51 protein-coding genes (1 of these 51 running past the window's edge) are annotated in these 57,671 nt (G+C 43.2%); 28 read left to right on the top strand and 23 right to left on the bottom strand.

The features are described from left to right. Both IX95_RS21645 and IX95_RS21640 read right to left on the bottom strand, forming a co-directional pair. Positions 1-851, bottom strand: partial view of a class I SAM-dependent methyltransferase gene (locus tag IX95_RS21645; RefSeq protein WP_029235991.1) — the 5' portion only. 343 nt of this gene lie to the left of the window's left edge; only the first 851 of its 1,194 coding nucleotides appear in the window; it begins with the start codon at positions 849-851; its stop codon lies beyond the left edge, outside the window. Positions 852-948: 97 nt separating this feature from the next. Next, complete coding sequence (locus IX95_RS21640; protein ID WP_038163949.1) at positions 949-2,352, bottom strand: methyl-accepting chemotaxis protein; 1,404 nt, start codon at positions 2,350-2,352, stop codon at positions 949-951. A gap of 93 nt (positions 2,353-2,445) precedes the next feature. Here IX95_RS21640 and yccX point away from each other — a divergent pair, with 93 nt between their 5' ends. After that, the gene (gene yccX, locus IX95_RS21635) at positions 2,446-2,718 is read left to right on the top strand and encodes an acylphosphatase (protein WP_006962116.1); all 273 of its coding nucleotides are present in this window, start codon (positions 2,446-2,448) and stop codon (positions 2,716-2,718) included. Positions 2,719-2,721: 3 nt separating this feature from the next. On the opposite strand, the gene IX95_RS21630 is transcribed toward yccX, so the two are convergent. From IX95_RS21630 to IX95_RS21605, 6 genes are all read right to left on the bottom strand, one after another. Further along, positions 2,722-3,051 (bottom strand): TusE/DsrC/DsvC family sulfur relay protein, encoded by a 330-nt coding sequence (locus IX95_RS21630; RefSeq protein WP_006962117.1) that lies wholly within the window; start codon positions 3,049-3,051, stop codon positions 2,722-2,724. Positions 3,052-3,182: 131 nt separating this feature from the next. Continuing rightward, positions 3,183-3,845 (bottom strand): Bax inhibitor-1/YccA family protein, encoded by a 663-nt coding sequence (locus tag IX95_RS21625; RefSeq protein WP_019274588.1) that lies wholly within the window; start codon positions 3,843-3,845, stop codon positions 3,183-3,185. A 196-nt stretch (positions 3,846-4,041) separates the two neighbouring features. Further along, entirely contained in the window at positions 4,042-4,791 is a 750-nt protein-coding gene (locus tag IX95_RS21620) for an amino acid ABC transporter ATP-binding protein (RefSeq protein ID WP_006962120.1), read from the bottom strand. 22 nt (positions 4,792-4,813) lie between these two features. Beyond that, positions 4,814-5,911 carry an amino acid ABC transporter permease gene (locus IX95_RS21615; protein WP_019276939.1) on the bottom strand — a complete coding sequence of 366 codons (1,098 nt, stop codon included), beginning with the start codon at positions 5,909-5,911 and terminating at the stop codon, positions 4,814-4,816. Position 5,912: 1 nt separating this feature from the next. Next, positions 5,913-7,118: an amino acid ABC transporter permease gene (locus IX95_RS21610; protein ID WP_038163946.1), complete on the bottom strand. Its 1,206-nt coding sequence runs from the start codon at positions 7,116-7,118 to the stop codon at positions 5,913-5,915. Between the two features lie 72 nt (positions 7,119-7,190). Beyond that, complete coding sequence (locus IX95_RS21605; RefSeq protein WP_006962123.1) at positions 7,191-8,219, bottom strand: amino acid ABC transporter substrate-binding protein; 1,029 nt, start codon at positions 8,217-8,219, stop codon at positions 7,191-7,193. Positions 8,220-8,681: 462 nt separating this feature from the next. On the opposite strand from IX95_RS21605, the gene IX95_RS21600 reads away from it, so the two are divergent. Then, positions 8,682-9,617, top strand: a complete 936-nt coding sequence (locus IX95_RS21600; RefSeq protein WP_038163943.1) for a precorrin-2 dehydrogenase/sirohydrochlorin ferrochelatase family protein — start codon at positions 8,682-8,684, stop codon at positions 9,615-9,617. A gap of 73 nt (positions 9,618-9,690) precedes the next feature. Here the strand turns inward: IX95_RS21600 and IX95_RS21595 are convergent, their stop codons facing one another. Together IX95_RS21595 and IX95_RS21590 are read right to left on the bottom strand one after the other, a co-directional pair. Continuing rightward, complete coding sequence (locus IX95_RS21595; RefSeq protein WP_019276936.1) at positions 9,691-10,176, bottom strand: YajQ family cyclic di-GMP-binding protein; 486 nt, start codon at positions 10,174-10,176, stop codon at positions 9,691-9,693. A gap of 18 nt (positions 10,177-10,194) precedes the next feature. Then, entirely contained in the window at positions 10,195-11,247 is a 1,053-nt protein-coding gene (locus IX95_RS21590) for a 3-deoxy-7-phosphoheptulonate synthase (protein WP_038163940.1), read from the bottom strand. Positions 11,248-11,457: 210 nt separating this feature from the next. Here IX95_RS21590 and IX95_RS21585 point away from each other — a divergent pair, with 210 nt between their 5' ends. Both IX95_RS21585 and IX95_RS21580 read left to right on the top strand, forming a co-directional pair. Further along, positions 11,458-12,345, top strand: a complete 888-nt coding sequence (locus tag IX95_RS21585; protein ID WP_038163938.1) for a putative PEP-binding protein — start codon at positions 11,458-11,460, stop codon at positions 12,343-12,345. A gap of 116 nt (positions 12,346-12,461) precedes the next feature. Next, positions 12,462-12,941, top strand: a complete 480-nt coding sequence (locus tag IX95_RS21580) for a DUF4442 domain-containing protein (protein WP_019276483.1) — start codon at positions 12,462-12,464, stop codon at positions 12,939-12,941. Here IX95_RS21580 and IX95_RS21575 read toward each other — a convergent pair. Further along, on the bottom strand, positions 12,910-14,295 hold the full coding sequence (locus IX95_RS21575; RefSeq protein ID WP_006962129.1) for a hypothetical protein: 1,386 nt from the start codon (positions 14,293-14,295) through the stop codon (positions 12,910-12,912). The two genes, IX95_RS21580 and IX95_RS21575, sit on opposite strands and share 32 nt — an antisense overlap. 89 nt (positions 14,296-14,384) lie before the next feature. Here IX95_RS21575 and IX95_RS21570 point away from each other — a divergent pair, with 89 nt between their 5' ends. Continuing rightward, positions 14,385-15,221, top strand: coding sequence for a CvfB family protein (locus IX95_RS21570; protein ID WP_038163936.1), 837 nt, complete (start codon positions 14,385-14,387; stop codon positions 15,219-15,221). Between the two features lie 170 nt (positions 15,222-15,391). Here IX95_RS21570 and rsmF read toward each other — a convergent pair whose 3' ends face one another. The 4 genes from rsmF to IX95_RS21550 all read right to left on the bottom strand — a co-directional run bounded on the left by rsmF (position 15,392) and on the right by IX95_RS21550 (position 22,635). After that, positions 15,392-16,816, bottom strand: a complete 1,425-nt coding sequence (rsmF, locus tag IX95_RS21565; protein WP_038163933.1) for a 16S rRNA (cytosine(1407)-C(5))-methyltransferase RsmF — start codon at positions 16,814-16,816, stop codon at positions 15,392-15,394. Between the two features lie 91 nt (positions 16,817-16,907). Then, positions 16,908-19,541 (bottom strand): MlaD family protein, encoded by a 2,634-nt coding sequence (locus IX95_RS21560; RefSeq protein ID WP_038163931.1) that lies wholly within the window; start codon positions 19,539-19,541, stop codon positions 16,908-16,910. Continuing rightward, positions 19,534-20,805, bottom strand: a complete 1,272-nt coding sequence (locus tag IX95_RS21555) for a paraquat-inducible protein A (protein WP_038163928.1) — start codon at positions 20,803-20,805, stop codon at positions 19,534-19,536. The genes IX95_RS21560 and IX95_RS21555 overlap by 8 nt, the downstream gene beginning before the upstream one ends. A gap of 33 nt (positions 20,806-20,838) precedes the next feature. Further along, positions 20,839-22,635, bottom strand: a complete 1,797-nt coding sequence (locus IX95_RS21550; protein WP_038163927.1) for an ABC transporter ATP-binding protein — start codon at positions 22,633-22,635, stop codon at positions 20,839-20,841. Positions 22,636-22,723: 88 nt separating this feature from the next. On the opposite strand from IX95_RS21550, the gene IX95_RS21545 reads away from it, so the two are divergent. The 14 genes from IX95_RS21545 to rmf all read left to right on the top strand — a co-directional run bounded on the left by IX95_RS21545 (position 22,724) and on the right by rmf (position 43,398). Then, positions 22,724-23,197, top strand: coding sequence for a GAF domain-containing protein (locus IX95_RS21545; RefSeq protein ID WP_038163926.1), 474 nt, complete (start codon positions 22,724-22,726; stop codon positions 23,195-23,197). Positions 23,198-23,295: 98 nt separating this feature from the next. After that, entirely contained in the window at positions 23,296-23,925 is a 630-nt protein-coding gene (gene proQ, locus IX95_RS21540; protein ID WP_006962136.1) for an RNA chaperone ProQ, read from the top strand. A gap of 17 nt (positions 23,926-23,942) precedes the next feature. Continuing rightward, a complete protein-coding gene (gene prc, locus IX95_RS21535) occupies positions 23,943-25,937 on the top strand; it encodes a carboxy terminal-processing peptidase (protein WP_038163923.1) in 1,995 nt (664 codons plus the stop codon). Between the two features lie 139 nt (positions 25,938-26,076). After that, positions 26,077-26,739 (top strand): hypothetical protein, encoded by a 663-nt coding sequence (locus IX95_RS21530; RefSeq protein WP_006962138.1) that lies wholly within the window; start codon positions 26,077-26,079, stop codon positions 26,737-26,739. A gap of 227 nt (positions 26,740-26,966) precedes the next feature. Next, the gene (gene pepN, locus IX95_RS21525; protein ID WP_038163921.1) at positions 26,967-29,573 is read left to right on the top strand and encodes an aminopeptidase N; all 2,607 of its coding nucleotides are present in this window, start codon (positions 26,967-26,969) and stop codon (positions 29,571-29,573) included. 96 nt (positions 29,574-29,669) lie between these two features. Further along, positions 29,670-29,888 carry a DUF2835 domain-containing protein gene (locus tag IX95_RS21520; protein WP_006962140.1) on the top strand — a complete coding sequence of 73 codons (219 nt, stop codon included), beginning with the start codon at positions 29,670-29,672 and terminating at the stop codon, positions 29,886-29,888. Positions 29,889-30,076: 188 nt separating this feature from the next. Next, the gene (locus IX95_RS21515; RefSeq protein WP_038163919.1) at positions 30,077-34,918 is read left to right on the top strand and encodes an NAD-glutamate dehydrogenase; all 4,842 of its coding nucleotides are present in this window, start codon (positions 30,077-30,079) and stop codon (positions 34,916-34,918) included. A gap of 85 nt (positions 34,919-35,003) precedes the next feature. Next, a complete protein-coding gene (pyrD, locus tag IX95_RS21510; RefSeq protein ID WP_019275527.1) occupies positions 35,004-36,014 on the top strand; it encodes a quinone-dependent dihydroorotate dehydrogenase in 1,011 nt (336 codons plus the stop codon). Positions 36,015-36,189: 175 nt separating this feature from the next. Further along, positions 36,190-36,741 (top strand): cell division protein ZapC, encoded by a 552-nt coding sequence (locus IX95_RS21505; RefSeq protein ID WP_038163961.1) that lies wholly within the window; start codon positions 36,190-36,192, stop codon positions 36,739-36,741. A 461-nt stretch (positions 36,742-37,202) separates the two neighbouring features. Then, positions 37,203-39,326, top strand: coding sequence for a bifunctional 23S rRNA (guanine(2069)-N(7))-methyltransferase RlmK/23S rRNA (guanine(2445)-N(2))-methyltransferase RlmL (rlmKL, locus tag IX95_RS21500; RefSeq protein ID WP_038163916.1), 2,124 nt, complete (start codon positions 37,203-37,205; stop codon positions 39,324-39,326). A gap of 10 nt (positions 39,327-39,336) precedes the next feature. Next, on the top strand, positions 39,337-39,579 hold the full coding sequence (locus IX95_RS21495) for a glutaredoxin family protein (protein WP_029236078.1): 243 nt from the start codon (positions 39,337-39,339) through the stop codon (positions 39,577-39,579). Beyond that, on the top strand, positions 39,557-41,473 hold the full coding sequence (locus IX95_RS21490; protein WP_038163914.1) for an ABC transporter ATP-binding protein: 1,917 nt from the start codon (positions 39,557-39,559) through the stop codon (positions 41,471-41,473). The genes IX95_RS21495 and IX95_RS21490 overlap by 23 nt, the downstream gene beginning before the upstream one ends. A 6-nt stretch (positions 41,474-41,479) precedes the next feature. Beyond that, the gene (locus IX95_RS21485) at positions 41,480-43,060 is read left to right on the top strand and encodes a DUF3466 family protein (RefSeq protein WP_038163912.1); all 1,581 of its coding nucleotides are present in this window, start codon (positions 41,480-41,482) and stop codon (positions 43,058-43,060) included. A gap of 164 nt (positions 43,061-43,224) precedes the next feature. Then, on the top strand, positions 43,225-43,398 hold the full coding sequence (gene rmf / locus IX95_RS21480) for a ribosome modulation factor (protein ID WP_006962151.1): 174 nt from the start codon (positions 43,225-43,227) through the stop codon (positions 43,396-43,398). Positions 43,399-43,540: 142 nt separating this feature from the next. Here rmf and fabA read toward each other — a convergent pair whose 3' ends face one another. Then, positions 43,541-44,059, bottom strand: a complete 519-nt coding sequence (gene fabA, locus IX95_RS21475) for a bifunctional 3-hydroxydecanoyl-ACP dehydratase/trans-2-decenoyl-ACP isomerase (RefSeq protein WP_004743352.1) — start codon at positions 44,057-44,059, stop codon at positions 43,541-43,543. 91 nt (positions 44,060-44,150) lie between these two features. Further along, on the bottom strand, positions 44,151-45,794 hold the full coding sequence (locus IX95_RS21470; RefSeq protein ID WP_038163908.1) for a S16 family serine protease: 1,644 nt from the start codon (positions 45,792-45,794) through the stop codon (positions 44,151-44,153). Between the two features lie 167 nt (positions 45,795-45,961). Here IX95_RS21470 and matP point away from each other — a divergent pair, with 167 nt between their 5' ends. From matP to IX95_RS21445, 5 genes are all read left to right on the top strand, one after another. Further along, the gene (gene matP / locus IX95_RS21465) at positions 45,962-46,408 is read left to right on the top strand and encodes a macrodomain Ter protein MatP (RefSeq protein ID WP_006962156.1); all 447 of its coding nucleotides are present in this window, start codon (positions 45,962-45,964) and stop codon (positions 46,406-46,408) included. Between the two features lie 9 nt (positions 46,409-46,417). Next, positions 46,418-46,729, top strand: a complete 312-nt coding sequence (locus tag IX95_RS21460; protein ID WP_006962158.1) for a DUF3634 family protein — start codon at positions 46,418-46,420, stop codon at positions 46,727-46,729. 97 nt (positions 46,730-46,826) lie between these two features. Continuing rightward, positions 46,827-48,101 (top strand): HDOD domain-containing protein, encoded by a 1,275-nt coding sequence (locus IX95_RS21455; RefSeq protein WP_045984585.1) that lies wholly within the window; start codon positions 46,827-46,829, stop codon positions 48,099-48,101. Positions 48,102-48,333: 232 nt separating this feature from the next. After that, a complete protein-coding gene (locus tag IX95_RS21450; protein ID WP_038163906.1) occupies positions 48,334-48,735 on the top strand; it encodes a GFA family protein in 402 nt (133 codons plus the stop codon). 3 nt (positions 48,736-48,738) lie between these two features. Continuing rightward, positions 48,739-49,365, top strand: a complete 627-nt coding sequence (locus IX95_RS21445; RefSeq protein WP_038163903.1) for a LysE family translocator — start codon at positions 48,739-48,741, stop codon at positions 49,363-49,365. A 62-nt stretch (positions 49,366-49,427) separates the two neighbouring features. Here the strand turns inward: IX95_RS21445 and IX95_RS21440 are convergent, their stop codons facing one another. Beyond that, positions 49,428-49,610 carry a hypothetical protein gene (locus IX95_RS21440; protein ID WP_006962169.1) on the bottom strand — a complete coding sequence of 61 codons (183 nt, stop codon included), beginning with the start codon at positions 49,608-49,610 and terminating at the stop codon, positions 49,428-49,430. A gap of 1,245 nt (positions 49,611-50,855) precedes the next feature. Between IX95_RS21440 and IX95_RS21435 the strand changes: the two genes are divergently transcribed. From IX95_RS21435 to IX95_RS21420, 3 genes are all read left to right on the top strand, one after another. Continuing rightward, positions 50,856-51,965: a hypothetical protein gene (locus tag IX95_RS21435; RefSeq protein ID WP_038163901.1), complete on the top strand. Its 1,110-nt coding sequence runs from the start codon at positions 50,856-50,858 to the stop codon at positions 51,963-51,965. A gap of 113 nt (positions 51,966-52,078) precedes the next feature. Then, positions 52,079-52,858 (top strand): substrate-binding periplasmic protein, encoded by a 780-nt coding sequence (locus IX95_RS26085; protein WP_006962173.1) that lies wholly within the window; start codon positions 52,079-52,081, stop codon positions 52,856-52,858. Between the two features lie 116 nt (positions 52,859-52,974). Then, on the top strand, positions 52,975-53,283 hold the full coding sequence (locus IX95_RS21420; protein WP_038163899.1) for a hypothetical protein: 309 nt from the start codon (positions 52,975-52,977) through the stop codon (positions 53,281-53,283). Between the two features lie 45 nt (positions 53,284-53,328). On the opposite strand, the gene IX95_RS21415 is transcribed toward IX95_RS21420, so the two are convergent. The 3 genes from IX95_RS21415 to IX95_RS21405 all read right to left on the bottom strand — a co-directional run bounded on the left by IX95_RS21415 (position 53,329) and on the right by IX95_RS21405 (position 54,747). Next, positions 53,329-53,904 carry an NAD(P)H-dependent oxidoreductase gene (locus IX95_RS21415; protein WP_200876952.1) on the bottom strand — a complete coding sequence of 192 codons (576 nt, stop codon included), beginning with the start codon at positions 53,902-53,904 and terminating at the stop codon, positions 53,329-53,331. 59 nt (positions 53,905-53,963) lie between these two features. After that, positions 53,964-54,308 carry a MerR family transcriptional regulator gene (locus IX95_RS21410; protein ID WP_006962184.1) on the bottom strand — a complete coding sequence of 115 codons (345 nt, stop codon included), beginning with the start codon at positions 54,306-54,308 and terminating at the stop codon, positions 53,964-53,966. Positions 54,309-54,414: 106 nt separating this feature from the next. After that, a complete protein-coding gene (locus IX95_RS21405) occupies positions 54,415-54,747 on the bottom strand; it encodes a hypothetical protein (protein ID WP_006962185.1) in 333 nt (110 codons plus the stop codon). A gap of 254 nt (positions 54,748-55,001) precedes the next feature. Here IX95_RS21405 and IX95_RS21400 point away from each other — a divergent pair, with 254 nt between their 5' ends. Next, entirely contained in the window at positions 55,002-56,012 is a 1,011-nt protein-coding gene (locus IX95_RS21400; RefSeq protein ID WP_038163895.1) for a substrate-binding domain-containing protein, read from the top strand. 60 nt (positions 56,013-56,072) lie between these two features. On the opposite strand, the gene IX95_RS21395 is transcribed toward IX95_RS21400, so the two are convergent. Next, positions 56,073-56,771, bottom strand: coding sequence for a hypothetical protein (locus IX95_RS21395; RefSeq protein ID WP_152562057.1), 699 nt, complete (start codon positions 56,769-56,771; stop codon positions 56,073-56,075). A 365-nt stretch (positions 56,772-57,136) separates the two neighbouring features. Further along, positions 57,137-57,671: hypothetical protein (locus IX95_RS21390; RefSeq protein WP_327196146.1), on the bottom strand; the 535-nt coding region annotated here is incomplete at its 5' end.

Raw genomic sequence — 57,671 nt, 5'->3', positions numbered from 1 at the left:
AACTTAAACACGTCAGCATTGAGGAACACAGCGCGTTTTTTAGAGATATCGAACTCGTTAAGCTCAGCATTGAGCTTTGCAGTATCCAGTGCTGGCTGAGAGACATCAGCATTGATGACACGTTTTGCATCACCTTTAAGCGCATACAAGCCGAACCCACCGGTGTAGGAGAAGCAGTTAAGTACCTCTTTGCCTTTAACGTATTTCATGGCTTGTTGGCGACTGTCACGTTGATCTAAGTAGAAACCTGTTTTATGTCCGCCAACGATGTCGACGCTGATTTTGACTCCATTCTCTTCAATGACAACAGATTTTGGTGGCTCGTCACCATGTAAAACACCAGTACGTTCTTCTAAGCCTTCCTTCTTACGTACCGCTACGTCTGAACGTTCATAAATGTTGCATTGCGGGAATACTCTTAGGAGAGCATTTATCAGCGATTGTTTCTGGAACTCTGCGCCAGCACTTAAGAGCTGACAGACAAGGTAGTCTTGATATTTATCGATAGTAATACCAGGCAGACCGTCTGATTCTGCTGCGATCAATCGATAACCTGTGAGACCGTCACGCTCAATCACATCTTGACGAAGCAGTAGTGCGTCTTGGATACGTTTAACAAAGAAATCTTCATTTATCTCAGTTTTCTCAAAGCTCCAAACACGGGCACGAATTTGAGAGTGTGGAGAGTAAGCGCCTTTTGCCAACCATTTACCGTCATGAGTAAAAATGTCCACTGTTTCACCTAATGAAGGTTCACCCTCCATTTTGCGAATACCGCGAGAGAAAATCCAAGGATGTCGACGTCTTAAGGATTTATCACGGCCTTTTTCAAGATAAATAGCTGGAGTCATGTGTTTACTCAATTGATTGGTTTTGAAAGGTTGGCTATTTTCAGGGAAGTGGGAGTGAAAAGCAAATAAAAGAGCCGCCAACTGGCGGCTCTGTACATTACGCTTTAAGGCCTGTGAGTAGGTTTTCCATGGAATCACTTTGCCCTCTAAGTTGCTCGATATTTCCATTGGTTGCGTTGATCATTTCGCAGACTTGGTTGGATTGATTGCGAATTTCTTCCACACTCGCCGCGATGCTATCCGCAACAACACCTTGTTCCTCTGCCGCAGTGGCTATTTGCACACTTGCATCAGATATGGATTGGTTTTTGTCTGCTAAGGAAGCAATTTCAGTATCCACCTCTGACATCAGTGTTTGGCCTTCGCCAGAGTTGACCACTGTTGTTTCCATCAGTTTAGTCAGCGACTGGCTGTTGCGCTGCAAGGCTTCAATCATTGACTGAATTTCAACAGTTGACTGCTGAGTCCTTGCCGCTAATGCTCGAACCTCATCTGCCACCACGGCAAAACCTCGGCCTTGTTCACCGGCACGTGCAGCTTCGATAGCTGCGTTAAGAGCAAGCAAGTTAGTTTGCTCAGAGATCCCGTTAATCGCGGTGACTACCTCATCAATTTGAGCAGCATTAGCATCAAGCTCTGCAACGGCTTGAGAAGCAGATTGGACTTCGTTAGATAACTGTGAAATGGAGGTTAGAGTATGGCCGACTTTCTGTTGTCCTTGCTGGGCGACAGAGCGTGCGTTTTCAGTTTGGGTGCTGGAGTCGTGCGCAAGGTTCGCCACTTCGCGAATCGTTGATGCCATCTCTTCCGTTGCACTCGCTAGTGAGTTCAAGTGTTCTTGCTGAGTTCCGGAAATTTCAGCGCTGTGTTGGTTAGACTGATTCAGATCAGAACTGATTTGTTGCATGAGTGCGACTGATTCCTGAATCGACAAGACTAATGACTGCTCTCGCTCCGCGACTTTATCTATGGTGATGGCAATTTCGCTAAACTCATCACGGACTTTGAAGAAGTTCATACGACTGGTTAGGTCACCATCTGCTAGGGTGTTCAGAGCTTTATTCATGGTGAACATTGCGCCACCGATAAAGGTCATAATGTAATACACACAAGAGGCGATAAGAGACAATGTCACTAGAATGATGACAATGTGCGTTGAGGAAAGGGCGGACCATAAGTTTTGACTTGGGTCTGCGACTAGACTGAATGCGCCGTTATTGACACTTATAGCCCCTTCGCCAGCACCAATCGAAATGGTTTCTGAATTTGCGAGTAGAGACGCGACCTGACTTTGAGTGAGATTAGCTGATTCAATTAGACCTTTCATCAAAACTAGTTCATCTTGATAGAGGTGGTTAAGCATTTGATCAGCAGCACTATCGAGAACGAAAGTTAGGACTAAAAGTGCGATGATAGGGAGGAAAAACAGGAGGTAAAACTTTTCCTGTATCTTTAGATGAATGAGATATTTATCAATCCAGCGAAATGGTATTTCTTTCATAATTGCTATTTCCGATGAAAAACCCGTAGTTCCATATGGGTCGTAAAACATACCAATCGAATATATCACGGACCTTGTATTGAGGGACTAGTTATGAATCAAAAGTGCGAGAAGTTCACAGTGTCTGGCATTGTTCAAGGCGTTGGCTTTCGTTATCACACCTCCCACTATGGCATGAAACTGGGCTTAACAGGCTATGCGAAGAACTTGAACAATGGAGATGTTGAAGTGGTGGTGTGTGGTAATGAAGAACAAATAGCCGACATGGCAAAGTGGTTGGAAGATGGCCCTAAGACGTCACATGTTGATTCAGTAGTCTCAGAGCCAATGTCTTATAAACCGTTTAGCGGATTCAAAATTCTTTGATATTTACAAGCATTTCGCGGGTTTTGGTAAACCTGCGAGCTTGGTTGCCTGTTTCGCAGGGCCTTGCTTAAACAGCTTAAAAAGGTATTTACTATTGCCTTTCTCAGGGCCATGCGCTTTTTCCATGGCTTTCACTAGCATTCTCACAGCTGGGGATGTGTTGAACTCTTCATAAAACTCTCGAACAAAGTGGACAACTTCCAAATGAGCTTCAGTCAGTTCGATACCTTCTTGTTCTGCAAGGATTTGAATCATGCCTTCTTCCCACTGAGTATGATCGAGTAGGTAACCCTGTGCATCAGTTTCGATTGATTTGCCGTTGTATTCAAACATTGTTATAGGTCTCAAAAACTCAGATATAGAATAGGGTAGCGCAGCTTAGGTTGGGACAACAATATGTAGGAAAAGAAAAAGCCCGGAAGTTTCACCTTCCGGGCTTAATTTAATCAACTTGTGTCTACGAATTAATCGTCATTCATGATGCCTAGAATGCTAAGTAGGCTGATGAAGATGTTGTAGATAGATACGTACAGAGTAACCGTTGCAGAGATGTAGTTAGTCTCACCACCACGGATGATACCCTGAGTTGTCATCAGAATTGCCATTGTAGAGAAGACAATGAACAAGCTGCTAAGAGCCAAGTGTAGGATTGTTGACTGAATGAAGAAGCTTGCAATCATACCTACAACTAGTACGACAAATAGAGAAAGCATTAAACCGCCCATCATAGACAGATCACGCTTCGTTGTCAGAGCATATGCAGAAGCGGCCATGAATGAAAGCGCTGTACCGCCAAGAGCTGTTAGAACCACATCGCCCATACCTGCGCCAATATAAGCATTCAGAAGAGGACCAATGGTGTAACCAAGGAAACCGGTAAACACAAATGTAAACACGATACCCATGCTGTTGTTACGGTTCTTTTCAGTCAAGTAAAGTAGGCCATAAAAGCCAACAAGCATAATGATGATACCTGGGCGAGGTAGATTCATCGCCATAGATACACCAGCAACAACCGCTGACCATAAGAGCGTCATAGAAAGTAGAGCGTAGGTGTTACGCAATACCTTATTGGTTTGTAGAGCACTTTCTTGATTCGAAGTGCGGGTAAACATAGGACTGTTCATAATCTTCCTCGTAAAGGTTTTATGTTTATAACTACATTTATGAGGGCGAACAATGAAAAAATCAAGCCCTATCAATGCATGCAGTAGAGTAAATGATAATAGAAATACAAAGTTATGTATTTTGAAAGATGTAACACAATATAACAAATAAAAAGAGGCGATCTAAATCGCCTCTTTAAAAATTTGCTCTTTTTTCTTAGTGACTTAAGATTTGAGCAAGGAAGTTTTGTGTTCTATCTGACTGAGGATTTTCGAAGAAATCGACAGGGTTGTTCTCTTCAATTATCTCTCCAGCATCCATAAAGATAACTCGGTCAGCTACTTCTTTCGCAAAACCCATTTCGTGGGTCACACAGAGCATGGTCATCCCTTCTTCAGCGAGTTCTACCATAACATCCAGAACTTCACGTACCATTTCTGGGTCAAGTGCAGACGTTGGTTCGTCAAACAGCATCACTTGTGGGCTCATGCATAGTGAACGAGCGATAGCTACACGTTGCTGCTGACCACCAGATAGTTGACCTGGGTATTTCTCTGCTTGATCTGGGATCTTAACCCGCTCTAGGTACTTCATTGCAATCGCTTTGGCTTCTTCCTTAGGCATCTTCTTCACCCAAATTAGCGCCAATGTGCAGTTTTCCAGAACGGTCAGGTGAGGGAAGAGGTTAAAGTGTTGGAAACACATGCCGACTTCTCGGCGTACTGCCTCTATATTCTTCAAATCTTCAGTAAGCTCATTGCCTGATACAATGATTTGACCTTTTTGGTGCTCTTCCAAGCGGTTGATGCAGCGAATCATAGTCGACTTACCTGAGCCCGACGGGCCACAAATAACGATTTTTTCGCCTTTTTTAACATCAAGATTGATGTTTTTTAGTACGTGAAACTCTCCGTACCACTTGTTCATATCCTTAATCTGGATCATGTAATCTTGTTGTTGCGTCATAATACGTCCTTGAGCTTTCTGATTATCGTTTGTGACCGGTATGAAGTTTGTTTTCTAGCCAAATCGAATATCTCGACATGCCAAAACAAAATACCCAGAACACTAACGCGACAAATACATAACTTTCTGTTGCAAACCCTAACCACTCAGGGTCAGTGTTAGCAGCTTGACCTATACCTAGTACATCAAACATACCAATGATAAGTACTAGACTTGTGTCTTTAAACAAACCGATAAAGGTGTTAACGATTGATGGAATCGTAATTTTCAGAGCTTGAGGAAGAACAATCAGCCCCATTTTCTTCCAGTAGCTTAGCCCGAGCGCATCGGCTGCTTCATATTGTCCTTTAGGTATTGCCTGTAGGCCGCCACGAACGACTTCCGCCATATACGCAGCACTAAACATAACCACACCAATGAGAGCGCGGATAAGTTTATCGGTTTCAGACCCTTCTGCAAGGAACAATGGCAGCATTACTGACGCCATGAACAGAACTGTGATGAGCGGTACGCCACGCCAAATCTCGATGTAGACAGTACAGATACTTCGAATGATTGGCATTTCAGAACGTCGACCCAGCGCCAGTGCTACACCAATAGGCAGAGACACAACAATACCGACCAACGCGATGATTAGCGTAACCAGCAATCCGCCCCATTTGTGTGTTTCTACAACTTCTAGCCCAAATACGCCACCGTACAACAGTGCAGCGATAATGAATGGGTAAATGTTGACGAAAAACAGCCAAATCCAAAGACGTTTCGGTGTTTTCTCATACGCAAGCAACACAGTGAAAATAGCTAGCGTGAAGTAAAATAAGCGAGGGCGCCACAGCTCTTCCTGAGGGTAGAAGCCGTACATGAACTGTTCCCAGCGAACACTGATGAACACCCAACATGCTCCATCCCGTGTACATGCATCGCGTGTGGTTCCGACCCAATCTGCTTTAAGGATTGACCAATCAAACACTGTCCACAGAAGTGATATCGCTAAATACGCTAAGACAACCGTAAGGATAGAGTTTACCGGGCCATTGAATAGGTTTTTGCGTAGCCACCCGACCACACCGACCGTATTAGCTGGTGGTGGCAGGTCTGGCTGAAATTGATGTACTTTCATGCTATCTCTCCACCAAAGCAACTTTACGGTTATAGATATTCATCAGAGCTGAGGTAATCAAACTCAATGATAGGTAAACGGCCATTGTCATCGCAATGATTTCAATTGCCTGACCTGTCTGGTTGAGCGTTGTACCTGCAAACACAGAAACCAAGTCTGGGTAACCAATTGCCATCGCAAGAGATGAGTTCTTGGTCAGGTTTAAATATTGGCTTGTCAGAGGTGGAATGATGATTCGCAGTGCTTGTGGAACAATAACGAGCTTCAATGTTCTTGAGCGGGGTAGGCCAAGTGACATTGCTGCTTCTGTTTGCCCATGGCTAACGGCATTGATACCTGAACGTACAATCTCAGCAATGAATGATGCGGTATAGATACTCAAAGCCAGAAGTAGCGCTGCCAGCTCTGGGATGATGCTAACCCCACCTTTAAAGTTGAAGCCTTTAAGTTCAGGATATTCCGCCGAGATAGGTGAACCCATTAGGAAGTAGACCACTGTTGGGAAGACAACAATCAAACCCAACGCAATTCGTCCCATTGGTGTCTGCTGACCTGTAAGACGTTGCTTGTTACGTGCCCAAATACTGATAAAGACGGTGGCAATGATACCAATCACGAATGAAGCAATGACAATTGATGAGCCAGCTTCAAAAATTGGTGATGGGAAATACAGCCCACGCACGTTTAAGAAAATGGCTTCGCCTAGACTGAGGCTCTGTCTCGCAGAAGGTAGAGCCTGTAGGACAGCGAAATACCAGAAGAAGATCTGTAGAAGAAGAGGGATATTTCGAAACGTCTCAATATAAACAGCAGCAAGGCGACTTACTAGCCAGTTTGATGACAGACGAGCAATACCCATAACAAAGCCTATAACTGTGGCAAGGATAATTCCGAGAACAGAAACTAAGGCAGTGTTGAGGAGGCCGATAATAAATGTGCGGCCATAGGAATAAGTTTCATCGTATTCAATCAGCGTTAGGCCAATCCCAAAGCCCGCTTCTTGCGTCAGAAACCCAAAACCCGTGGCAATACCACGTGCTTCCAAGTTAGTCAGTGCATTATTGACAATCGTGTAGAAGAAAAAGACCAGAGCCAGTATCGCAATAATTTGAAATACGACCGATCGAAAGGTGGGATTGTATAAAAGGCTAGCGTTAGAAGTCGGTCCGTTATCCGTCTTCGACGCAACAGTATTAGTAGGTTTCATACAGCTATAACCTCAAATCCATTTTTTGTAAAAAGGGCGGCTCACACCGCCCATTTTGTTGTTATGTTTTGCTTAACGGATTGGTGGAGCGTACATAAAGCCGCCCGCATTCCATAGTGCATTTACACCACGTGAGATTTGCAGTGGAGAACCCTTACCTACAGTACGCTCGAAGCTTTCGCCGTAGTTACCCACTTGCTTAATAACTTGGTAACCCCAGTCGTCTCGAATACCTAGGCCTTTACCTTTAGGACCATCCACACCCAAAATACGTTTCACGTTTGGATCTTTAGATTTTAGCATCTCATCCGCATTTTTAGAGGAAATGCCGTACTCTTCCGCGTTCACCATTGCTGAAAGAGTCCACTTAGCGATGTTGAACCATTGATCGTCGCCTTGACGTACTACAGGGCCGAGAGGCTCTTTAGAAATGATTTCTGGTAGTACCTCAGCTGAACTTGGATCTTGAAGGTTTAAGCGAAGTGCATATAGACCAGATTGGTCAGTAGTTAGCACGTCACAACGACCTGCATCGAAACCTTTTGAAGTTTGAGCTGCTGTATCGAATACTACAGGCTTGTATGACATACCGTTATTACGGAAGTAGTCAGCTAGGTTTAGCTCTGTCGTTGTACCAGACTGAACACAAACCGAAGCACCATCGAGTTCTTTTGCGCTCTTAAGGCCAAGATCCTTCTTAACCATAAAGCCTTGACCGTCGTAATAGTTAACACCTACAAAGTTCAGACCCAGAGCAGTATCGCGGTGAAGTGTCCATGTTGTGTTACGAGATAAAACGTCAATTTCACCCGATTGTAGAGCGGTGAAACGTTCTTTAGCGGTTAAAGGCACATACTTAACTTTTGATTTGTCACCAAGTACAGCAGATGCAAGAGCTTGACAGTATTCCACGTCGATGCCTTCCCATTCACCCTTTGAGTTAGGGTTAGAGAATCCTGGTAGACCAGTACTTACACCACAAGTTAGGAAACCCTGCTTAGTCACTTTATCCAGAGTGCTATCTGCTGCAGAAGCGCTCGTAGACATAAGAGCAGTCGAAGCAGCTACTACTGAAGCAAGAAGTGTTAGTTTGTTCGCCATTTGTATCCTTCCTGTATGATCCATGTTAAACCAGGTAACACCTGATACAACGAATTAAAAAGTGTTGTGTTTCAATAGTTATTGGCTGATCCTTCAACTTTTGAGTTGTATATAAATCAACCATTTATAAGCGTAGGAAAGGATTGGTGAATTCTCAAATGTTTAATTTAAAAAGATTTTTGATTGAACTCACAAACCCGATCTGTAATTAGAATGACGAAATGTTAATCGAATGTAAATAGTGCAAGACTTCACACTAATGGTGCAAAAGCCGAGACTCACTATAAGTTAGTATTTACACAATATTTACATTTCGGACAATTGATAAGGAATAAAATATAATTCTGTAAATAGCATTAAATTTGGTGGTAAATTATACGTTTGTCATTGTTGGGTTTATACATACGCCCCATTTTTGGTAGTATCTGCTGTTATAGGTTGTTGAATTGTTCAAGGAATGAAATGCAGTATTTTCCTCTGTTTATGAATCTTTCCGATAAACCCGTTTTGGTTGTTGGAGGGGGAGAGGTCGCTTGTCGTAAAGTGGATAGCCTGGTTAGGGCTGGTGCGAATGTAACGATCGTGTCACCCAAAATCGATACGTATCTACAAAACTTAGTGGAATCAGGTGATTGTTTCTGGGTTCAGAATTTTTATACTGACGACTTGCTTAACCGAAAATATGTTCAAGTGTGGGCTACCACCGATAACCCAGAACTAAACCATCGTGTTTACCATGACGCTAAAGCACTTGGTTTGCTTGTTAACGTTGTTGATGACCAACCTTATTGTGACTTTATTACTCCTTCAATGATCAATCGAGGTCGTATTCAGATAGCGATTTCAAGTGGGGGGGCATCACCTGTATTAGTTCGCAACATTCGCGAGAAACTTGAAGCAACCTTGCCTCAAAATTTGTCATTACTTGCTGACTTTGGCGCTTCAAAAAGAAATGATATCAAACAGCATTTACCCTCTGTGGATTTAAGACGCAAATTTTGGGAATCCTTCTTTGATGACCCAAGAATAGATTTGGCATCAGAGCGTAATGAACTAGAAGAGGTTTATCGAAACACCTTAAACGCGGGCACTGAGGATCAAGGAAGCACGACTTGGATCGACTTTGGTAGCGATGTTGAGCTATTGCCGATGAAGGCGCTGAGGTTAATGCAAAAAGCCGAAGTGGTTTTCTACAGTAAGGATTGCCCGTTTGACTATGTGGACTTAATCCGGCGAGATGCGGAGCGGTTAGAATATACTGACGATGTAGATTTATCGAAAAAACTGTTGGAAGCTAAAGAGAGCGAGTTGAGAGTGGTGGTCTTTGTTGCTCCAGAATCATCGCAATTTAATTTGTTGAAAAATGGCGATCTGCACATAAGGCTCGGTCGTATTTAATCTCACCAATATAGAACGCAAAAATAAACCCGCATGACGCGGGTTTATTGGTATTTATGGCCTTCCAATGAACTTAATCGCGGAAGTTCTCATACTGAAATGGTTGTCCTAGATCCGCTTCACGAATCATCGCAATGGTTGCTTGAAGATCATCGCGCTTTTTACCCGTAACACGGACTTTTTCGCCTTGTATAGAGGCTTGAACTTTAAGCTTGGCATCCTTAATCGCTTTAACGACTTTTTTCGCCGTCGGTGTATCAATACCTTGTTTGAACACGACAAACTGGTGCCATTTTTTTCCTGATGCTTCTTCGCCTTTTGCTTCCATTGCATTTACATCAACACCGCGTTTAGTTAGATGTGAACGCAGGATGTCACGCATTTGCTTTAACTGGAAATCGCCCTCTGCATTTAGCCTTACTGACTCATCTTTCTGCATTTCAAATGACGCTTCGACGCCACGAAAATCAAAACGAGTCGACAGTTCGCGAGACGCGTTATCCACTGCATTACGAAGCTCAACAGTATCGATTTCAGATACAATATCAAAAGATGGCATTGCTCAATTTCCTCTTGTTTAACCGCGTGTTTTTACTGCATTTGCTAACAGGTCTAGCATTTCAGCAGTGTCTTCCCAGCTCAGGCATGGGTCAGTAATTGACTGTCCATAAGTCAGGTTATTAATGTCTTTCATTGGTTGATTGCCTTCTAGGATAAAGCTCTCAGCCATGATTCCCGCAATCTGATTCTTGCCTGATGTGATTTGTTCGCAAATGTTTTTCGCAACGTCTAGCTGTTTACGGTGCTGTTTTTGACAGTTCGCATGACTGAAATCAACCACAAGGCGCTGAGGTAAATCGAATTCAGCCAACTGTTTGCATGCAGCTTCAACGGATTCAGCATCAAAGTTTGGCCCTTTGTCACCACCACGAAGGATAACGTGGCCATACGGGTTACCGCTTGTGCGATAAACAGTCATGCGACCATTTTTGTCCGGTGAATAGAAGTAATGAGAGGCTTTAGAAGCGCGAATCGCATCAATCGCAATTTTAATGTTGCCGTTTGTACCGTTCTTAAAACCGACAGGGCAGGAAAGCGCTGACGCCATTTCACGGTGAATCTGAGACTCAGTGGTACGTGCGCCAATCGCACCCCAAGTGATTAGGTCTGCAATGTACTGACCAGTAATCATGTCGAGGAACTCAGTAGCTGTCGCAAGACCTAGCTTGTTTATATCTAGAAGCAGCTTACGTGCTTTGTTAAGGCCTGTCTCGAGTGCATAAGAACCATCAAGATTTGGGTCTGTGATCAGGCCTTTCCAGCCAACTACAGTACGAGGTTTTTCAAAATACGTTCGCATGACGACAAACAATTCGTCTTTGTATTGCTCTTGGATGTCAGACAGGCATTTAGCGTAGTCAAGAGCAGCGTCGGTATCGTGTACAGAACATGGGCCGACAATCACCAATAAGCGATCATCTTCCCCTATAAGAATTTTTTCAATTTGACGGCGAGATTCAGCGATGCGTTCCGCTACATCGTCCGTAATTGGGTGGGCGCTTCCAAGCTCAGCCGGAGTCGGCATCGGACCCAGTGGCTGGGTTCTTAATTCATCGGTTTTGAGTGGCATACAATAGCCTGTTCTTTTTATTGCGAAGCGGTAAAGATAACGGAAACGTCAGTAGGAATAAACCTCTTATCTGCATTCTTAGTGTGTCTACCTATAGTGAGTGAAATATTATTCACTTATAGTTACTAAAGATGCTCTTCGGGCTTGTTTTACTTTGGTTCTGTCGGTATGTTCAGGAAAGAATCAAACAATAAAATGCACGGAGCAGTAATGAGCATTAATACTTCAGGTGAATTGCATTCAGAACTTAGTTTAGGTGATGTGATACCGGGTGAGGAATCGTCATCAGAAAGCACGCACCTCTTTGTTTCTCTTTCCGATTTAGTCTCAGAAAATATTTTCTACCACCCATGCTATAAAAATGTCGAGTCCACTCTGAATGACGTTGAACTCAGCTCAATTGACGCGATACTTGGCGAAGTGTCGATGGAAGAACATTTCGTTGCCACGTTAACTGAGCGAATTATGCAGTCGGTGAAGCCCAACCATCAATCTGTGCGTGTCGCTTTAGGTAATGCTGATAGTTATGAGTTGAGCTCACTTCTCGGTGGGAAAGCAGAAGCAAAAGAAATCAACCCGGCATTAGGTTTGCGTGGTGTATCTCGATACGCTCAAGCGAAGTTTAGTTCGGCATTTGCGCTAGAATGTCAGGTAATCAAGGCATTGCAGCAGCAAGGTGTTCAAGTTGAAATTGTTGTGCCTTTTGTCAGAGCGTTGTCTGATGCAGCAAAGATTATTGATTTACTGGCAGAGCAGGGGCTACCAAGAGGTTTAAACGGGTTGAAGGTTTTGTATACCGTTGACGTACCTTCCGCTGCGCTGCTCTCAGAGCGCTTATTGCATTACTTCGATGGCTTAGTTATCAACCTAGAGAATCTCACTCAGTTTACACTTGGTGTCGACAGGCTTAGCGAGGAATTGGAACATCTTTTCGATCCTCAGAGCGAAGCTGTAATCGACCTTATTGATATGGCTGTAAAAGCGGCAAATCACAGTAATAAGCCGGCATTGATCGTGAGTAGTGGACTCGCTAATTACAACAATATACAAGAATATGTTCTTGAGCATACTTATATTCAAGTTGTTGTGACGGTGTAACCTAAGAATAGGTGACTTTGCTATAACTTCAAAAGGTTGATGTTAACAAAATGTTGACATCAACCTTTGTTCGTTATGAACTAAAGAAACATATAACAACATGTCGGACCAGTGAAATGCTCTCCCCACTTGCTAAAGCCAATTTGTACCTCAAACTTTTCGGATTTTTCAAAGTACCATTGATTTGGTTGTGCCGGCCTAAAATACTCAAACTAGATTCTGATTCAGTCGAAATCAAAATACCTCTAAAAAGAAAGACGAAGAACCATCTCAATAGTATGTACTTTGGTGTGCTGGCGATTGGTGCCGATGTGGCAGGTGGCTTTATGGCGATGAGTAAAGCTCAAGACAGAGGTCATAAAGTGTCTCTGGCCTTTAAAGCCGTTGATGGGCAATTTCTTAAAAGGCCTGAAGGGGATGTCCATTTTGTGTGTAACGATGGGGCACTCATTGACAAAATGTTGGATGAAACACTGGAATCCGGAGAGCGAATTAATCAGCCAGTGAAGATTACCGCCATCTGTCCAAGTTTACATGGTGACGAGCCGATGGCTGAGTTCCAACTTACTCTGTCATTGAAGAGAATGGGTGGCTAATGTCATCCACTTCCATTTGCTCAATGGCAACAATTTTGTTTCTGTTGAGCACGATTTTCCAACGATAATAGTTGGGTTCGTCATTGTGATTGTCTTCCCTGGCAATGAGATTTATCAAGTGACGTTTCTCGACAGATTCCTTACTGACTTGGCTATTATTGAGCGTGTAAACCTTGTTTGAACCCTTATCCATCAAGCGCATAAATGGTCGCATACTCAACATCATGGATTCGCGAGTTTCTTCATAACCACTCATAAACTTAGAGGTCGACATCTCTGTTTCTGAGCGGTAATGAAGGATCTGTTCTTCACGCTGTACAACGCGCTTTTTACGTATTAGCTGAATACGATCAGGCAATTTGAGCAAGTTCTTGTAGTCCAGCCACTCAAGCTTCTGGCCAACTGCTTTGTTTGTGGTCGGGTCGAGGTAATATTTGCGCCACTTAGGTCGCCCTTTGCGTATCCACCGCCACATCACATCGCGAAGATCATCTTTAAAAATCTCACGCAAAGCGTAGACAAACGACATAAGGATGATGAAAGAGACCGTGATTTCACCCCAATAATCTCGCGCTAGAATAGCGGTAATGGTAACGAAAACCATAACAAAACCAGTAGCTGAGCCTTTGACGACACGCTTCATATTTTTGCCGAGCGACTGAGTTTTTGCGTTTAATACAACTGGATGCTCAATCAAACGGCGTAGCAATCTCATTTTGTTACTCAGTCGCGTTACGTCGTCACGTACACTTTTCGAATTGTAGTTATTGAGCTTACGGTGTGCCGCTTCTTTTTCGACGATAGCTAACAGCCGATCTTTGATTGTCTTGTAGTCACTATCACGTGGCATATGGGCGATGAGAGACATAAAACGTTGGCCAGTGTACCAAGACAGGTAATTGTCGATGTTGGCATAGTAACGCTTCAGGCTCTCTTCGTAAGGAATACTACGTCTTAGCTTTTTCAGGATATCTAAGGCAAGCTCAATCACTTCATCCACTTCTTCAGTCGTGATGACATCAGAATTGTGTTTGTTCAGTTCATTCACTGCTTTGTCTAAAGCAATTACGTACTGATAGGCGAACAAACTCAAACTTACACGATACTGCGTTGATGAAAGGCGGCCCCGTTTCGCCAATCGACTGTGTACGAGTGGAAGCAGGGTTTTGTCACTGAAGTAGGCTCTTTTCTGAATGATCGACTCGTAGTAAATCTCGCTCTCTTTGAGTACATCTGGTGTTAGGCCGAGTTCGCCAGGGATAAAAAAATAGAGGTCGAGATCTGACTTTTTAGACGAAGCCATAGCGTGGGAAATCTTAAGAGTGATGCCGTCCTGCTTATCAACGGTGAGCAATGAATACTCCTGAAAAAATTCTAATTATCTGGCGAAAGCATAACAGAGTTTCGGTATAATCACCGCAAATTTAGCAAGAGACAGTTGAAATGATTAAAGTTGGTCAGATAAACCACTTAGAAGTAGTAAAAAAAGCAGATTTTGGCGTATTTCTCGATGCAGGTGATTTCGGAACAAGCTTATTACCTAATCGCTTTGTCCCAGAAGGAACAGAAGTAGGCCAGTTTGTTGATGCATTTTTGTACTTCGATTCTGACAATCAGCTGGTTGCAACCACTGAAACTCCAATCGCTCAAGTTGGTGAGTGGGGGTTGATGACAATCGAAGGCGTAAACAGTACTGGCGCTTTTGCTGACTGGGGAATCAAAGGTAAAGATTTGCTTATCCCATTCAGTGAGCAACGCACGCGCTTTAAAGCAGGCCAGAATGTGCTGGTATACGTTTATACAGACAAGGCGTCGGGCCGAATTGTCGGTACCACTAAATTTAATAAGCTGTTGGACAAAATGCCTGCTATCTACCAACGCAATCAACAAGTCGAACTCATTATCGCTGAACGCAGTGACTTAGGTTACAAAGCGATTGTGGAAGGTCAACATTGGGGAATGATCTTCAAATCCGATGTTTTTGGTAAATTGTTCGTCGGTAAACGACTCAAAGGGTACATCAAGGGCATTCGCGAAGATGGCAAAGTGGACCTTTCTTTACAGAAAATCGGCGTTGCCAAAATGGATGACTTGAGTCAGAAAGTAATGGATCTTCTTGAAAAGAAAGGCGGTTTTCTTCCTTTGAATGACAAATCATCTCCGGAAAGTATTTTCGCTGCGTTTCGTACCAGTAAAGGTACATTCAAGAAAACAATCGGCGGTTTGTATAAGCAAGGAAAAATTACGATAGAAAAAGATGGCATTCGCATCGCTTCGTAATTGAAGTCAAAAAAAGGCCCGAAGCGGATATAGCTTTGGGCCTAGGGGAAGGGCTCTTACAGAGCCTGCGCTAACTGATTGATATTCGATGATTTATCATTAGATAAAGTGTAGTACATCATCGCACTTTCGCTAGGTAACTCTGGCATTTCCTACTAATATTTTGCGGTTTAGAATAGATTTTTATCTCGTACTAGCTCTCTAGGTAGACCATTCTTCACTCGGTTCCCAACCCATTTCCCTAGTCCAATCACATCGTTACCAAGCTTTACAATCACTTCACCTTTGCCTGATTGGTTCTCTGGTCGAACGTCTCTACCCATAAACCATTCACGGGCATCATCAGTAGAAAGTGTGACGCAGTTCGACTCGTGACCAGTGGCTAACGCTGTCGCGACCTGATGCTGCCATCTGTAGCCTTTCTTATGAGCCTCCGCGATTTTAATCCCCATTCTTGAGAAGCGAAATTCGCCAAGCATAGGTCCTAGTGCGTTAGGGAAGAGCCAGACATCGTTGTCGCGCATCCAAACTCCTGAATCTTTGGGAAGCTCGATATCTAAACTGTCACGCAGCTGTTTACTGATTTCTTGATGAACTTTGTTCGATGCTTTTTCGAATGGGAACTTGCCTAGGCGCTTTTTCACTTGTGGTGCTTCAGTAGAGCCAAGCTTTTTCATTCTGGCGACAAAGAAGCCTTCACAATCATACATTTGAGGGAAAATGTGCAGGAAGCCTTCCTCGGTTAACGCTTTCTCTGATTCAGGGAAGAGAGAATCCAGAGGCTCAAATTCTACGAGATCGCCAAATTGTTCTTTCAAGTGTAAACAGACTTGTTGGTTTTCTTCGATGCTTAATGTGCACGTTGAGTAAACCATAACACCGCCAGGCTTTAGTGCGTAAAACGCACTCTCTATTAGGTCTTTCTGGGTGTCAGCGATGGATAGAACGGAATCTTTGCTCCAGTTCTTCATCGCATCTGCGTCTTTACGCACTGTGCCTTCACCTGAGCAAGGAGCATCAATCAAGACTGCCTCAAACTGTTCTGGCAGCCAGCCACCAAAGACTCGGCCGTCATAATTACTCAGCGCGGCGTTGCGCACACCACAGCGTTCAATATTGGCGTGCAAGACCTTGACTCTGCTTGATGAGAATTCATTAGCGACCAGCACACCTAAGTTATCCATTTTTGCCGCAATTTGAGTGGTTTTTGAACCCGGTGCAGCGGCCATGTCGAGCACACTGAGGAAGTCGTCATTCTGATCCTGAAACAAGGCCGACACAGGCATCATTGAGCTGGCTTCTTGAATATAGAACAAGCCGGACATGTGTTCTGCCGTGTTGCCAAGTGGGGTTTCTGATTCGTCGGCATCGATCCAAAACCCTTCTTCACACCATGGTACAGGTGACAGTTGCCAGCCTTTTTCTTGGGCTCGCTGGGTAAACTCTGAGATAGAAATCTTCAACGTGTTTACGCGAATACTTTTACGGAGCGGACGTTGACACGCGGCGACAAAGTCTTCCATATTGAGGCCGTCAGGAAGAATGGCTTCCATTTCTTTCAAAAATTCTTCGGGTAAGTAGACGTTCTGATGCAAAGTTCTATCTCAGTTTTTATAGGGGCCGGAATTATAGCGGATTGAAAAACAAAACGCAGCGAAATCGCTGCGTTTGAAAGCCTAATGTTATTTATGGTTTCGGAATAGCGGTGCGCCATGTCTTCCAACTCTCCTCTGGTGTTGGATAGAGGAAGAAAGACTGACCAGGCTGGGCTATAGGCTGAAGCTGACTGTTCTCAGGAGTTGAAAAGGTGATTCCGCCTCTCACAATACTGTCTATGGTTCCTGCTTTGATGTTGGCGCCACCCAAACCGATGGAAACATCGACACCTGAAGTGTTCCAGAAAATGCTATTTTGTCTTACAAGATAAGCGTATTTAGGTTGGATAGAGATGGTCGAGACAACGCGATCAGCAAACTCTCCGAGTTCCACATTAGTCACTTTACCCACTTCAATTTCTCTATAGAGTACAGGTGTGCCTTTAGCGACGGAGCCACGAGACTCGCTTTGTAGGGTGAAGGACACCCCCTGATTATCTCTCTCTTCTTTATTAAGATGGAAAGTATGCTGAGCTTTACCTTCCCCAGGGACTACGTTAATAGTTTGAGTGAGAAGGTTTTGAAGATTCTTCACGCCATTCAAGCCAACAGTCGCCTGAGCAACCCAGAAGTAGCTACCTTCGGTTGCTAGCTTGTCTGCATACTCAGGCAGCACTCGCAGTTTAATTTCAACACGCTCACGCTTAAAATCAGGTATAACAAGGGTGACTTCACCCACTTGTACACCGTTATATTTTACCGCTGTTCCTTTGGTAATATTGTTCTCACCCTCAGCATTGAGCGTAATGACATGGCCAAACTTTCGCGCAGTTTTGAAATCTTGATAGAGCAGCCATTTATCATTTTGTTTGTTTTCGACACCCGGCAAAGAATCGAAAGCGATACCGCCTTGAATGAGTGATTTCAAAGGCGCAGCCTTAACACTGATACCAGCTAGAGTAGCATCCACTTCAACGCCGGAACGGTTCCAAAACACAGTCTGTTCAGTGACAAGGTGTTTGTATTGGTTTTCAATACTCGCGGTAATGATCACGCCACCATCAACAAGGTGGAAATCGGAAATGCTACCCACTTGCAGGTTACGATAAAGTAGTGGGCTACCTTTGCTGATAGAGGGAAGCTCGTTAGCAAACAGCGTAATACTTTCTGAGCCAGACATATTGTATTTCGCCAATTCCGCTAGGGACTTACTTGGATACAATGTGTATTGCTCTCTAGGGTTGTCAGAACCTTCGCTAACAAAACTGATAGAACCTGTAAGAAGCTGCTGTGCTGGCGGGACGTTGATGTTCAGTCCAGATTCAGTGAGCTCAGCGGTGGCGCTACCTGTGACGAAGAATCGGTTCTGTGACTTAATTAGCTCGGCGTAGGTTTTATCCACCAGAACGTCCAAGTTTACCTTCTCACCTTTGAGCAATACTTTCGTTACTTCACCAACGGTGATGCCTCGGTATAGTACATTAGCACCAGCACCAAGTCCGAAAGAATTGTCAGCAATCAGAGTCAGAGCCACAGATTTAGCTTGTTGTTTATTAAACTGTTCTTTGCGAATGGCGGAGAAATAGCGAGAGCGATCGCCTTTTCCAGGAACTAGGGTAAGGAAATTACCTTTCACCAAGTTTGTTAGATTTTCCACACCAGAGAGAGAGACTTTTGCTTCTTCGAGGATAAAATTGCTGCCGCTCGTTAGCATGTCTGAAAAAGCTGGCTGAATGGCGGCTGAGGCGACAATCTCTTTTCGCCCATTACTGAGCTGTAAATCAGTGATCTGACCGATTTCGATCCCTCGATACATGATAGGGGCACCAGTCGGACTGATTTGATTATCATCTGGCAGGGTGATTTTAATTGGTATACCACGCCCCGCGGTTTTTAGATCTGGGTAGAGTTTAAACCGAGTATTATCGGCAACGGGTTCACCGCCGTCTGGCGAATCGACGGCAATGGAACCCCCAATCAGGGCACTTAAACTCTCTAATCTGACATCAACCCCTTCAAAGCCAATATTGGCGCCGATACCGCTGACATTCCAGAACCGACTTTCGTCGGTAATGACCTTTCGGTATTCATCGTGAATTGAGGCTTGAATGAGGACATTTTTACCTTGGCCGTCAAGTTGATAGCTATAGACTTCACCAATTGGAATCTTACGATAGACTATTTGCGAGCCAACAGAAATGCCGCCTAGATCTTCTGCTCGGAGGGTGATGTTCAAGCCTTCATTGGCGAGAATGTCTGAAGGCGCTAGTTCAAGCGCAGTAAACTTTGTTTCAGGTTCTGCTGGGTTATCACTAGGTTGGATTGCAATGTAGTTACCTGAAACCAGAGCGTCTAACCCCGAAATTCCTGAAAGGCTAGCGGTCGGTTTTACCATCCAGAAGCGGGTTTCCTTTGAAAGTAATTTGGCCGCTTCTGGGTAGATATCTGCTTCGACGTAAATACTCTCAAGATCTTCAGCCAAATTAATATCACGTACCATGCCGACTTCGAGACCCTGATAGCGAATGGTCGTTCGACCTGCAACTAAGCCCTGAGCGTCAGAGAAGTAGATCTGAATTCGCTGACCGGCGTCGTTAATCGCCTTAATAACTAACCAACCTGCGAGCACCATGGTCAATACGGGTAATAACCACAGCGGTGACACGCCTTTATTGCGCTTAACGTCCGGTGAGTAAGAAGGCTGATTAGAAGATGAATTAGTCATTTAAAGGTTCTTCTCTTTTCTCTGATTTGCTCTTAGCTGAATCTGGGTAATTGTCCCACAACAGTCTTGGGTCAATACTCTCTGCCGCCAGCATAGTCAATACAACAACGATTCCAAACGCAACCGCCCCATACCCTGGAGTAAAGTCGAGTATCTGGCCGCGATCGACTAACGTCATCATGATAGAAATTACAAACAAATCCATCATGGACCAACGCCCTATCCATTTAATAACAAAATAGATGATCATTCTCTGACGATGAAATACTTTGCGCTTGAATTGGATCGCGAGCAATAAGTACGCCAAACCGATGATTTTGGCGACGGGAACGACAATACTCGCTACAAATATAATGACCGCAATGCCTGGCATACCATTCTTTACCAGTGATGCAACACCGGAAAAAATGGTGTCTTCAAGCCTTTGTCCATTAGTAATTAGAATCGATATTGGGATGAGGTTTGCCGGAAAAATGGCAATCGTAGCGGCAACAAGATAAGCCCAAGTTATTTGTACGGAACGAGGCTTTCGATGATAAATGGGTTTATGGCATCGAACACACTCAGTTCCTTCTGGCTGAGAAAGATGACAATGGTGGCAGTGGAGTTGTTTTTCTTTGAAATGATAAGAACGTTCAGACTCGTACGCTTCCCAATAGCGACGTACACTCACTCGTGTTACAAGCATGACTGTCGCGATCTGTAACAGGACCAAACCATATAAACCGACGCCCACGTATATGTCAGAATAGTCCTGCAACTTAAAGCAGGAAATAGCGACACTAACGAGAAATACATCAATCATCACCCAGTTTTTGAGGTGTTGAATCGTATAAAGCGAATATTTGAGTAACGGAAAATTACGTTGTTTTAATGCAGCGTGAGCAGTTAGGACCGAACCGCTGACTAGTAAAGGAGCGATGGAGCTGCAAAAGATAATTAATAAAGATAGGAAAACAAAACCTTCATCAAATAGCGTGAAAACGCCAGAAGGTAAGGTCGCTGGAATCATGACGCCAAATAGGCGAATACTAATAAAGTCAAAGAAATGAGAAGGTATGAAGAGCAATAGACAAGTAATCGCAATGGCTAGGTTACCGGATAATGAAGGTGTACCTCCACGATATAACTTGCTTCCACATCGTGGACAATAAGCGCTTTTGCCTCGCTCGACACTGACAGTATCTATTGGGAGTTCACACCCATGACATAGTCTTACATGTGAAGCTTCAGAAAGGTGAGACGTTAATTTAGGAGGGCTCATATTGCCCTCCGAAACTTAAGCAATAGCAGGATCTCAGGCGTGCGATTGAACGCTTCCATAAAGCGTCTGGTATAAACCTTCTTGTTTAACCAACTCAACATGAGTCCCTGCCTGTGTTACTTGTCCATCTTCTAAAACGTAGATCAAATCAGCCTGTTTAACTGCAGACAGTCGATGAGCAACGATTAAAGTTGTACGCCCATCTAAAAACTCTGTCAGTGCTTTATGCAGTGCTGCTTCTGTCGCCGTATCTAACGCAGACGTTGCTTCATCCAGAATGACAAACTTAGGATCGCTAAGAACCATTCTTGCAATAGCAAGTCGCTGCCTTTGGCCGCCGGACAATCGAATGCCGTTTCGGCCAATTTGTGTATTTAAACCGTCACTTAACTGACTTATGACATCCTGCATTTGAGCAATTTCAAGCGCTCGCCATAATTGCAAATCGTCATAGTCAGAGCCGAGCGTCAGATTATGCCTTAAACTGTCATTGAATAGTATAGGTTGTTGTAATACAACGGCAATTTGATCACGTATTACGTCATAACTGATATCATCTGTTGTCTCACCATTGAAACGAATGATACCTGAATCCTGTCGATATACACCAATGAGCAACTGGATGAGCGTCGATTTTCCGCCACCACTTGCTCCAACCAATGCAACTTTCTTTCCAGCTGGAATATTCAAGTTTAGATTATCGAGTACTTTGCTTTCTTCATTATAAGAAAAATCAATGTTTTCAATCTTGACGTCGACTTCTCTGTCCGTTGTAAACGGGTTGATTTTACTAAGTGGGCGGTGCTCTTCTTCCAAGTCGAGTAGGGCATTGATACGTCCCATTGCCGCTTTTGCGCTGTACCAAGAAAACTGAATACCAAGTAACTCTTGCACTGGGCCCAACATAAACCATAGGTAGCCAAAGACAGCAAATATTTGACCGATGGTTAAGTCACTGAACAAGACCATTAACATGGCAACAGCACGGAACAATTCAAAACCAAGCAGGAATAGAAGAAAAGAGACTCGTCCAGCGGCTTCGGATTGCCACGCGTATTTATCAGCGTCTACACGAACCTGGTTGGCCTGTTGCTTTAATTCGCTAAGAAATTCTCGTTCACGATTGGCTGCACGCAGCTGGTAGATGCCGTCTAAGGTTTCAACAAGACGATTTTGGAATCGCTCAAAAGATTGGTTCTCGCGTTTTTTAAGATGTTTTACTTTACTGCCCAGCTTTCGAGAGAAGTAAATAACAATAGGATTGACCAAAAGGATGAATAAGCCGAGACGCCACTCCAACCAAAGTAGAACACCAGCTGTACCGATGACCGTTAACAAACTAATGAGGAATTTACTGAGTGTTGTACCGATGAACTGGTCAATGGTTTCTACATCGGTAATCAAGTGAGCATTGATACCTCCGCTTCCACGCGTTTCGTATTGTCTGATACTGATACGACCTAATTTGTCGATCATCTTGCTGCGCATCTGATACGTGATCGTTTTGGATACGAGAGTAAACTGGCGTCCCTGCAGGATATTTAAACCTTGGCTCACGGTTCGCATCAGAACGACGAGAAGCAGGGTAAGGAATATATAGCCGGTTGGTGTCTGCATTGAAACAGGCAACACTTTATCCATTAACTCAAGGCCCGTTGCAGGCTTATCAAGCAGGACTTCATCGACCATTAAAGGCATTAAAAGAGGGATAGGTACACTGACGAGTGTTGCGAAAAGCGCGATGATGTTGGCGAGAACAAGTTTTGACTTGTGCTTTTTTACTTGAGTTATCAGCCAAGAACGGCTAATAGTGTTGGGGTTATCAGACATTATAATGAGAATGCTTACTATTTAGAGTTTACGGACGATTGTACGTTGATTCATGATGGAAGTCTCTAATTTTCAAATGGAAGTCAATATGAAAATAGAACATTACCACCGCTTAACCAAGCAAGCTGTTGCACTTTTAGAGTCAGAAAAAGACCTTATCGCCAATTTGTCGAACCTAAGTGCTCTTTTAAATATGGAGCTTGAGGAACTTAATTGGGTGGGTTTCTATCTAATGAAAGAAGGGGAACTGGTTCTTGGTCCATTTCAGGGGCAACCTGCGTGCGTGAGAATTCCTGTTGGTCGTGGTGTATGTGGAACAGCCGTGGCAACCAATAAGGTGCAACGTGTTTACGACGTCCATCAGTTTGAAGGACATATCGCGTGCGATGCCGCCAGTAATTCCGAGATCGTCATTCCATTTAGCATTAATGGCCAAATTGTAGGTGTACTCGATATTGACAGCCCGAAAGTGGGTCGATTTAGTGAAATAGATGAAGAAGGTTTGACGTTTTTGATGAGCGAAGTGGAAAAGCTGTTTAATTCACACGCTATCAGTGCATAATTTCCATATTGAGTGTGGTTTTTCGCTTGCAGGTCACTATAATACCTGAAATATTTATCTTAATGCTCGCGGACAAGCCGCACTAACCAGGACTCCTCATGGAAAACACTGAAAAGTTAAAAAACAGCAAAGAAGTGATTGCATATATTGCTGAATGTTTCCCTAAGTGCTTTACTTTAGAAGGTGAAGCAAAACCACTTAAAATTGGTATTTTTCAAGATCTTGCGGAACGTCTAAGCGACGATCCAAAAGTGAGTAAAACTCAGCTTCGTGCAGCGTTAAGACAATACACTTCTTCATGGCGTTACCTACACGGTGTTAAGCCGGGTGCGACTCGTGTTGACCTAGATGGCAACTCAGCAGGTGATCTGGAAGAAGAGCATGTTGAACACGCAAAAACAGCGCTAGCTGAAAGCAAGGCTAAAGTGCAAGCTCGTCGTAAAGAGCAAGCTCAAAAAGCTCGTGAAGAAGGTAAAGCGAAAGCTAAGCCGGCTAACAAAAAGCCACAAAGCCGTCGCCCACAACAAAACAAAGCACAGAAAGCCAGCAAGCCAGTAGAAACGCGCGCTCTGAATGCTGATGAAATTACAATCGGTAATCAAGTAAACGTAAATATGGGCAAAGGAAACATGGCTGCGACTATCGTTGAAATCAATAAGGAAGATGTGCGTGTTCAACTGTCTAACGGCCTGCAAATGGTTGTGAAAGCGGAGCACCTGCGCGCATAAAGGAGATACTCCTACGCATGAAATGCCGTTCAAAATTGTCGCTGATTGCTGCTAGCCTCTGGCTGGCAGCTTCGTCAGCAAACGCTCTTGAAGCGAAAATTACTCTCGAAGACTTACCCGTCTTAGCTCCTGAAGCCCAACATGCGACAGCAAGTAAACGCGTTACCTCACGCTTCACTCGTTCTCACTACAAGCACTTCACACTCAACGATCAATTCTCTCAGGCGATATTCCAACGTTATGTAGAGTCTCTCGATTTCAATCGTAACGTTTTCACGCAAGCCGATATCGACTCATTTAACAAGTGGGCTGCTGGTATCGATGACCAGCTAAAGTCCGGTGATAACCAGATTGCTTTTGATATTTACAACTTGTCGATGAAGCGCCGCTACGAACGATTTGTCTATGCACTGTCTTTGCTTGATAAAGAAATGAAGTTTGATACTGATGAAAGTATTGAGCTCGACCGAAGTGAAGCGGCTTGGCCAAAAGATACGGCGGAGTTGGATGAACTTTGGAGAAAGCGTGTTAAATATGATGCGCTGAACCTCAAACTGACGGGTAAAGATTGGGAAGAGATCAAAGACGTCTTAGGCAAGCGTTATAACAATGCCTTGAAACGTCTGAGTCAAACTCACAATGAAGATGCATTCCAACTGTACATGAATGCGTTTGCCCGTGAAGTGGACCCGCACACCAGCTATTTATCACCGAGAAGTGCTGATCAATTCCAGACGGAAATGAACCTTTCACTGGAAGGTATTGGTGCCGTACTTCAAATGACAGACGATTACACTGTAATTCGCTCATTGGTCGCTGGTGGCCCTGCATCTAAGAGTAAGCAATTAGCTGAAGGTGATCGCATTATTGGTGTCGGCCAAGACGGTGAAGATATTGTTGATGTAATCGGCTGGCGACTAGATGATGTCGTTCAGTTGATTAAAGGCCCGAAAGGGACCAAGGTCAATCTACAAATCTTGCCTGAAGGTAAAGATGCGAAAGCGGAAGTCATCACCATTATTCGAGACAAAATTCGTCTTGAAGACCGCGCAGTGAAATCTGAAGTCATTGAAAAAGATGGTAAGAAGATTGGCGTATTGGAAGTACCAAGCTTTTACGTTGGTCTTGCAAAAGATACAGATAAGTTGATTACCGACCTGAAAGACCAAGGCGTAGATGGCATTATTGTTGACTTGCGTAACAATGGTGGTGGTGCGTTAACAGAAGCTACGGCTCTATCTGGTCTCTTTATTACTAGCGGGCCAGTAGTTCAAGTTCGTGATAGCTACGGTCGGGTCAATGTAAATAGTGATACCGACGGCAAGATCAGCTACGACGGTCCGATGACGGTATTGATTAACCGCTACAGTGCATCAGCTTCAGAAATCTTCGCTGCTGCTATGCAGGACTATGGCCGCGCGATTATTCTTGGCGAAAACTCTTTTGGTAAAGGTACGGTTCAGCAACACCGTTCGTTAAATCATATCTATGATTTATTTGATAAAGAGTTAGGTTACGTTCAGTACACAATTCAGAAGTTTTATCGTATCGATGGTGGCAGTACGCAAAATAAAGGTGTTGCACCTGACATTGCTTACCCAACGCCAATTGAGCCTAGCGAAACAGGCGAGAGTGTTGAAGATAATGCACTGCCTTGGGATAGTATTGATAAAGCAAAATATGAAGTGTTACAGCGTAACGAAAAACTGATCAACAAGCTTAATAGCGAGCACCAAGCCAGAATCGCTAACGATCTGGAATTCCAGTTTATTGCTGAAGATATCGAAAAGTATAAAGCTGAGAAGGACGATAACTCACTATCTCTTAACGAAAAAGTTCGCAAAGAGGAAAGTGATAAGGCGGATGACGATCGCTTAGCTCGTATCAATCTGAGACAAAAATCTCACGGAGAGAAAGCATTTGAATCTCTCGATGATGTGCCAAAAGACTACGAAGCTCCAGATGCCTATCTAGATGAATCCGTAGCTATCATGGTTGATATGCTTAAATAGCTGAAAATAAAGGAAATAAAAAGCGAGCCAATTAACGGCTCGCTTTTTTTATATCAATAATTAACGTGATATAGATCAAAAAATTTCGCTTAATCAGATTTCGGCTCCTAAGCTTAAAGAAAAGAGTGAGGGGTGCGCTATGAGATGGATTGGAATTCTACTGACTTGTTTTAGCGTTTCTGTGTTCGCGAGTGAAACCAGAGATAACAGCGATTTAACTCAATTCGACCAGCCATTCCTGCTCGGTGACTGGTATTTGGTTAACCCAAATCCTGAGCAATCTGAAGAGAATTTTTTAGCCATCAAACTCAGCCTCGACTCCAACTATAGCTTCAAGATCGACATTCAAAAACGCGATTATTCGGTGGATCACTGGGAGGGACTTTACGCCGCGAATGAAGATACATTAATTCTCGGTTTGAATACCTCTGAACCGCAAATTTACAATTACAGCAGTAATCACAATATGTTGAATCTCAACGGTGTGGTGTTTACAAAAGCGTTATCCAACGCACTTGCGGGTATGTGGTCAAGTGCTCAGTTGAGTGGACATGAAATGGTAGCCAGTGAAGTTCAGCGGATGGATTTGATTTTGCAACCTGACTTCGTATTTATGTTTAGAGTGAGTAACGAAGAAGGCGACGAAGCTATCCATAAAGGTGTGTACTACACCGAAGGAGAGCATTTGGTGCTGCTCTATGAAAATGGTGAACATGAAACAAGATACAGCTTGAACAGCGATATTCTCACTCTGGAAATGGAAGAAGGAGCACTCTACGCCGTGCTGAACCGGGTAAGGTGATGCAACATTCAACAAATATAGGTGAGTATTTAGACGTATAGTTTGAACTTATTCGCCACAGTAGGGTAAAAGCGAGGTATTTAGACATAATACCTCGTTTTTTTAATTGTCTGGGGTTAAGCTAGCTCAAAATAAAATTATCAGCGTTTGCAAATAACAACATATTCAATAAGTGTCTCGAATAGACACAAGCACAATGTATTACATCTAGTCAGAAGGATTTCGACATGGCTCAAACACCTCAAGCCAAATATCGCAAAGATTATACTTCACCATCCCATACTATTTCAGACATCGACTTAACTTTCGATCTCCATGATACCGCGACAATCGTAACGGCGGTTTCTCAAGTTAAGCAGCTAAAAGATGACACAACGCTTCAATTGGAAGGTGAAAGCCTTAAGCTGGTTAGTGTCTCTGTTAACGGTGAGGCTTGGACAAGGTTTGAAGAAAAGGAAGGTGCGCTAGAGATTTCCGCACTACCTGAAGCGTTCGAACTGAAAATCGTCACTGAAATTAATCCCGAAGAAAACACGGCTTTGGAAGGTTTGTATAAATCTGGTGGCGCTTTCTGTACTCAATGTGAAGCGGAAGGTTTCCGTCGAATTACTTATTACATGGATCGCCCAGATGTATTAGCGAAATACACAACAAAAGTGATCGCAGACAAAGCGGCTTATCCATTCCTCTTGAGCAATGGTAACCGTATTGCAGAAGGAGAGCTGGAAGGTGGCCGTCATTGGGTCCAGTGGCAAGATCCGCATCCTAAGCCTGCGTATCTATTTGCATTGGTTGCTGGGGATTTTGATGTCCTTCGTGATAAGTATGTGACTAAATCTGGTCGTGATGTGGCATTAGAAATCTTTGTCGATAAAGGCAACCTCGATCGAGCGCCTCATGCAATGAAGTCTCTTATCAACTCAATGAAGTGGGATGAAGACCGCTTTGGTCTAGAGTATGACCTTGATATCTATATGATTGTTGCGGTTGATTTCTTCAACATGGGCGCAATGGAAAACAAAGGTCTTAACATCTTTAACTCTAAATTTGTTTTGGCTAATGAACAAACGGCAACAGATACTGACTACTTAGGTATCGAAGCGGTTATTGGTCATGAGTACTTTCACAACTGGACAGGCAACCGAGTTACTTGTCGAGACTGGTTCCAATTGAGCCTGAAAGAAGGCCTTACTGTATTCCGTGATCAAGAATTTTCATCGGACTTAGGCTCTAGAGCTGTGAATCGTATTAACAACGTACGAATTATTCGTGGTCCACAATTCGCAGAAGATGCAAGCCCTATGTCACATCCAATTCGTCCTGAAAAAGTTATAGAAATGAACAACTTCTATACTTTAACGGTATACGAAAAGGGCAGTGAAGTTATCCGAATGATGCATACACTGCTGGGAGAAGAAGGTTTCCAGAAGGGTATGAAGCTCTACTTTGAGCGTCATGATGGCACGGCGGCAACCTGTGAAGATTTTGTCACGGCTATGGAAGAAGCATCAGGTGTTGACCTGAAACAATTCCGCCTATGGTACAGCCAATCAGGTACACCAACGGTATCCGTTACAAGTGAGTATGATTCAGCGGCACAAACGTATTCGCTGACGGTTTCTCAACGTACTGAACCGACTCATGAGCAACAAGAAAAGCAGCCGCTGCATATTCCATTTGATGTTGAGTTGTACGCGGAAAATGGTGATGTCATCGAGTTACAATGTAACGGTAAAAAAGTTGAAAGTGTTCTTAACGTTACCGAAGCGGAGCAAACCTTCGTGTTCGAAAACGTATCTGAGCAACCAGTACCGTCTTTGCTACGTGAGTTCTCTGCTCCAGTTGTTCTCGAGTACGATTACAGCGATGAAGAACTGATTTTCCTGATGGTGCATGCGCGTAACGAATTTGCTCGTTGGGATGCTGGTCAAATGCTGTTAGCAAAATACATTCGTAGTAACGTTGAAGCAGTGCAAAACGGTCAAGATGTTGAACTGTCTCCAGCGCTGATTGATGCCTTCCGAGGTGTCTTATTGTCAGACAAGCTTGAACCAGCATTTATTGCCGAGATGATGGCATTGCCAAACCACAATGAAGTATCCGGCTGGTATAAACAAGTGGATGTTGATGCCGTTGCTAAAGTGCTTAAATCTATCAAAGTGAAGCTGGCTGCTGAGCTAGAAGATGAGTTTGGCGCGCTTTATCACAGTTTGAAGCAGGTTGAATACACAATCGATCACCCAGCGATCGGTAAGCGCTCTTTACGTAACACTGCTTTAGCTTACCTAGCATACACGGAACAAGGTAATGAGTTAGCAGAGAAGCAGTATTTCGATGCGAACAACATGACAGACACCATTGCAGCAATGAGTGCCGCGAATAGTGCGCAACTAGCATGCCGTGAAACACTGATGTCAGACTACAGTGATAAGTGGAAACATGATGGCCTGGTTATGGACAAGTGGTTTGCGCTGCAGGGTACTAACCCGGCAGATAATGTCTTGGATGTAATCAAGAATACGATGAGTCATGAAGCGTTCAGTTTGAAAAACCCGAACCGAACTCGTAGCCTCGTTGGATCTTTCCTGAATATGAACCCAGTGCGGTTCCACGCTAAGTCAGGTGAGGGCTACAAGTTCGCAGGTGAGATTCTGAAAGAACTGAACAGCAGTAACCCACAAGTCGCTTCGCGCCTGATTGATCCATTGCTCAAGTTCCGTAAATACGATGAAGAGCGTCAAGCGCTAATTAAAGCAGAGCTTGAAGCACTCAAATCGATGGACAACTTAGCAAAAGACCTATTTGAGAAGGTTAACAAAGCTCTGGAAGCCTAATCGCTGAGCGAAACAGTAGCACTTTATAGTGCTACTGTTTATTTATACAGTTCTTTCCTGCGCTTGGTAAAATCGTTACTTTTTTAATCAAAGAAAATGAATCAGTACTACTTTTCACTCAACATCTCTTATCAATCTTTTCTCGCTCATTACAATGGTGCGGCGAGCAACGTTTTAGTGGTGACAGACAATGGTTTACGCCTACAATTGCCTGCATCAAGATTCAGACCTTTTCTTAGTCAAATTGGCCTTAAGGGGCGTTTTCGTTTAACAACTGACCAAAATAACAAGTTTCTTAAGTTAGAAGTTCTGTGAGCAACTGATTTTATAGGAGTTTAAATAGTGCCTTAGTCACATTATCGAACATTTCACCTCCTACCACTCCTAAAAGAATTAACTATTTATCAATAAAGCTTTTACAATAAAGCGGCATTACCCGTGTTAAGCACTATGCTTACAACATCCCCCAAAAATATATACAATTCTAATTGTGGAGTGTGATTATGACCGCGCGTGAAACTCTGATGCCGGTTCTGCTTGAAAAGGTCTACAAACTGATTCAAGACAAACTCGAGCTTGCTCATCAACCTTTAGTCACTCAACTTGCTCAGCATTTATTCAATAACATATCTCAAGACGACCTAGTCGAACGAAACGAATCTGATTTATATGGCGCCGTAGTCAGCCTTTGGCACCATATTAATGAGAAAAAAGCAGATGATGTATCGGTCCGAGTTTTTAACCCGACCGTTAGCCGTCAAGGATGGCAATCCACACACACCATTGTAGAAATCGTCGTTCCTGACAGTCCTTTCCTTGTTGACTCGGTAAAAATGGCACTTAGCCGTTTAGACTTAGCTTCTCACCTTATGCTTCATGGCCCTACACAGATTGAACGCAATAAAAAAGGTGAAATTACCAGTATCAATGAAGGTGAAGGCGTACTTCAGTCGTTATTCCATGTTGAAGTTGACCGCTTGAGCGCGAAAGAGATGATGAGCTCTCTAAAAGAAGAGCTACTTAAAATCCTGACTGATACTGCTTTAGTGGTGCAAGACTGGTTACTGATGGTTGAAAAACTGGAAGAAGTAACGAATCAAGTTGAAGCGCAAGAAGGTAAGGTAGAAGTCGAACGCGATCGTTACGAGGAGACGATCAAGTTTCTGCGTTGGTTAGGTGATCACAACTTCACATTCATGGGCTACAAAGAATACGATCTCGTCAATGTTGACGGTGATACTGAACTTCGCCCAACAGCGGACAAAGGCCTAGGACTATTCGGCAATCGCAATCGTGTGCGTAGTGTGAAGCTTTCTGACTTTCCTGACTCTGCACGTCTGGAAGCGAAGAAGCCATTCTTGCTAATCATGACTAAAGGCAACACGCCTTCACGTATTCACCGCCCAGCTTATACCGATTACATCGGTATTAAGAAATTTGATAAAGACGGCAAAGTTGTCGGTGAGCACCGTTTCACTGGTCTTTATACCTCCGCTGTTTACAACCAGAGTGTCGAAAGCATTCCGCTAATTCGTGAAAAAGTTGAACGTATTCTTGCCGCAAGTGGCTATCGTGAAGGTTCGTACTCTTATAAAGCATTGCATAATATTCTTGAAAACTACCCTCGCGATGAACTGCTTCAAGCGAAAGAAGAAGAACTTCTTGAAGTGGGCATGGGTGTGGTGCAGATGCAAGACCGCGATATGCTTCGCCTGTTTGTTCGTAAAGACCCGTTTGGTCGTTTCTTCAGCTGTATGGTGTACGTAACGAAAGATCGTTATAACACAGAGCTTCGTCGTCAGACTCAGCGAATCCTAAAACAATATTTCGGCTGTGACAAAGAAGTCGAGTTTACAACTTACTTCTCAGAGAGCCCACTAGCCCGAACTCATTACATTGTTCGTGTTGATAACAACAACATGGACGTAGACGTTAAAACGATTGAGCAAAACTTAATGGAAGCATCTTCAACTTGGGATGATCGCCTGTCTGACGCGATTGTTGCGAACTTCGGTGAAAGTAAAGGTCTGCCTTTATCGAAAGAGTACCTACGTGCATTCCCTCGTTCGTACAAAGAAGATGTCATGCCTGGTTCTGCAGTAGCAGACATTGAACGTCTTGAAGCGCTTAGCGATGACAACAAGCTAGGTATGTTGTTCTATCGTCCGCAAGAGCTGGGTTCAGATTCAAAATCAGTTCGCCTGAAACTTTACCATCGAGATGAGCCTATTCACCTTTCAGATGTGATGCCAATGTTGGAAAACTTGGGTCTACGTGTGATTGGTGAGTCACCTTATGAAGTTCGTAAAGCGAATGGTCAGGTGTATTGGATCCTCGACTTCTCAATGCTTCATAAGAGTGAAAAGACAGTTGATCTTCGTGAAGCTCGTGATCGTTTCCAACAAGCGTTCGCTGCAATTTGGGCAGGTGAACTGGAAAGTGATGGTTTCAACCGCCTAGTACTTGGTGCTTCATTGACGGGTCGTGAAATTTCGATTCTTCGTGCCTACGCGCGATACATGCGTCAGGTAGGTTTCCCGTTCAGTCAACAATACATTGAAGAAACGCTAAGCCATTATCCGGAACTAGCGAAAGGTTTGGTTGAATTATTTGCTAAGCGTTTTGATCCTAAATTTAAGGGCAGTCAGAAAGGCCAGACTGAACTGACTAATAAGATCACAGAGCAACTCGATCATGTAGAAAGCTTGGATGATGATCGTATCATCCGTCGCTATGTCGAAATGATCAGTGCAACGCTGCGTACTAACTACTATCAGCTAGACGTAAATAAGCAGAATAAACCTTGGCTATCGTTGAAGATGAAGCCGAGCGACATTCCAGAAATTCCTCAGCCAGTTCCTGCATTTGAGATCTTTGTATATGCACCGGATATCGAAGGTGTTCACCTACGTGGTGGTAAAGTCGCTCGTGGTGGTCTTCGTTGGTCAGATCGTCAAGAAGACTTCCGTACCGAAATCTTAGGTCTGGTAAAAGCACAGCAAGTTAAGAATACGGTTATTGTTCCGGTTGGTGCAAAAGGCGGCTTTGTTTGTAAGCGTCAGCATACTCTAAGTGGTCGTGATGAGATCTTTGCTGAAGGTCAACGTTGTTACAAACGCTTTATTCGCGCACTTCTAGACGTATCAGACAACATTATCGAAGGGGAAGTGATTCCGCCGAAGAGTGTTGTTCGCCATGATGAAGATGATCCTTATTTGGTTGTTGCGGCAGATAAAGGTACAGCGACATTCTCTGATTTAGCGAACTCTGTATCTGATGAATACAACTTCTGGCTAGGTGATGCTTTTGCTTCCGGTGGTTCGAACGGTTACGACCACAAAGCAATGGGTATTACAGCGAAAGGTGGTTGGGAATCAGTAAAACGTCATTTCCGCGAAATGGGTATTAACTGTCAGACTACAGACTTCACTGCTATCGGTGTTGGTGATATGGCTGGTGACGTATTTGGTAACGGTATGCTGCTGTCTAAGCATATTCGTCTACAGGCTGCGTTTAACCACATGCATATCTTCATTGATCCAAACCCAGATTCAGCGAAGAGCTGGAAAGAGCGTGATCGTCTATTTAAGTTACCTCGTTCAAGCTGGGAAGATTACAACGCTAAGCTGATCTCTAAAGGTGGTGGCATCTTCTCTCGCCGAGCGAAGTCGATTGCTTTGACACCAGAAATTCAGAAGATGATCGGCACCAAGAAAGCGTCATTAGCACCAAATGATCTCATCAAGATGCTGCTTAAGATGGAAGTTGATCTTCTATGGAATGGTGGTATCGGTACCTACGTAAAAGCATCAAACGAAACGCACACTGATGTGGGCGACCGTGCTAACGACGTTCTGCGTATTGACGGACGTGACCTACGTGCAAAAGTTGTCGGTGAAGGTGGTAACTTGGGTATGACTCAGTTGGGTCGTATCGAGTATGCTCTGACTGGCGGCCGCGTAAACACGGACTTTGTTGATAACGTTGGTGGCGTGGATTGTTCGGATAACGAAGTTAACATCAAGATCTTCCTCAATGGCTTAGTAGCCAATGGCGATCTAACGGTTAAGCAGCGTAATAAGATCCTTGAGTCCATGGAAGATGAGGTGGGTGAGATTGTTCTTGATGACGCTTACTGCCAATCTGAATCTATCTCTGTGACTGAACAGCAGGGTACGTCTCTCGTGAAAGAGCAAATTCGCTTTATTCATGATTTAGAGAAAGCGGGTCATCTAGACCGTGCACTTGAATACATCCCAGATGATGAAACGTTACTTGAGCGTGAGAAGCTAGGTAAAGCATTGACTCGCCCTGAGCTATCAGTGCTAGTTGCTTATGGCAAGATGGTTCTGAAAGAAGAGCTAGTTCATGATGACATCGCTAACGATGATTACCATGCACAGCAACTTGTTAATTACTTCCCAACTGAGTTACGCCGTAACTATTCGCAGCAAATGGATAACCATCCGCTGCGTGCTGAGATTATTGCAACAGCGCTTGCAAATCAGATGGTTAACGAAATGGGTTGTAACTATGTGACACGCCTTCAAGAAGAGACAGGAGCACATGTTGTTGATATAGCAAATGCTTATGCAGCGTCACGTGAAATCTTTGGTTTAGGTGATGTGCTTAAGTCACTGCGTGAACTTGACAACGAAGCGTCAACGGAAGCGCAGTACGATATGATGTTCTATGTTCGTCGAACGTTACGTCGTCTATCTCGCTGGTTGTTACGCAACCGCACTGGCCGCCAATGTGTGAAAGCACTGATCGAACTTTACCAAGGTGATGTTGAAACGATCAAAGCCAAACTAGACGATATGCTGGTTCCATCTGAAGTCGAAGAGCATAACGAAATGGCTCAGGCATGGATTGAGCAGGGTATTAGTCCCGAAATTGCTAATTACGTTGCACGTTTGTCTAGCCTATACTCAGTACTGGATATTTCCACAGTATCTCGAGAAAAGGGCAAATCAGTAGAGCAGAGTGCTAAGTTGTACTACAACTTGGGTGATCGTTTGTCTCTTCACTGGTTCTTGAAACAGATCAATGGTCAGGCTGTCGACAACCATTGGCAGGCACTGGCAAGAGCGGCATTCCGCGAAGATCTTGATTGGCAGCAACGTCAGCTAACAGGTCAGGTATTAAGTTGCAGCTGTGCGCCAGAAGATCTCGACGTGATGAAAGCTCTGGACGATTGGATCGAAAATAATGAAATTTCACTCCATCGTTGGGAAAACATCCTTAATGAGTTCAAAGTCGGTTCAGTACATGAATTTGCTAAGTTCTCTGTAGCTTTACGTGAATTGATGCTGCTTAACTTAAACTGTTCAGCTAACGAGTAATCGACACATATTTCGTTGAATTATTCGGTAAAACAGTAAATAATACAGCCCCGTTTATACGGGGCTTTTTTCTATCGGAGGCACAATGCTTTACCGTCTAGCCAGAACTGGCTTTTTCCAACTTGATGCCGAAAAGGCACATGATCTCGCAATTCAAAACTTCAAACGTTTCACCGGTACTCCTCTCGATCTTCTTTATCGTCAACAACTTCCTAATCGTCCAGTCGAATGTATGGGCCTGACTTTCCGTAACCCTGTTGGCTTAGCGGCGGGTTTGGACAAAAACGGCGAATGTATTGAAGCTTTCGACGCAATGGGATTTGGCTTTGTTGAAGTCGGCACGGTAACACCGAGACCTCAAGCTGGTAACGATAAGCCGCGTCTTTTTCGTTTAGTGGAAGCTGAAGGAATTATCAACCGAATGGGCTTTAACAACTTAGGTGTTGACAATCTGGTTGATAACGTAAAGAAAGCCAACTTCGATTGTGTGCTTGGTATCAATATCGGTAAGAACAAAGATACACCGATTGAAAAGGGTGCCGAAGACTATCTGATTTGTATGGAAAAAGTGTATGAGCACGCAGGCTACATTGCAGTGAATATCTCATCACCAAATACTCCTGGATTACGCTCACTTCAGTACGGTGAAGCGTTGGATGAACTTCTGTCTGAGTTAAAAGTGAAGCAGGCCGAGCTAGCTGAGAAGCATAATAAGTATGTACCACTTGCACTTAAGATCGCTCCGGATCTTAGTGATGATGAGATCAGCCAGATCTGTGAGTCTTTATTGAAGAACAGCATTGATGGCGTGATTGCGACAAATACAACATTGGATCGCAGTGTTGTTGAAGGAATGAAGCATGCCAATGAAGCGGGTGGGTTGAGTGGCCGTCCGGTTCAATCTCGAAGCACCGAAGTTGTTCGTCGTTTACATGAAGAGTTGGGAGAGCAAATTCCGGTCATCGGGGTAGGTGGTATTGACTCATACGTTGCAGCGAAAGAGAAAATGATGGCTGGTGCACAACTTGTCCAAGTTTACTCTGGTTTTATCTATCATGGTCCAACGCTGGTGAGAGATATTGTTAAAAACCTATGATGGCTTTGGTGACGCTGTCACACGAACATAAAGCTTGAATTTACTCAGTTTCTGAAGAGGGGATGATTTATCATTTCCTCTTTTTTTTTGCTTATTAGCGAATAGAATTTCGGTAAATGTATGGGAAGGTAATTTAGTGTTTTACCTGAATTGACTTTTACACGAGATTGGAATGATGCTTAAACCGAGTGACAAATGGACTTGGTACTATGATGACACAGAGCAGCACCTGATGCTGGATCTGGGTGATGATATGGTATTCAAGACAAATCTTTCCAAAAAGTTGATTGTAGATTGCGCAATCGGTGTTAACGAATTCTCCGTTGACGACGCATCTGCTTACCAGACATACAAAGAGCAAATTGCTCATCTAGACCTTTCAGAGCCTCGTCAGGCTGAATTAGCACTCTATTGTGTTGCGGCAAAGCGCTTCCATAAGCCAGTCCAACCCAAGAGCTGGTTCTTCGATTGCATCTCTGATGGCTTAAGTGTGCCTGTGGAAGGCGATTTTGTCCAATTATCGAACAGCTACAGTGAGGGTTACTTCCTAGTACTAGAAGTAGGAGACAACTCTAGCTTATGCGCCTCTATTAATTTGGAAGCGTTCGTTCTCAATGGAGTCAAATCTTTGGGGTTTGGCCAAGCGATTAAGGTCATGCACGATCGCATGTCGAGCGCCAATCATATTCTCTCTGGTCAGACACAACCTATGGCTCTGGTCAGCTAACAATTCGTTCCTTTGTTTCATTTCCCTGTCGGCCTTCGAGCCGACTTTTTTTTGCCTAAAAGAACCTTCCAATGAGAATGGAGGTAGGGGATAACGTGAGTCATCCATAATTTTTCGATTTATCTATCAATAAAATATTCCCACTTGTGATACTTCTACGCTCCTCATTTAACCATTTATTCCCCAATTAGCCATTTTTTGTAATTAAATTACGCAAATCAAACATCTTGGTATAGTCCAATTTTGGTGTAAATAAGTATTCACTACCAACTTAAGCCTTAACTTGCTGTACAAAGTTGTGTCAGCTCCAAACTTCAGTTTGAAAGTAAATGATCCGCATGAATATGCTGATGTTTTGTTCAATTGAGTGTATTGAGGGAGAGATAAAGGTGGATTGAGCTAACGTAATTGATGTGAGACAGGTATAATGAAGGGTCATTTATCAAGAATTTAAGAACACTATGCATCAATATCTTGCGGTTACGTCCAACGGTTTGGAAAACTTGTTGGTTGAAGAGTTAACTAAGCTAGGGATCACAAATGCCAAACCTGTTCAAGCAGGGGTACGCTTTAAAGCATCAAATGAGCAAATTTATCGTTGTTGCTTATGGAGTCGCTTAGCGTCGCGTTTCGTCCGTGTGCTATCTGAGTTCACTTGTAACGATGATATGGATCTCTATCTAGCAACGTCTTCCGTGAACTGGGTAAATCAATTCCATAGTTCAAAGATGTTTGTTGTTGATTTTAATGGTACCAACCGTGAAATCCGCAATAGCCAGTACGGTGCAATGAAAGTGAAAGATGCTGTAGTGGATAGCTTCGAGAAAAAGAACTTGCCAAGACCGTCGATCAGTAAAGATCGTGCAGATCTTCGCATCCATGTTCGTCTACATCGCGATAAAGCGATTCTTGGTGTGGATATGGTGGGTGGTGGCCTGCATCAACGCGGTTATCGTCCAGAATCTGGTCGTGCGCCACTTCGCGAAACCCTAGCGGCTGCCATTATTCTACGTAGTGGCTGGAGTGCTGATAAGCCTCTGTTAGACCCTATGTGTGGTTCAGGCACGCTATTGATTGAGGCGGCCATGATGGCGGCAAACATGGCACCTGGGGTAAACCGCGAGAAATGGGGCTTTGAATCACTAGAAGACTTTGAACCTGAGCTTTGGGCAGAGATTAAATCGGAAGCGGCAGTACAGGCGAGAAGGGGCGTCAAAAAAGTTGACACTAAGTTTTTCGGCTTTGATAACGACGCGCGAGTGCTTAAAACCGCAAAGGACAACGCGCGTCGAGCAGGTGTTGATTCCCTGATTGAATTTAACCTTGGTGATGCTGCGCAAGTTAAGCGCCCTCAAGAGTTTGAAGCGGGTGTTATTGTTTCAAACCCGCCATACGGTGAGCGTTTAGGTACTCATCCTGGTTTGATTGCTTTGTACACGGCATTTGGCGCTCAGCTGAAATCTGAATTCGGTGGCTGCCAAGCGTCTATTTTCTCTAGTTCTGATGAGCTTTTAAGCTGTTTGCGCATGCGTGCAGATAAGCAGTTCAAATTGAACAATGGTGCGTTACCGTGTCACCAGAAGAACTACTCAATTAGTGATCGTCCGGTTGAAAATAAAGGTGACAATGTCACTGAATTACTAATTGCCCCTGATTTCTCTAACCGCTTGAAGAAGAACATTACCAAAATTGGTAAGTGGGCGCGTAAAGAAAAGCTCGATTGCTACCGTATCTATGATGCAGACTTGCCAGAATACAATGTTGCGATTGACGTTTACCTTGATCATCTTGTTATCCAAGAATACGCGGCGCCAAAGAATATTCCAGAAGAAAAGGCTAAGCGCCGTCTAACCGATATTATTCGCGCAGCTATTCAAGTAACGGGTACAGAAGCGAATAAAGTTGTACTTAAAGTTCGTGAGAAGCAGAAAGGGCGTTCGCAGTATCAAAAACTGTCTCAAGAGTCTGAAACGCTCAACGTTCATGAATATGGTGTGCAGCTTAAAGTAAATCTTCACGACTACCTAGATACAGGCTTGTTCTTAGATCATAAGATTACTCGTCGTAAACTCGGTGAAATGGCTCAAGGTAAAGATTTCTTAAATCTGTTTGCTTACACCGGATCTGGAACAGTGCATGCCGCTTGTGGTGGTGCTAAATCGACGACGACAGTGGACATGTCAAATACCTATCTCGAATGGGCGAAAGAAAACATGAAGCTCAACGGGCAAGTAGGACGTCAGCATAGATTCGAGCAAGCTGATTGCCTTCAGTGGCTCGAACGCTCAACGGCACAATTCGATCTTATCTTTATTGATCCGCCTACATTCTCCAACTCTAAGCGTATGGAACAAAGCTTTGATGTACAGCGAGACCATATTCAGTTAATGAAGAATCTCAAGCGCTTGCTTCGTAATGGCGGCACGATAGTATTCTCAAACAATAAGCGTCACTTCAAAATGGATAAGGACGGTTTGGATGAACTTGGTTTAGTTGCGAAGAATATTTCGCACCAAACTCTTCCAATGGATTTTTCTCGTAATAAACACATTCATAACTGTTGGGTTTTGACTCACAAGGAATAGTAGGTCACAGGTGATCACTTTATATAGCACAGAAGGGTGCCATCTATGTGAGATGGCATTTGACCTTACAAAACAGCTCAATATTTCTCATCAGGTCGAGATTGTCGATATCGCTTTCGACGATGAATTGTTTTCTCGTTACGGTGTCACCATTCCGGTGCTCAATTATCAAGGTAACGAGCTTAATTGGCCGTTTGATTTACAACAATTACAGCTTTGGTTAAACGAAAATGGCATTACTAACAATAAATAACGGATTACTGGCTTATGGCGATCATCCTCTTCTAGACAATGCAGATTTTGCGTTGCAAGAGAATGAACGTGTTTGTTTGGTTGGTAGAAACGGCGCGGGTAAATCCACGTTAATGAAAGTGCTTGCCGGTGAGGTGGTGCTTGATGATGGAAAACTAACGGTTACCCAAGATGTTGTCGTTTCACGCTTAGAGCAAGATCCACCACGCAATCAGGAAGGTACAGTGTTTGATTACGTTGCTGGTGGACTAGCAGAAATCGGTGAGCACTTAAAGATCTATCAAGATCAGCTCGATCTGATTGCGGTTGATCCATCAGAGCAGAACATCAATAAACTTGCCCGTATTCAGGAACAGCTAGAGCATACTGGAGCTTGGCGTTTTGAAGACCGTATCAAGAACGTGCTTGCTGCGCTTAAGCTCGATGGTCACACTAAACTGACCGACCTTTCTGGTGGTTGGCAACGTAAAGCAGCACTTGCAAGAGCACTGGTGCGCGATCCAGATGTATTGTTACTTGATGAGCCAACTAACCACCTTGATGTCACAACGATTGAATGGCTGGAGAATTTCCTCAAAGATTTTCGTGGTTCGATTATCTTCATTTCTCACGATCGTGCCTTTATCAAATCTATGGCGACGCGCATTGTCGACCTTGATCGCGGCAAACTTGCTTCGTTCTCAGGCAACTACGATAACTACCTAGTCGATAAAGAAGAGATGCTAAGAGTCGAAGAGATGCAAAATGCAGAATTCGATAAAAAGCTCGCTCAAGAAGAAGTTTGGATTCGTCAAGGCATTAAGGCTCGTCGTACACGTAACGAAGGACGTGTACGTGCGCTTAAGAAGCTACGAGAAGAGCGAAGCGATCGCCGTGAAGTACAGGGCAAAGCGAATATTCAGATTGATGATGCGTCACGCTCAGGCAAGATTGTCTTCGAAGCGACGAATATCAATTATGACATTGAAGGTAAGTCGATTGTTAAGGATTTCTCTTTCAATATCATGCGTGGTGACCGTATCGCACTGATTGGTCCAAATGGATGTGGTAAGAGCACTTTATTAAAATTACTACTTGGCGATCTCGTACCAGACTCAGGCCGACTTCATTGTGGTACTAAACTCGAAGTCGCTTATTTCGATCAATACCGCGAAATCTTAGATCCTGATAAATCTGTTATCGATAACTTGGCAGATGGTAAACAAGAAGTGATGGTCGGTGGACGCCAACGCCATGCACTTAGCTACTTGCAAGACTTTTTGTTTGCACCTAAGCGAGCTCGCACACCGGTAAAAGCGTTATCGGGTGGTGAAAAAAATCGCCTTTTACTGGCACGTATCTTCTTAAAAGCGAACAACTTATTAGTTCTCGATGAACCGACCAATGATTTAGATATCGAAACATTGGAACTTTTGGAAGATTTGCTTGCCAACTATCAGGGTACGTTGTTGCTTGTCAGCCACGATCGCCAGTTTGTTGACAACACTGTGACAACTAGCTGGATTTTCGAGGGTGAAGGTGAAATTGAAGAGTTTGTTGGTGGTTACCATGATGCCCAGCAGCAACGTGAACAAACGAAGAAAGCTCGTGCGGTTGAAAAACCAATCAAAGCTGAGAAACAGGTTGAGGAATCTCCCAAAACAGCGCCAGTAAAGAGTAAGCCTAAGAAGTTATCCTATAAACTGCAGCGTGAACTTGAAGTGCTGCCGGCAAAACTCGAAGAATTGGAAGCTGAGATAGAATCAATGCAAGAGCAGGTGAACATTCCTGACTTTTTCTCTCAGCCAGTAGAGCAGACACAACCGATTTTAGATAAGCTTTCTGCGGTAGAGCAGGAACTTGAAGTTGCTTTCGAACGCTGGGAAGAGCTCGAAGCAATGCAACAGGAAAGTTAACATATAATGAGTAGTAAAATCTTTAAACTATCGTCCATTACATTAGCCGTAGCCGCTTCTTTTGGAGCGCATGCCGCAATATATAATGTTTATGATTACCAACCGGTGGTCAATGGTAATGCCAAAACATATGGCGTAGCTATCGAGCCTGGAAGCACGGATTGTTGGGGAAATGCCTGCACTCAGACGACTTCGCAAATTGCTTATGAAGAAAAGTTGTATTACGAAGGTTTTAACTATCGAGATGAAGCACCGTTTCGCTACGAGTTTGGTTATGATCTATTAGAAGAGGGTTATGATGGTTTTACTAGCTACTGTGGTAGCTATTTAGGCTACAATAGTACTCTTTGTGATGATTGGGCTACAGATCAGTATACCAACGGATATGCTCGAGAAAGCTCTACTGTAAACAATTCAATGGCGTATATTGAAAGTGGATCATCTCAAGTCCAGAGCGCTGAAAATAATGTGATTGTAAATAGTTTTGCGTCTGGCACTGGAGATGCGATCGGTACTTATTATGGTGGAAGTCTGAAAAACCGCACCGTTGCATATTCGGACACATCACTAGATTCGACTGGTTATGATCAGAGCAAAGTGTGGGCTAAATCCGGCAGTCTTTATGTAGGTAGCGTTTCTAAGCAGTCAACCAACAATACGAACGACTATTATTCTTATGGAGCTGTTTGGAACGGTAGTACTTTAAAACGTATAAATTGGGTTTCAGATGTAGGTGAAGATGGACGCAGCATGCCACAAGGGAGTGCACGTGATCTGGCTGATGTATCAGGTACCACATATGCTGTAGGTTACAACTCTGATTCAGATGAAAAGCCGGTCGCCGCTGTCTTTAATTTGACTGACTTGGATAGCATATCAACTAGCTTTGTGAGCCGATTCCAAAATGAAAGTAATTATCTTAACTCTATTCTGACTTCGATAAATACCAATGGTATTGCGATAGGTGAAGTCAAGTATGCGACGCCATTAAATGGTGCTTATGCAAACAGTCTGTTTTACATAACAGACCCTGCTAATCCCAATAGTAGTTACAGTGAATTCTCGGGCTCAATATTCTTCTCTGGCGCAAATGGTAAAGCCGGTGCTATCAATAATAACGACGAGGCTGTCGGGGCGATAGACAACCAAACCCATCAGGAAAGCGGTGGTGGTAAGCCTAGATCTCAAAGAGCATTCATTGCGCCATTAAGCTCAAATGCGAAAGCTCCTCTGAATAACAGAGCTTGGTACTTAGATGATCTTACAAATGATGGTATTAGCTCATCGACAAACAACCAATTTCGTATTATAGATGCGACGGACATTAACGATTCGGGTGTAATTTCGGGCACTGCTCTTTATTGTTCAGGTGGATATGAAACTACGGCTATTGATTCGAAATGTAATGGTGGTTTGGCCGGCTCAGAAAAGATTGTTGCAGTAAAACTCGTTCCTATTAATGGTGCAACGACTTCTGATATCCAAGCTCGTCCTGTAACTCAAGAAGACAAAGTTGATCGCCAAGGCGGTTCACTGGGTTTCCTAGCTCTGACTATACTTGGTTTCTTAGGGTTCCGTAGAAAATAGGTTAAATTTTAATCTAGGGCACAGGTTCACATTTTTGGATCTGTGCCTTTTTTATACCTTGAGAAAGGCGGACTTTTGATCGATTCTTAATTGTGGAGTCATAAAAGCTCCACAAAAAGTTAATAGTAGTACGTTAGAAAAACTTTATGTATGAGGACGACACTATGAAGAGACAAAAGCGTGACCGCTTAGAAAGAGCTCAGTCTCAAGGCTATAAAGCAGGCTTAAATGGCCGCTCAACGGACTCATGTCCTTACCAACAGATGGATGCTCGATCTTATTGGCTCGGTGGTTGGCGCGATGCCAGGGAAGACAAACACTCTGGTCTCTACAAATAAAAGGCTCAATCCACATACGACATAAGGAACAAACAAAAACCTCAACAATTGGGGTTTTTGTTTAATTACTTAACGCACTATAACTAAATATTTTGATGACAAAAAAGCGACTCAAGAGAGTCGCTTTTAAAAGTATTTCAAATTAGAAAGCAGACGTGTCTTGGAACAAGCCAACTTTAAGATCTTTCGCTACGTAGATCTCTTTTCCATCAACAAGTACACGACCGTCAGCTAGGCCCATAACAAGCTTGCGATTCACAACACGCTTCATATGAATCTCATATGTGACTTTCTTCGCTGTCGGTAGAATTTGACCCGTGAACTTCACTTCGCCAACACCAAGAGCACGGCCTTTACCTTTACCGCCAACCCAGCCAAGGAAGAAGCCTACTAGCTGCCACATTGCATCAAGGCCTAGACAGCCAGGCATTACTGGGTCACCAGGGAAGTGGCAATCAAAGAACCATAGGTCTGGAGTAATATCGAGTTCTGCTAGAATCAGACCTTTACCGAAATCACCTTCAGTTTCAGACATCTTAGTCACGCGGTCCATCATCAGCATGTTTGGTGCAGGAAGCTGAGGATAGCCCGGGCCAAACAGTTCACCTTGGCTTGAGGCTAGTAGATCTTCGCGGTTATAAGAATCACGTTTGTTTTGCATTATCAATTACTCCAAATTTTGATAGCAGCATGTTAGTGAACACGTGTACGCCAAACAACTCCGATCAGTCTAAATGTGACTAATCTTTGTTCTAAGAGAACCAGTTTTTGATGCGCTCCACAAATCCTTGAGGAAGTTCATGTTTTTCAAAGTTTTCAATTCGTTCTGCGATCTTATGAATCACGCTTGTTTCATCATCGTCACGGAAAGGCTTGCCCATAATGATAGGGATTGCTTCATCAACGGTTTCGACAGACCAGATGTGAAACTCATCATTTTTAATGCTTTCTACTACATCTTTATGAAGGGCTAAGTGTTTTAGATTCGTTTTAGGGAGGATGACGCCTTGTTTACCTGTAAAGCCTTGGTGTTTACAAACGCGATAGAAACCTTCAATTTTCTCATTTAGGCCACCAACTGCTTGAACGCGACCAAATTGATCTACCGCACCAGTGACTGCGATCTGTTGATTAATTGGATATTCAGATAGGGCACTCACAAAAGAGCACAACTCCGCGAGCGTGGCGCTGTCGCCATCAACCTCACAATAGGACTGTTCAAATACAACTGAAGCAGAATAAGGCAACGGCTCATCCAATTGTAGCGCGCTTGAGACAAATGCTTGCATGATCATCATGCCTTTTGCATGGAGGTTACCACCTAGCTCAGCTTTCCGTTCAACATCGGAAATATCGCCGTCACCAAAATGGATAACACATGAAATACGCGCTGGCTCACCATATGAAAGCGGGTGTCCGGAAACATCAATGACAGTTAAACCATTAACCTGGCCAACACATTCACCTTGGGTTTCAATGATTACCTGGCCATCTAATATGTCTGATAAGGCGCGCTCGGGTAGATAAGATTCGCGCTGATACTTCGAATCCAATGCCTTGTCGAGTGCACTCTCATCAATTATCTGGTCGTTAGCATGGATTGAAGCTTCTTGAAATATTGATAGGTACCACAAAGGCTCGATCGGCATATAGCGCTGATCTTCAGTGTACCTAGCTCCTGCAACCATTAATCTATGAATTGCCTCAGAAGAGATAGTCGGTAGGCTGTGTTCTTTCAACAGAGACGACAAGTAACCCAAATACAGTTCTATGGATTGTTCACTTAATGTGATTTCGTGTTCTATCTCTGTATAAGAAGCTAAGCCAGTATAGAGTTCATCATCCATGTATTCTAGGTCAGCGATCTGATCTCTGTCGCCAACTACAACGAGTTTTACGTCATAAGAATTGCTTGGAAGATCGTTAGCAATATTGCGCGGTGTGGTATTGATTGGGCTAACACTCTCACCTAGAAAAACCGATTTGAATACAGGCCAACTGCTTGGATTAGCGAGAAGCATATTAGCGGAAACGATTAAGAATCCACCATCAGCTTTGGCTAACAATCCTTTCTTGTGCGCGATAATTTCGCCAGATTTATTACACGAATAGGTACCAAGAAGTTCGTTTATGTTGATGCTTTCTGTGGAAATGACGTTACTGTCAGAAACGAAAGATAAACTACGCTTAATATTAGAACGGTAGAAAGCGTTATCTGGCGAGTTTACAACGAGAATTCTGGCGAAACCTTTGATAGCAGCAAAGGTAGATAAGGCTTGTTTTAATCGAGGCTGAACGTCGAGAAAACCGACATCGGGTAGGCTTTCAAATCTCGATATTACATCGTCATAACTTGTGTATTGTGGAGTGACTGCACGCCAGCTTTCTTGGATCATCAACAGTATTCATGTACTTGAAAAGGTCAGAAATTATATAGAAAAACGGTTAAGTATGACATAGCGAATTTAATGTGATGATCTAGGTCGATTTTTCTACAATAAAGATTGTAACTAAAGTGATGGTGAGTTACGCTGTCACCCAAATTGAATGGAAACTGCTTACAATGAAATATCAACAACTTGAAAATTTAGAATGTGGTTGGAAGTGGACGTATCTCATCAGTAAATGGAAAAATGGAGAGGCGATCACTCGGTATGTTGATACGAGTGAAGCAGAGGCCGCGGTTAATGAATTGCGCCATTTAGAGCATGAGCCAACAAAAGTGTTGGAGTGGATTGAGCAGCATATGTCGCTTGAGCTGGATAATAAGCTCAAGCAAGCCATCCGTGCTAAGCGTAAGCGCCATTTTAACGCGGAGCAAATTCATACCAAGAAAAAATCAATCGATTTGGATTATCGCGTTTGGGAGAAGCTTTCGACTCGCGCAAACGAACTGGGCTGTACATTGTCTGACGCCATTGAATACTTGCTATCTGAAGCATCACGCAGTGAGAAAGCCAGCAAAGCGGTCAATAGCCTCAAAGAGGATTTGAGTAAGTTACTAGACTAAGGAGCATGTATGCTTTACGTGATTTTGGTTGCTGCAATTGTTGTATTCTGGTTAGTGGCGGTTGATAGGCCAGTGTTGCGTGTTCAGTTTAAGTCTGGGCACATCACCAAAGAAAAAGGGCACTTTCCTCCAACTTTTCGCCACAATATATTAGATATTGCAGAGCGCGATCCTTTTGATGGTGAGCTGAAAGTCTATCAGCAACGCACAGGTTCCAAGTTGGTTTTTTCAAAGCAAGTTCCTAAGAAAGTGCAGCAACGGATAAGAAACGTATTTCCACATCAAGGCTTTCGCTCTAAAGGCAAAAAGAAAGCACATTAAGATCAGTTACACCTAGAAAGCCCCCAGCTAATTACCGGGGGCTTTTCTTTTACAAAGGCAGTGGTTTTTATTCATTCATTTTGCGGCAGAATAATAAATGGAACGACATGTTGTGCTAGTATTACATCTATCACCCAGAGCCGAGCTTTTACACTTGTTACTCACTAATAAGAAATACAATGAAGAGGCTAATCAGCTTGCGAGCAAAATTGCGGCATCGACTAGAGAACGTTATGCCAAATGGCTGGTAAGTATAAAGTATGTGCTTGATCAGTCTGATGTAGATTCTGTGCTTAGTCGTCAGAGCGAGTTTTGCGATACAGTGATTCTTAACGAGAAAGAGCGTGTAATGAAAAACCAGCGGCTGCTTCTCGAGTGTGAAAGCAGTAAAGTCGAGGAGAGGCGTCAAGCGGCTGAAGAAAGGCAAAAGATACATGAAAACGTAATCGGGGACATTTCAGAATCCGCCATTAATAGAATGATGGACAAACTATCTGAACTGGAGGTTTTAAAGCTCTTTGGACGTTTTCCCGATTTTTCATATTTTTTGAGTACTGCTTATTCGCCTTCGGTAAGTTACAGCAAACTTGACGTTTTAGCCGTAAACGATAACCAACTGAAAAACAATCTTTTCGAACTGTGTAAGAATCCCAAGTTTTGTGCGCGCCTCGGAAAATCTGTACGGAGTTTTACCGACACGAAGATGGCGATAGGACTTCTAGGGATCGACAATAGCCGAGTTCTGTTTCCAATACTAATGGTTAAGCCTTTACTCAGATGGGATGAGCCTACTACCAAACTGATTGCCCCTAAGCTATGGCAGCATATGATTTTGACTGCAAATGTTACTCGATTTCGCTTGGAAGAAGCCGAAGTCAGATCGCCAGAACAGGGGGTGGCAATTGGCATTTTACGAACTATTAGCCAGTTTGCCATCGTGAACAACTTTCCGATGATGTTTGAGGATGCATTGGTTGAGCGAATGCAGTTTTATCGTGATAAAAACCTTCGTGAAGAATATTACGCTTGCGCAGAAATTAAGCCAATAATGAGCATTCTCCCTGATGTTATTATTGGCTTAGAAAAATCACTAACGCGTAAAGTCGTTGAGTTTATAGATTGGTCACCTACAAACGTACATTTAAAAAATGCTCTCTTAGAAGATTTGGAAGATACTCCGATGTTAGAGAGGAGCCCTTATGGTGTTGCATTGGCTCAAGCTCAGGCTTACTCGATATACGATGCTCTTGAGCGTAGCAACGTATTTGTTGAGAAACATAAACCTTTTTGGTTCGCTAACGTACAAATGCCGCCAGATGCATTAAAGGCCATTCGCAGCAGTCATCCAGGGCGCATTGAGTTAAGTTCTTAGGCTAAATAGTATGCTTTCCAAAGCACTATAACTAAAAACATTTGCTAATCTGTAAATAGGTTAGCCATAACTTACTGAAGGCTCAGAGTGTTACCTCCGACAAATTCAGCCAGTAGAAAGCTGAAAGTACAATTCCGTGATGTTACACACGAGTTATGATTACGTTTGCACATTATCTCTCAGGTTTTATTAAAGTGATGAATGTCATTATTGATTTGAGGGAGTATGCATAATGAAAGGTACTTGTCTGTGTGGTTTTGTTGAAGTGCAGGCTGAGGAAGAACATGAAGTCAGTTTGTGTCATTGCAATATGTGCCGACAATGGAGTGGTGGACCATTACATGCAATACATTGCCACTCGAAAGTTCAGTTTTCCGGAAACTCGATAAAACGCTATCGATCTTCGGAATGGGCAGAGCGAGGTTTCTGTTCCACCTGTGGTACCCATCTTTTCTATTATCTTATACCTGGTGATGAATACGTCTTGTCGGTGGGCTTGTTCCAAGAACATAGCTTTTCACTTAAAAACGAAATCTTTGTCGATGAGAAGCCAGGTTACTATGAGCTGAATTCAGGATCTCATAAGATGACCGCGCAACAGGTTTTTGAACAATTCGCGCCAAAGGAGTCATAAGTAATGTTTCCGATGGATGTCTTTGTAACTTACACACTTGCTTGTATTGTGCTCGTTTTATCTCCTGGGCCAGACAATTTGCTGGCAATAGGGCGAGGGTTAAGCCAAGGAAAGTTAGCTGCTGTGGTATCAGGTAGTACCTCCGGTACAGGTATTCTGTTTCACGTCTTGGCTGCAACATTTGGTTTGACCGTCTTAATTCAGACTTCAGAGTTAGCTTTTTACATTGTCAAAACGGTTGGAGCAGGTTATCTGATATGGTTGGGTGTTAAGGTTATTCGAAATCGTCAGTTGTTTACGTTGGAACCAGCTAAAAAACAACCATTGAAAGTGATATTTTCGACTGGATTCTTGTCTGCATCGTTGAATCCAAAACCTGGCATGTTCGTGTTAGCGTTTATCCCGCAGTTTGTTAACCCCGATTTGGGATCAGTCACCATACAAATGATAGGTTATGGAGTATGGTTTGCTGTACTTACCGGATTTGGTTTTTCGTTAATGGGTGTTTTTTCATTTCAACTCTCAGATTGGTTTCATCGTAAACCTAAGCTTGTGACATCAATGAATCTAGGGGCTGGAGCCACTTTCATTGCATCTGGACTAGCGGTGGCATTCATGAAGCAAAAATAGGTTGTTTGTTCATGTTAATAAAAAAGAAGCTCTCAGCGCTGTCGTTGAGAGCTTCTTTTTTATCATGATTCGATAACGATATCAGAGTCGTCCGTCGTAAACAGGTTTGCTTTGTTTTGTTTGATGAGCTGTGCCGCGTATGAAGGGGTGACAGCATGAACATCGCCTTTAGCTTTTAGTGTATATGCTTCCCAAGCTTGATCACGGTATTTACCAGTTTGAGTATATTGAATTAGTACTTTCATCTTGACCTCACTATGTAACGGTTGGTGAACCTAGTTTTAACAGTAATGCGATCATTCCAGTTATGCACCTGCTAAAAATGCAACATAAGATTAACCTCTTTAGCAATATTATGTGGCACGGCATTCGCACCATTGGCTTGTTTGACTAGAGCTTCATTTACGAGTTTGATGGAAAAAGTTTTGGGATTAACTTCTCAATTATAAGTATTTATATCACTAACTGGTCTTACATGTATTAAATTTGGATTATTGCTAGATTATTAATGATAATGCATATAAGTAATTGAATTTAAAACTCTGATTAATTCATTTTAAAAATTTAAATTATTGATTGAGATTAAAACATAAAGATTATTTCTATATAAATGACCGTTAATCGACCTATATAGATTCAAGTGTCTATATGCCAGGCTTTTTGCTGAACGAGCCTCACAGAGATGCATTGTGACGGCTTTCATAAAAAAATGAATTTGTTACTGTAAGCGGGCCTTGGTAATAATCCAAGTGCCTTACGTTTGCTGTTTCGGGTAAGCAGGCCGGCTCTTAATGAGCCGGTTCTTTTTTATTTTTCTCTTGAAGCATGGCTGTTTAGAGCTGTACTCGTTTCGGCCCCACAGTACTACAACATCCTAGACCGAACGTCATTTTCTGGCTTATCTAAGCTCCTAGCCAACAAGATGTACCATTGCAAATCCAATTTAATGACGAAACTCTAAACTTTTAACCAATTCTCATCTTCACGTAGAGCAATGATTTGTGAACAGGTTTACTTCGGGTTAGTTCACATGCAAAGCTAATGATATTTTTGTTATTCATGAGGCTATAGCTATGGTGAATATGTTGAACGGAAATATCCTGAAGACACCTTACGATCACTTTCTATGAAAGTTTCTAGGCTCAGTCATGAGCCTTTTTTTTCACCTAATGCTTAGACGCGACGCACTTTCATTGTCCTGAAGCAATTCAGCAATCGGATTGAAACATCGCATGGTTATCTTACTCTTGGCAATCAGGCAGATGCTATGTCGCTAATCATGTTACATGCTTTCATCCAAGACTATAGCGCTTGGAAGCTCCACTTTTTCACCGCTCATCTTATGAGCGGTGCTTTTTACTATCACCATTCATGTGTTTCCATTTATCTAGTAAAACATCAACTTACATAAAGACTACATATCACCGACAGTAACTTACATTTTATCCATTTATATTGCTCCTGATTAATAATTAGCAACAGGAATGCATATGAATATAAAACTGCTCACGTTACTAACCGTTCCAATGGTGACGCTAGCTGGGGTCAGCTCAGACTCTATGTTTAAATCGCTTGTAAAAGATAAGCCTAAGGCCGATTACGTGTTTAGTGCTCAAGAGCGTGCAGAATTGCTTGCAGAAAGGTTACCGATACTTAGCTCTATGCAATTAACCTATGAAGGACAAACATACTCCAAGATAAAATACGCTGATGAGTATGGTCGGGATACGTTAGTGCAACTAGAAAGTGTATCAGGAAAAACCGTCACTTTAATGATTGATGACATGTCAGATGCCGATGCAAGGTGCCTTATTTACTCTGATAAAAATGAACTTGATAGCTTTGATTGTGGCCCCAAAAAAATTGCAGTATCCTCGAACAAAAGCTTGGTGGAATCGCAAACACAATTGGGCATGAAAACCCTGCGCTTGGAGTATCACCAAGAGGCACTTGAGTACCTTACGATGATCGGCTCTACCATCTTGACTCCGATTGTGACGCCAGCAGAAATAAAGATAAAAACATCGTTTGCATTTGATGACTTTTACAACGATGCAGTGTGCGGTGGTCATTGCCAACAACGTATTGAGTCGACATTAGGTGTGACTACTTTCACTCAATTACAGACAATAGTGGATCAATATCAGGGAACACCAATGACTATGGTATTTGACAGCCATATTGGTGGGAGCGCGGATGACGACATCAATATGTATACAGGCTTGCTGATCAAAGACAACAATATGAATACGTTGGTCACTGAGAACGGTTCCGTATTCTCTGGAGGCACAGACCTCTTTGCTGCAGGGAACAAGCGTACTCTAGAGCGAGCCAGTGATGTAGGTCGGATTGAAATGGCTCAGCAAATAGGAGTTCATAGCTGGTTTGATGATGACTTAAAAAAATCCGCTAAGCAGATTCCTTACACGGACGAAAGCCACCGTAAACAGGCCACATACTTTACCCGAGTTATGGGTGACAAAGGCATCGACTTCTATTTGTTTACACTGGATTCTGCGCCAGCGCAGGGTGCGCATTGGATAACAAAATATGAGTCAGATAAGTATGACTTCATTAACGAAATCATCGATCAGCCGTAATGTATTCAAATGGAAGCAATCAGCAAACTACGTGTTTGTATCTGCGAAGAATTTATAGGACATTCACACGATCACGCTCTATGCTTTCTTTAGTTAAGTGAAAGGTAGAGCGTATGAATCAACTTACTCGCAAACTGTGCCTCTTTCTGGCGATGGCTTCTATTTCCGTTCATGTTTCAGCCACAACAACGATCAGGCTGGCTTACTCAGATGTTGAATCTTATCCGTTTCAAATGGGAGATGGTGCTGACGTTGCTAATCCGCCTGGCTTAGCGTTGGATGTACTTAACCAAGTTGCCAAGAAATTAGACCTTAACATCGAGTATATACGCCTTCCAGGTAAACGCGTTCTGCAAGATATAGGAGCAGGGAAAGTCGATGGAGGGTTCATCTTTTCCTACAACTCACAACGGGCGAAATATGCTCGCTATCCAACAAGTGATGGTAAACCTGATGGGAGTAAACGTATCGCTACCATAGGGTATTACTTCTATACACTTGACGACAAACAACTCAATTGGGATGGAGAGAACCTAGCAGACACCGATCAAAAGGTCGGTGCGCACTTGGGTTTTTCTATTGTCAGAGAGCTAAAGAAGAAGCAGCTAAAAGTTCACGAAGTCAAAACAACTGAACAACTGTTTAATATGCTGCAATTGGATCGTTTATCCGCCATTGCTGTCCAAGATACGATGGCTCAGCAGTTTTTGAGTAGTCAGAAAATCAGCAACATTAAACAAGTCCAACCTGCGATTACAACGAAGAATTACTACCTAGTATTGAGCCACGATTTTGTTGATGTGAACCCTGAATTGGCGAGAAAAATTTGGAGCGAAATTGAAGAATTAAGAGACGATACGTTTTCAAATCAAGGAAATAAGTATTTAGAGTAAATATCAAATACCATAGGTGACGATGTCACATTTTGTGTCTATAAAACCTGTTGAACAGGTGGTTAGTGAGAGCTAGACTGCTCATCTTTACGCCGTAAATGCTAATTAGGTAAATTATGCAAAAAATATCTCTTATCGCTCTATTGATCGGCTCCACATTTCCCGCGATGGCGGCGAATAATCCAAACATTGAATTCATGACTCACATCACCTGTAAAATGGGAGGATGCACCATGGTTTGTACGTCTGCCGAAGGGAAAAAGGACGTGAAAGCAAAGGGGATTAACAGTGCCGATGTAGTGACATACAAAAGCGGTACTGTGCAGCACAATTTAGTTGTTGGCTTTCAAAAAATGGTGGTGACGTCACCTGCGGGTACTGAATCTTGTACTCTAAACAACATCGATAAAATAGAAAATCAGTAGATCATTAATACGGCGAATAACGTTCAATGTTATTCGCCCAAACAGCTAAACCATTCGAGATGCTAGTTCGCGCACGTTTGCTTGCCAATCCACGATCTTGTCGTTATCTACAAAACTGGCAGAACATAGAAAAACCGATTCTAAACACTCTATCCCACAAAATTGAAGCGTAAATTGATTCAGCTGTGCCAAAACTGGATCTGCCTGCACTTGAGCGTATTCTTCTGGAGCATCCATCGTCAGAATTAGTTGAGATGTTTTACCTTCTAAAAGTGGAATTACGTTTGGGTTGCCACTTTCATATTTAAAAGCGAATCCAGGTAGAAGAGAGCGGTCAATCAGGCCCTTAAGCTTAGCTGGTATGCCTCCCCACCAAATTGGGCTCACAATCGTGATATGGTCCGCCCAGAGAAGCATCTCTTGAAACTCCTGCAAACTAGGCTCAAGCGTTTTCGAAGAGTCGTATCCGCCAGATAGATCAGGGTCAAAAGTCATTGATCCTAAATCAAATCGACGAACGTGATGTACAGGAGCCACACCGCTTTGATAAGCATCAGATATTGTGTGGCAAAGGCTTTGTCGCTTTGGGTTACCGTTGAGTATTAATACGTTTTTCATCATCTTTCTCCTTTGAGTGGGATGATGAGTGTAAAGTCTGCCCATAGGGGGAGAGTCAACCACTATTCACATGAATTGATCGCTTCAATACAGGACTCTACATTTTTAAGCTTTTCGGCGAGTAGAGTTTGTTCCCGCAATAATCTTTTTCTTACCTCAACCAGAAAGCCTTCAATGCGCTGCCAGTCAACTTGATTGTTCTTGTAGACGATGATGCCCTTAAGCTCAGAAAGCTTAACTCCGAGAAGCTTTGCCTGAACAATTAGGTTAAGAATGTCCACATCTGAATGTTTGTAGATTCTGTAGCGCCCTTGGCGCTGTGGCGTTTGGATAAGCCCTAACTCTTCGTAAAGCCTGATGGCTTTTATCGACAAGCCCGTTTTGCGGGAAACTTCACCTATAAACATGAAACCTCTGGGAGTGTATGAATTTATAAGAGTCTTCGATGATGAATATGTAGTGGCGAATTTTCACAAAGTAGGGCAATGACGCATCGTTACCAAACTAGAGAAATCAAACATACTCTACAAATAAATGCTTCTTATAATGCTCATCAATCAGCTCACGTATCTCTTGAACAAAATACTCATGTTTTTCGTAAAACTTGTCACCGAGCAATAAGGTGTGCTGTACGACGTCATTCACTAACTCAAGTCGGGAACTTGGCAGCAAAAAATTGGTTTTATCATGCCTGATTTTAACCAACAGATCTCCAAGCCTTCTCAGCTCGGCCAATATGGCCTTTTGTGCCAAGCCTTTCTTATGCATATGGGCTTCCCAGAACCAGATGATCAAATGATCTTCACAAGCAATGGCTTTACTGTCTGGCTGGTTAATGGTGTCCATTCGAAATAATCCGTTGTCTAAAGATGCAACATAGTCATGCGCATTTTTTACCCATCTTGTGAGTCACTATGCATACATGAACGCAATAACAATGAACTCTATCAAAATAATTGAATATGAAAAAGTCATGCTTACATAGATTTACATAGACAAGGTTGGTGCAATAGCTACCTAAGTTCACTCCCAAAATTCGCTTTATGAGCTAACTTTTTAATATAGGTAAAACTCTAAAGCATATTAAGGGTAGGGTTAGCATGATCAGCTATATAAGAAACATGACTATTTTCACTCTGTTACTCAGCTTTGCTAGCCTTTCTGAATCAAAGCTATTGCGCTTTGCCGTAGTCCCCAAAGAAGAGAACAACCCATTTTTTGAGGCAAGCCGAGAAGGGTGCATGGCTGCTGCAAAAGAGCTCAATAATGTAGAATGTGTTTATCGAGGCCCCAAAAGTGTAGATATACGTAAGCAAGACAAAATCATTTCTGACTTGCTGGATGAAGGGATAGACGGTATTGCTATTGCGGTGCCTCAGGGTAAGTTTATGCTTGAACACAGTATGCAGAAAGTGCAAGAACTTGGTATTCCGGTAATCACTTATGATGCTGACTTCTCAACAGAAACTTTAACTAGATACCCGCAAATAAGAGCGGCTTATATAGGCACTAACGACTTTGATCTAGGAAAGGCACTGGGTGAGCAACTTAAGTCTCAACTCCCAAATGGTGGGACTATCATTATCCAAAGCGGTCGGCCTGATTCACCGAATTTAAATCTCAGAGTGATGGGAATACGCTCAGCGCTATCAGGCAAAGAGTACGAGCTACCTCCTGGTGAGCGTCTAAAAGGAGAGAACGGCTGGACGGAGTTTAGTAAACCACTTCACAATTTCGGTCAGTTCGATAGGGCCCTTGAGGATCTCAAAAACGTACTCAACTCTTATCAGGAACGCGAAATTAACGCCATCGTGGCCGTAGGGGGCTGGACTCAGTTTTTAGAAGAGTATAGAGATGTCGTTACCCCTCACAAACAGGCCATACTCGACAAAGACATCGTTATCATCACTGCAGACACAGCCCAAGAACAACTCGTGTATTTAAAAGACAACCTAGCACACGGTAATGTAGGTCAAAACCCCTATGAGATGGGAAAGCAAGCAATATTGACCCTCTACAAGCTTGTGAACAAACAAGCTGTAGAGGAGGTGATGTATATCCCAATGACTTACTGTACGCCCGACAACTATCAGAGTTGTACCAAAAACTAGTTTCGATGTGGTAAGCATTCAGCTCAGATAGCAATTATTTGGATATGTTCAAATATGTTTCTATTTGGTCAGTGGAATTAAATTAATGATCTGACCATCTTTCACAATAAACAATTCTGGACTGATACGAGAGTTACGGTGTTCATTCCATGTATGTATATGGTTGCTAGCAAACTGAGCAAAAACATCATCAGGTGAATCAAAAGCGACTGCACTCAATATGGTTCTTGTTGGTATTGATACAATAATCTCATTTGTACCAAGCATAGAATGTATTTTTTTCATTTGTTTTGCCGAGAGAATTGTTTCACTTACGAATGAGCCTGGCATTCCTGCTACAACTTGTTCGTTGTAACCTTCTGGGAAATACCACTCTACTTCGAGCTTATCAATGTTTTTGAATGCATTCGATGCAGCTTCCTGAAGATCGATTTCCTTATCACCATCGAGAAAAAAATAATTGCTAGGCGTTTCAGCAGCGTAGGCGATAACTAATTTTGGATCTTCATTCGAGCCTAAGAGCACTTGATACACTGAACCTGTTTCTATCCCCATCCAGTCTCCCGGTTTTAAGAGAGGATAATAGTCTTTATCTGTCAAAGACTCTAAAAACTCTGCAGTACCTTCAGGCGCCTTCTTTGCCTGATCTAAAATTTCTTGTGGATACTCTGCGACCATCTTCGTTTGAAGCTCATTCGCGGACACAAGAGTCGATAGCCCAAGAAGAACTGTTGGAACTATTAATAGGGACTTTCTCAACGTCATTTCCTTTATTTTATTGATACGGGTTATCTCGAAATATATAGATTCACCAGGAAAATGCTAGCTTATATTTATATCATTTTTAGCAATTTTTTAATCGGAGTAGGTTGAGCTTCTTAATCTGGTGACAACTTTACGCTGAAATTGAGCATATCCTAGAAGCGGTCTTGCTCCCCGACCCCGACATTCCGACGACATAAGCATGATGGTTATCGAGTTTGTTATTGTTGTTGATTGGTTCCAAGGTTTCCTCCAATAAAAAGACCGTCCAACAGTGGACGGTCTTAGTGGTACTGGTTTATGTGCCTTAGATGCCTAATATCAAATGCTTTGGATGTGCCTTAAGTGTGACTTTTCTCACCTTAGTGCTGTGTTGATTCGGATTGTTCCTGCTGGGCGCGCTCGAGCTCAGCGCGTTTGGCCTCGAGGTCGAGCTTTTTAAGCTGGCGATGCTGCATAAAGAGTGAAGCACTTAGCCCAAGCACGGCAACGCCGAGTGCAATCTCTTCTTTGTACTTCACGGCCCAGGGCGGAGGACTGACGTTGTACTTGAGAATGACCGGCGCGGCCGCCTGGGAAATCGCGACTGCATTGCTTTCATCAATCTCCATTCGCGGGTCGACGAACTCTTTGACCATGGTATCGACGATACCCATGCCGACTAAAACACCTTCCTGAGTGGCTTCGAGTGCCATCTGTTTCGCGTCGATTTCGTTTTGCTTTTGCGCTTTGTCTTGCTGCTCCTTCTCGAGCGCGACCTCTGGGTCAAACTCGGTTTCGATTTCATCCAGAAAAGCGGTGGTCTCTTCTGCGCTGCGTGTCTCGAGTTCTAGTTGTTGTTCCTGGTCTTGTGATGTAGTCATGATGGATTCCTCAAACGAAGCGAAGATGAGAGAT

It is taken from the genome of Vibrio sp. B183 (assembly GCF_000740665.1).
GTDB classification, from domain to species: domain Bacteria; phylum Pseudomonadota; class Gammaproteobacteria; order Enterobacterales; family Vibrionaceae; genus Vibrio; species Vibrio coralliilyticus.
The sequence above is the reverse complement of the archived record's forward strand: the minus strand, read 5'-3'. Positions and strand labels throughout refer to the sequence as shown.

What these genes read in the sequence shown, in the direction of transcription:
- IX95_RS21640 (WP_038163949.1), bottom strand. Translation starts at nt 2,352, where the DNA reads ATGAAAGAAATACCATTTCGCTGGATTGATAAATATCTCATTCATCTA.
- yccX (WP_006962116.1), top strand. Translation starts at nt 2,446, where the DNA reads ATGAATCAAAAGTGCGAGAAGTTCACAGTGTCTGGCATTGTTCAAGGC.
- IX95_RS21630 (WP_006962117.1), bottom strand. Translation starts at nt 3,051, where the DNA reads ATGTTTGAATACAACGGCAAATCAATCGAAACTGATGCACAGGGTTAC.
- IX95_RS21625 (WP_019274588.1), bottom strand. Translation starts at nt 3,845, where the DNA reads ATGAACAGTCCTATGTTTACCCGCACTTCGAATCAAGAAAGTGCTCTA.
- IX95_RS21620 (WP_006962120.1), bottom strand. Translation starts at nt 4,791, where the DNA reads ATGACGCAACAACAAGATTACATGATCCAGATTAAGGATATGAACAAG.
- IX95_RS21615 (WP_019276939.1), bottom strand. Translation starts at nt 5,911, where the DNA reads ATGAAAGTACATCAATTTCAGCCAGACCTGCCACCACCAGCTAATACG.
- IX95_RS21610 (WP_038163946.1), bottom strand. Translation starts at nt 7,118, where the DNA reads ATGAAACCTACTAATACTGTTGCGTCGAAGACGGATAACGGACCGACT.
- IX95_RS21605 (WP_006962123.1), bottom strand. Translation starts at nt 8,219, where the DNA reads ATGGCGAACAAACTAACACTTCTTGCTTCAGTAGTAGCTGCTTCGACT.
- IX95_RS21600 (WP_038163943.1), top strand. Translation starts at nt 8,682, where the DNA reads ATGCAGTATTTTCCTCTGTTTATGAATCTTTCCGATAAACCCGTTTTG.
- IX95_RS21595 (WP_019276936.1), bottom strand. Translation starts at nt 10,176, where the DNA reads ATGCCATCTTTTGATATTGTATCTGAAATCGATACTGTTGAGCTTCGT.
- IX95_RS21590 (WP_038163940.1), bottom strand. Translation starts at nt 11,247, where the DNA reads ATGCCACTCAAAACCGATGAATTAAGAACCCAGCCACTGGGTCCGATG.
- IX95_RS21585 (WP_038163938.1), top strand. Translation starts at nt 11,458, where the DNA reads ATGAGCATTAATACTTCAGGTGAATTGCATTCAGAACTTAGTTTAGGT.
- IX95_RS21580 (WP_019276483.1), top strand. Translation starts at nt 12,462, where the DNA reads ATGCTCTCCCCACTTGCTAAAGCCAATTTGTACCTCAAACTTTTCGGA.
- IX95_RS21570 (WP_038163936.1), top strand. Translation starts at nt 14,385, where the DNA reads ATGATTAAAGTTGGTCAGATAAACCACTTAGAAGTAGTAAAAAAAGCA.
- IX95_RS21560 (WP_038163931.1), bottom strand. Translation starts at nt 19,541, where the DNA reads ATGACTAATTCATCTTCTAATCAGCCTTCTTACTCACCGGACGTTAAG.
- IX95_RS21555 (WP_038163928.1), bottom strand. Translation starts at nt 20,805, where the DNA reads ATGAGCCCTCCTAAATTAACGTCTCACCTTTCTGAAGCTTCACATGTA.
- IX95_RS21550 (WP_038163927.1), bottom strand. Translation starts at nt 22,635, where the DNA reads ATGTCTGATAACCCCAACACTATTAGCCGTTCTTGGCTGATAACTCAA.
- IX95_RS21545 (WP_038163926.1), top strand. Translation starts at nt 22,724, where the DNA reads ATGAAAATAGAACATTACCACCGCTTAACCAAGCAAGCTGTTGCACTT.
- proQ (WP_006962136.1), top strand. Translation starts at nt 23,296, where the DNA reads ATGGAAAACACTGAAAAGTTAAAAAACAGCAAAGAAGTGATTGCATAT.
- prc (WP_038163923.1), top strand. Translation starts at nt 23,943, where the DNA reads ATGAAATGCCGTTCAAAATTGTCGCTGATTGCTGCTAGCCTCTGGCTG.
- IX95_RS21530 (WP_006962138.1), top strand. Translation starts at nt 26,077, where the DNA reads ATGAGATGGATTGGAATTCTACTGACTTGTTTTAGCGTTTCTGTGTTC.
- pepN (WP_038163921.1), top strand. Translation starts at nt 26,967, where the DNA reads ATGGCTCAAACACCTCAAGCCAAATATCGCAAAGATTATACTTCACCA.
- IX95_RS21520 (WP_006962140.1), top strand. Translation starts at nt 29,670, where the DNA reads ATGAATCAGTACTACTTTTCACTCAACATCTCTTATCAATCTTTTCTC.
- IX95_RS21515 (WP_038163919.1), top strand. Translation starts at nt 30,077, where the DNA reads ATGACCGCGCGTGAAACTCTGATGCCGGTTCTGCTTGAAAAGGTCTAC.
- pyrD (WP_019275527.1), top strand. Translation starts at nt 35,004, where the DNA reads ATGCTTTACCGTCTAGCCAGAACTGGCTTTTTCCAACTTGATGCCGAA.
- IX95_RS21505 (WP_038163961.1), top strand. Translation starts at nt 36,190, where the DNA reads ATGCTTAAACCGAGTGACAAATGGACTTGGTACTATGATGACACAGAG.
- rlmKL (WP_038163916.1), top strand. Translation starts at nt 37,203, where the DNA reads ATGCATCAATATCTTGCGGTTACGTCCAACGGTTTGGAAAACTTGTTG.
- IX95_RS21490 (WP_038163914.1), top strand. Translation starts at nt 39,557, where the DNA reads ATGGCATTACTAACAATAAATAACGGATTACTGGCTTATGGCGATCAT.
- IX95_RS21485 (WP_038163912.1), top strand. Translation starts at nt 41,480, where the DNA reads ATGAGTAGTAAAATCTTTAAACTATCGTCCATTACATTAGCCGTAGCC.
- rmf (WP_006962151.1), top strand. Translation starts at nt 43,225, where the DNA reads ATGAAGAGACAAAAGCGTGACCGCTTAGAAAGAGCTCAGTCTCAAGGC.
- fabA (WP_004743352.1), bottom strand. Translation starts at nt 44,059, where the DNA reads ATGCAAAACAAACGTGATTCTTATAACCGCGAAGATCTACTAGCCTCA.
- IX95_RS21470 (WP_038163908.1), bottom strand. Translation starts at nt 45,794, where the DNA reads ATGATCCAAGAAAGCTGGCGTGCAGTCACTCCACAATACACAAGTTAT.
- matP (WP_006962156.1), top strand. Translation starts at nt 45,962, where the DNA reads ATGAAATATCAACAACTTGAAAATTTAGAATGTGGTTGGAAGTGGACG.
- IX95_RS21460 (WP_006962158.1), top strand. Translation starts at nt 46,418, where the DNA reads ATGCTTTACGTGATTTTGGTTGCTGCAATTGTTGTATTCTGGTTAGTG.
- IX95_RS21455 (WP_045984585.1), top strand. Translation starts at nt 46,827, where the DNA reads ATGGAACGACATGTTGTGCTAGTATTACATCTATCACCCAGAGCCGAG.
- IX95_RS21450 (WP_038163906.1), top strand. Translation starts at nt 48,334, where the DNA reads ATGAAAGGTACTTGTCTGTGTGGTTTTGTTGAAGTGCAGGCTGAGGAA.
- IX95_RS21445 (WP_038163903.1), top strand. Translation starts at nt 48,739, where the DNA reads ATGTTTCCGATGGATGTCTTTGTAACTTACACACTTGCTTGTATTGTG.
- IX95_RS21440 (WP_006962169.1), bottom strand. Translation starts at nt 49,610, where the DNA reads ATGAAAGTACTAATTCAATATACTCAAACTGGTAAATACCGTGATCAA.
- IX95_RS21435 (WP_038163901.1), top strand. Translation starts at nt 50,856, where the DNA reads ATGAATATAAAACTGCTCACGTTACTAACCGTTCCAATGGTGACGCTA.
- IX95_RS26085 (WP_006962173.1), top strand. Translation starts at nt 52,079, where the DNA reads ATGAATCAACTTACTCGCAAACTGTGCCTCTTTCTGGCGATGGCTTCT.
- IX95_RS21420 (WP_038163899.1), top strand. Translation starts at nt 52,975, where the DNA reads ATGCAAAAAATATCTCTTATCGCTCTATTGATCGGCTCCACATTTCCC.
- IX95_RS21415 (WP_200876952.1), bottom strand. Translation starts at nt 53,904, where the DNA reads ATGATGAAAAACGTATTAATACTCAACGGTAACCCAAAGCGACAAAGC.
- IX95_RS21410 (WP_006962184.1), bottom strand. Translation starts at nt 54,308, where the DNA reads ATGTTTATAGGTGAAGTTTCCCGCAAAACGGGCTTGTCGATAAAAGCC.
- IX95_RS21405 (WP_006962185.1), bottom strand. Translation starts at nt 54,747, where the DNA reads ATGGACACCATTAACCAGCCAGACAGTAAAGCCATTGCTTGTGAAGAT.
- IX95_RS21400 (WP_038163895.1), top strand. Translation starts at nt 55,002, where the DNA reads ATGATCAGCTATATAAGAAACATGACTATTTTCACTCTGTTACTCAGC.